General features: G+C 39.1%; 65 protein-coding genes and 1 pseudogene. All 66 read right to left on the bottom strand.

Going from position 1 to position 57,671, the window contains the following annotated elements; genetic code table 11:
- Positions 1 to 216 precede the first annotated feature (216 nt).
- The 66 genes and pseudogenes from ABIL39_03435 to ABIL39_03110 all read right to left on the bottom strand — a co-directional run bounded on the left by ABIL39_03435 (position 217) and on the right by ABIL39_03110 (position 56,863).
- Positions 217 to 765, bottom strand: a complete 549-nt coding sequence (locus ABIL39_03435; GenBank protein MEO0165172.1) for a hypothetical protein — start codon at positions 763 to 765, stop codon at positions 217 to 219.
- Between the two features lie 10 nt (positions 766 to 775).
- Positions 776 to 1,819 (bottom strand): T9SS type A sorting domain-containing protein, encoded by a 1,044-nt coding sequence (locus tag ABIL39_03430; protein ID MEO0165171.1) that lies wholly within the window; start codon positions 1,817 to 1,819, stop codon positions 776 to 778.
- A 191-nt stretch (positions 1,820 to 2,010) separates the two neighbouring features.
- The gene (locus ABIL39_03425) at positions 2,011 to 2,484 is read right to left on the bottom strand and encodes a hypothetical protein (GenBank protein MEO0165170.1); all 474 of its coding nucleotides are present in this window, start codon (positions 2,482 to 2,484) and stop codon (positions 2,011 to 2,013) included.
- Positions 2,462 to 3,013, bottom strand: coding sequence for a sigma-70 family RNA polymerase sigma factor (locus ABIL39_03420; protein ID MEO0165169.1), 552 nt, complete (start codon positions 3,011 to 3,013; stop codon positions 2,462 to 2,464). The genes ABIL39_03425 and ABIL39_03420 overlap by 23 nt, the downstream gene beginning before the upstream one ends.
- A gap of 20 nt (positions 3,014 to 3,033) precedes the next feature.
- Positions 3,034 to 3,423, bottom strand: coding sequence for a hypothetical protein (locus ABIL39_03415; GenBank protein ID MEO0165168.1), 390 nt, complete (start codon positions 3,421 to 3,423; stop codon positions 3,034 to 3,036).
- 78 nt (positions 3,424 to 3,501) lie between these two features.
- A complete protein-coding gene (locus tag ABIL39_03410) occupies positions 3,502 to 3,888 on the bottom strand; it encodes a cyclophilin-like fold protein (protein MEO0165167.1) in 387 nt (128 codons plus the stop codon).
- A gap of 4 nt (positions 3,889 to 3,892) precedes the next feature.
- Complete coding sequence (locus tag ABIL39_03405; GenBank protein ID MEO0165166.1) at positions 3,893 to 4,171, bottom strand: hypothetical protein; 279 nt, start codon at positions 4,169 to 4,171, stop codon at positions 3,893 to 3,895.
- Positions 4,172 to 4,335: 164 nt separating this feature from the next.
- Positions 4,336 to 5,064, bottom strand: coding sequence for a hypothetical protein (locus ABIL39_03400; protein ID MEO0165165.1), 729 nt, complete (start codon positions 5,062 to 5,064; stop codon positions 4,336 to 4,338).
- 32 nt (positions 5,065 to 5,096) lie between these two features.
- Positions 5,097 to 5,543 carry a hypothetical protein gene (locus ABIL39_03395; GenBank protein MEO0165164.1) on the bottom strand — a complete coding sequence of 149 codons (447 nt, stop codon included), beginning with the start codon at positions 5,541 to 5,543 and terminating at the stop codon, positions 5,097 to 5,099.
- Positions 5,544 to 5,553: 10 nt separating this feature from the next.
- Positions 5,554 to 5,928 (bottom strand): hypothetical protein, encoded by a 375-nt coding sequence (locus ABIL39_03390; GenBank protein MEO0165163.1) that lies wholly within the window; start codon positions 5,926 to 5,928, stop codon positions 5,554 to 5,556.
- Between the two features lie 254 nt (positions 5,929 to 6,182).
- Positions 6,183 to 7,631, bottom strand: coding sequence for a tetratricopeptide repeat protein (locus tag ABIL39_03385; GenBank protein MEO0165162.1), 1,449 nt, complete (start codon positions 7,629 to 7,631; stop codon positions 6,183 to 6,185).
- 540 nt (positions 7,632 to 8,171) lie between these two features.
- Positions 8,172 to 8,519 carry a hypothetical protein gene (locus ABIL39_03380; protein ID MEO0165161.1) on the bottom strand — a complete coding sequence of 116 codons (348 nt, stop codon included), beginning with the start codon at positions 8,517 to 8,519 and terminating at the stop codon, positions 8,172 to 8,174.
- 302 nt (positions 8,520 to 8,821) lie between these two features.
- On the bottom strand, positions 8,822 to 9,145 hold the full coding sequence (locus tag ABIL39_03375; protein ID MEO0165160.1) for a cupin domain-containing protein: 324 nt from the start codon (positions 9,143 to 9,145) through the stop codon (positions 8,822 to 8,824).
- 561 nt (positions 9,146 to 9,706) lie between these two features.
- A complete protein-coding gene (locus tag ABIL39_03370; GenBank protein ID MEO0165159.1) occupies positions 9,707 to 11,314 on the bottom strand; it encodes a carboxyl transferase domain-containing protein in 1,608 nt (535 codons plus the stop codon).
- Between the two features lie 179 nt (positions 11,315 to 11,493).
- The gene (locus ABIL39_03365; GenBank protein MEO0165158.1) at positions 11,494 to 11,883 is read right to left on the bottom strand and encodes a Zn-ribbon domain-containing OB-fold protein; all 390 of its coding nucleotides are present in this window, start codon (positions 11,881 to 11,883) and stop codon (positions 11,494 to 11,496) included.
- A gap of 166 nt (positions 11,884 to 12,049) precedes the next feature.
- The gene (locus tag ABIL39_03360; GenBank protein ID MEO0165157.1) at positions 12,050 to 13,198 is read right to left on the bottom strand and encodes a thiolase domain-containing protein; all 1,149 of its coding nucleotides are present in this window, start codon (positions 13,196 to 13,198) and stop codon (positions 12,050 to 12,052) included.
- A gap of 9 nt (positions 13,199 to 13,207) precedes the next feature.
- Positions 13,208 to 14,263 (bottom strand): hydroxymethylglutaryl-CoA synthase, encoded by a 1,056-nt coding sequence (locus ABIL39_03355; GenBank protein ID MEO0165156.1) that lies wholly within the window; start codon positions 14,261 to 14,263, stop codon positions 13,208 to 13,210.
- 180 nt (positions 14,264 to 14,443) lie between these two features.
- A complete protein-coding gene (locus ABIL39_03350; GenBank protein ID MEO0165155.1) occupies positions 14,444 to 14,704 on the bottom strand; it encodes an acyl-CoA dehydrogenase family protein in 261 nt (86 codons plus the stop codon).
- A gap of 2 nt (positions 14,705 to 14,706) precedes the next feature.
- Positions 14,707 to 15,192: an acyl-CoA dehydrogenase family protein gene (locus ABIL39_03345; GenBank protein ID MEO0165154.1), complete on the bottom strand. Its 486-nt coding sequence runs from the start codon at positions 15,190 to 15,192 to the stop codon at positions 14,707 to 14,709.
- A gap of 70 nt (positions 15,193 to 15,262) precedes the next feature.
- Positions 15,263 to 15,535 (bottom strand): carbonic anhydrase, encoded by a 273-nt coding sequence (locus tag ABIL39_03340; protein MEO0165153.1) that lies wholly within the window; start codon positions 15,533 to 15,535, stop codon positions 15,263 to 15,265.
- A gap of 21 nt (positions 15,536 to 15,556) precedes the next feature.
- The gene (locus ABIL39_03335) at positions 15,557 to 16,525 is read right to left on the bottom strand and encodes an L-threonylcarbamoyladenylate synthase (protein ID MEO0165152.1); all 969 of its coding nucleotides are present in this window, start codon (positions 16,523 to 16,525) and stop codon (positions 15,557 to 15,559) included.
- Positions 16,522 to 17,544 (bottom strand): phosphoribosylaminoimidazolesuccinocarboxamide synthase, encoded by a 1,023-nt coding sequence (gene purC / locus ABIL39_03330; protein ID MEO0165151.1) that lies wholly within the window; start codon positions 17,542 to 17,544, stop codon positions 16,522 to 16,524. The genes ABIL39_03335 and purC overlap by 4 nt, the downstream gene beginning before the upstream one ends.
- Positions 17,537 to 18,013: a 5-(carboxyamino)imidazole ribonucleotide mutase gene (purE, locus tag ABIL39_03325; protein MEO0165150.1), complete on the bottom strand. Its 477-nt coding sequence runs from the start codon at positions 18,011 to 18,013 to the stop codon at positions 17,537 to 17,539. Before purE ends, purC begins: the two co-directional genes overlap by 8 nt.
- Before the next feature lie 106 nt (positions 18,014 to 18,119).
- Positions 18,120 to 18,626, bottom strand: a complete 507-nt coding sequence (locus tag ABIL39_03320) for a hypothetical protein (GenBank protein MEO0165149.1) — start codon at positions 18,624 to 18,626, stop codon at positions 18,120 to 18,122.
- An 8-nt stretch (positions 18,627 to 18,634) separates the two neighbouring features.
- The gene (locus ABIL39_03315) at positions 18,635 to 19,276 is read right to left on the bottom strand and encodes a hypothetical protein (GenBank protein MEO0165148.1); all 642 of its coding nucleotides are present in this window, start codon (positions 19,274 to 19,276) and stop codon (positions 18,635 to 18,637) included.
- 194 nt (positions 19,277 to 19,470) lie between these two features.
- The gene (locus ABIL39_03310; GenBank protein MEO0165147.1) at positions 19,471 to 19,869 is read right to left on the bottom strand and encodes a cupin domain-containing protein; all 399 of its coding nucleotides are present in this window, start codon (positions 19,867 to 19,869) and stop codon (positions 19,471 to 19,473) included.
- A gap of 138 nt (positions 19,870 to 20,007) precedes the next feature.
- On the bottom strand, positions 20,008 to 20,667 hold the full coding sequence (locus ABIL39_03305; GenBank protein ID MEO0165146.1) for a DUF5714 domain-containing protein: 660 nt from the start codon (positions 20,665 to 20,667) through the stop codon (positions 20,008 to 20,010).
- Positions 20,642 to 20,869: a hypothetical protein gene (locus ABIL39_03300; protein MEO0165145.1), complete on the bottom strand. Its 228-nt coding sequence runs from the start codon at positions 20,867 to 20,869 to the stop codon at positions 20,642 to 20,644. Before ABIL39_03300 ends, ABIL39_03305 begins: the two co-directional genes overlap by 26 nt.
- Complete coding sequence (gene xerA, locus ABIL39_03295) at positions 20,866 to 22,059, bottom strand: site-specific tyrosine recombinase/integron integrase (GenBank protein MEO0165144.1); 1,194 nt, start codon at positions 22,057 to 22,059, stop codon at positions 20,866 to 20,868. The genes ABIL39_03300 and xerA overlap by 4 nt, the downstream gene beginning before the upstream one ends.
- Positions 22,060 to 22,283: 224 nt before the next feature.
- Positions 22,284 to 22,631 (bottom strand): DUF5518 domain-containing protein, encoded by a 348-nt coding sequence (locus ABIL39_03290; protein ID MEO0165143.1) that lies wholly within the window; start codon positions 22,629 to 22,631, stop codon positions 22,284 to 22,286.
- A gap of 82 nt (positions 22,632 to 22,713) precedes the next feature.
- Complete coding sequence (locus ABIL39_03285) at positions 22,714 to 23,640, bottom strand: alpha/beta fold hydrolase (protein MEO0165142.1); 927 nt, start codon at positions 23,638 to 23,640, stop codon at positions 22,714 to 22,716.
- Between the two features lie 13 nt (positions 23,641 to 23,653).
- A complete protein-coding gene (locus ABIL39_03280; protein MEO0165141.1) occupies positions 23,654 to 25,093 on the bottom strand; it encodes a sodium/proline symporter in 1,440 nt (479 codons plus the stop codon).
- A 121-nt stretch (positions 25,094 to 25,214) separates the two neighbouring features.
- Complete coding sequence (locus ABIL39_03275) at positions 25,215 to 25,478, bottom strand: hypothetical protein (protein ID MEO0165140.1); 264 nt, start codon at positions 25,476 to 25,478, stop codon at positions 25,215 to 25,217.
- 13 nt (positions 25,479 to 25,491) lie between these two features.
- Positions 25,492 to 25,962 carry a hypothetical protein gene (locus tag ABIL39_03270; protein MEO0165139.1) on the bottom strand — a complete coding sequence of 157 codons (471 nt, stop codon included), beginning with the start codon at positions 25,960 to 25,962 and terminating at the stop codon, positions 25,492 to 25,494.
- 18 nt (positions 25,963 to 25,980) lie between these two features.
- Positions 25,981 to 26,334: a hypothetical protein gene (locus tag ABIL39_03265; GenBank protein MEO0165138.1), complete on the bottom strand. Its 354-nt coding sequence runs from the start codon at positions 26,332 to 26,334 to the stop codon at positions 25,981 to 25,983.
- A gap of 238 nt (positions 26,335 to 26,572) precedes the next feature.
- Positions 26,573 to 27,742: a PLP-dependent aspartate aminotransferase family protein gene (locus ABIL39_03260; protein ID MEO0165137.1), complete on the bottom strand. Its 1,170-nt coding sequence runs from the start codon at positions 27,740 to 27,742 to the stop codon at positions 26,573 to 26,575.
- A gap of 51 nt (positions 27,743 to 27,793) precedes the next feature.
- On the bottom strand, positions 27,794 to 28,099 hold the full coding sequence (locus tag ABIL39_03255; protein MEO0165136.1) for a helix-turn-helix transcriptional regulator: 306 nt from the start codon (positions 28,097 to 28,099) through the stop codon (positions 27,794 to 27,796).
- On the bottom strand, positions 28,096 to 28,407 hold the full coding sequence (locus tag ABIL39_03250) for a hypothetical protein (GenBank protein ID MEO0165135.1): 312 nt from the start codon (positions 28,405 to 28,407) through the stop codon (positions 28,096 to 28,098). The genes ABIL39_03255 and ABIL39_03250 overlap by 4 nt, the downstream gene beginning before the upstream one ends.
- Positions 28,404 to 28,574 (bottom strand): hypothetical protein, encoded by a 171-nt coding sequence (locus ABIL39_03245; GenBank protein ID MEO0165134.1) that lies wholly within the window; start codon positions 28,572 to 28,574, stop codon positions 28,404 to 28,406. The genes ABIL39_03250 and ABIL39_03245 overlap by 4 nt, the downstream gene beginning before the upstream one ends.
- On the bottom strand, positions 28,562 to 28,954 hold the full coding sequence (mce, locus tag ABIL39_03240) for a methylmalonyl-CoA epimerase (GenBank protein MEO0165133.1): 393 nt from the start codon (positions 28,952 to 28,954) through the stop codon (positions 28,562 to 28,564). The genes ABIL39_03245 and mce overlap by 13 nt, the downstream gene beginning before the upstream one ends.
- Positions 28,955 to 29,049: 95 nt before the next feature.
- A complete protein-coding gene (locus ABIL39_03235) occupies positions 29,050 to 30,345 on the bottom strand; it encodes an acetyl-CoA hydrolase/transferase C-terminal domain-containing protein (GenBank protein MEO0165132.1) in 1,296 nt (431 codons plus the stop codon).
- A complete protein-coding gene (locus ABIL39_03230; protein MEO0165131.1) occupies positions 30,342 to 31,430 on the bottom strand; it encodes an alanine dehydrogenase in 1,089 nt (362 codons plus the stop codon). The genes ABIL39_03235 and ABIL39_03230 overlap by 4 nt, the downstream gene beginning before the upstream one ends.
- 81 nt (positions 31,431 to 31,511) lie before the next feature.
- The gene (locus tag ABIL39_03225) at positions 31,512 to 33,134 is read right to left on the bottom strand and encodes a carbon starvation protein A (GenBank protein ID MEO0165130.1); all 1,623 of its coding nucleotides are present in this window, start codon (positions 33,132 to 33,134) and stop codon (positions 31,512 to 31,514) included.
- 70 nt (positions 33,135 to 33,204) lie between these two features.
- A complete protein-coding gene (locus ABIL39_03220) occupies positions 33,205 to 33,399 on the bottom strand; it encodes a hypothetical protein (GenBank protein MEO0165129.1) in 195 nt (64 codons plus the stop codon).
- Positions 33,392 to 33,928 carry a nucleotidyl transferase AbiEii/AbiGii toxin family protein gene (locus ABIL39_03215; GenBank protein ID MEO0165128.1) on the bottom strand — a complete coding sequence of 179 codons (537 nt, stop codon included), beginning with the start codon at positions 33,926 to 33,928 and terminating at the stop codon, positions 33,392 to 33,394. The genes ABIL39_03220 and ABIL39_03215 overlap by 8 nt, the downstream gene beginning before the upstream one ends.
- Positions 33,925 to 35,493: pseudogene (locus ABIL39_03210) on the bottom strand (methylmalonyl-CoA mutase family protein). The gene ABIL39_03215 and the pseudogene ABIL39_03210 overlap by 4 nt, the downstream one beginning before the upstream one ends.
- A gap of 116 nt (positions 35,494 to 35,609) precedes the next feature.
- Complete coding sequence (locus tag ABIL39_03205) at positions 35,610 to 36,101, bottom strand: biotin/lipoyl-containing protein (protein MEO0165127.1); 492 nt, start codon at positions 36,099 to 36,101, stop codon at positions 35,610 to 35,612.
- Between the two features lie 619 nt (positions 36,102 to 36,720).
- Positions 36,721 to 36,978: a DUF167 domain-containing protein gene (locus ABIL39_03200; GenBank protein ID MEO0165126.1), complete on the bottom strand. Its 258-nt coding sequence runs from the start codon at positions 36,976 to 36,978 to the stop codon at positions 36,721 to 36,723.
- Positions 36,962 to 38,227, bottom strand: coding sequence for an ATP-binding protein (locus ABIL39_03195; protein MEO0165125.1), 1,266 nt, complete (start codon positions 38,225 to 38,227; stop codon positions 36,962 to 36,964). The genes ABIL39_03200 and ABIL39_03195 overlap by 17 nt, the downstream gene beginning before the upstream one ends.
- Positions 38,228 to 38,675: 448 nt before the next feature.
- Positions 38,676 to 39,425, bottom strand: coding sequence for a hypothetical protein (locus ABIL39_03190; GenBank protein ID MEO0165124.1), 750 nt, complete (start codon positions 39,423 to 39,425; stop codon positions 38,676 to 38,678).
- A gap of 44 nt (positions 39,426 to 39,469) precedes the next feature.
- Positions 39,470 to 39,673 (bottom strand): hypothetical protein, encoded by a 204-nt coding sequence (locus ABIL39_03185; GenBank protein MEO0165123.1) that lies wholly within the window; start codon positions 39,671 to 39,673, stop codon positions 39,470 to 39,472.
- A gap of 662 nt (positions 39,674 to 40,335) precedes the next feature.
- Positions 40,336 to 41,835 carry an acetyl-CoA carboxylase biotin carboxylase subunit gene (locus tag ABIL39_03180; GenBank protein MEO0165122.1) on the bottom strand — a complete coding sequence of 500 codons (1,500 nt, stop codon included), beginning with the start codon at positions 41,833 to 41,835 and terminating at the stop codon, positions 40,336 to 40,338.
- A 115-nt stretch (positions 41,836 to 41,950) separates the two neighbouring features.
- The gene (locus tag ABIL39_03175) at positions 41,951 to 43,498 is read right to left on the bottom strand and encodes an acyl-CoA carboxylase subunit beta (GenBank protein ID MEO0165121.1); all 1,548 of its coding nucleotides are present in this window, start codon (positions 43,496 to 43,498) and stop codon (positions 41,951 to 41,953) included.
- Between the two features lie 37 nt (positions 43,499 to 43,535).
- On the bottom strand, positions 43,536 to 44,381 hold the full coding sequence (locus ABIL39_03170; GenBank protein MEO0165120.1) for an MBL fold metallo-hydrolase: 846 nt from the start codon (positions 44,379 to 44,381) through the stop codon (positions 43,536 to 43,538).
- On the bottom strand, positions 44,378 to 44,599 hold the full coding sequence (locus ABIL39_03165; protein MEO0165119.1) for a DUF6800 family protein: 222 nt from the start codon (positions 44,597 to 44,599) through the stop codon (positions 44,378 to 44,380). Before ABIL39_03165 ends, ABIL39_03170 begins: the two co-directional genes overlap by 4 nt.
- A 68-nt stretch (positions 44,600 to 44,667) precedes the next feature.
- Entirely contained in the window at positions 44,668 to 45,108 is a 441-nt protein-coding gene (locus ABIL39_03160; protein MEO0165118.1) for a cobalamin B12-binding domain-containing protein, read from the bottom strand.
- Between the two features lie 63 nt (positions 45,109 to 45,171).
- Positions 45,172 to 46,812 carry a methylmalonyl-CoA mutase family protein gene (locus tag ABIL39_03155; protein MEO0165117.1) on the bottom strand — a complete coding sequence of 547 codons (1,641 nt, stop codon included), beginning with the start codon at positions 46,810 to 46,812 and terminating at the stop codon, positions 45,172 to 45,174.
- A gap of 12 nt (positions 46,813 to 46,824) precedes the next feature.
- Positions 46,825 to 47,757 carry a methylmalonyl Co-A mutase-associated GTPase MeaB gene (gene meaB, locus ABIL39_03150; GenBank protein MEO0165116.1) on the bottom strand — a complete coding sequence of 311 codons (933 nt, stop codon included), beginning with the start codon at positions 47,755 to 47,757 and terminating at the stop codon, positions 46,825 to 46,827.
- Between the two features lie 8 nt (positions 47,758 to 47,765).
- Positions 47,766 to 48,251 carry an asparaginase domain-containing protein gene (locus ABIL39_03145; protein MEO0165115.1) on the bottom strand — a complete coding sequence of 162 codons (486 nt, stop codon included), beginning with the start codon at positions 48,249 to 48,251 and terminating at the stop codon, positions 47,766 to 47,768.
- 18 nt (positions 48,252 to 48,269) lie between these two features.
- Entirely contained in the window at positions 48,270 to 49,946 is a 1,677-nt protein-coding gene (locus tag ABIL39_03140; GenBank protein ID MEO0165114.1) for a glutamine--tRNA ligase/YqeY domain fusion protein, read from the bottom strand.
- Between the two features lie 275 nt (positions 49,947 to 50,221).
- Positions 50,222 to 51,394, bottom strand: a complete 1,173-nt coding sequence (locus tag ABIL39_03135) for a (Fe-S)-binding protein (protein ID MEO0165113.1) — start codon at positions 51,392 to 51,394, stop codon at positions 50,222 to 50,224.
- Between the two features lie 128 nt (positions 51,395 to 51,522).
- Positions 51,523 to 52,509, bottom strand: coding sequence for an electron transfer flavoprotein subunit alpha/FixB family protein (locus ABIL39_03130; protein ID MEO0165112.1), 987 nt, complete (start codon positions 52,507 to 52,509; stop codon positions 51,523 to 51,525).
- A gap of 24 nt (positions 52,510 to 52,533) precedes the next feature.
- Positions 52,534 to 53,304 carry an electron transfer flavoprotein subunit beta/FixA family protein gene (locus ABIL39_03125; GenBank protein ID MEO0165111.1) on the bottom strand — a complete coding sequence of 257 codons (771 nt, stop codon included), beginning with the start codon at positions 53,302 to 53,304 and terminating at the stop codon, positions 52,534 to 52,536.
- A 43-nt stretch (positions 53,305 to 53,347) separates the two neighbouring features.
- Complete coding sequence (locus ABIL39_03120) at positions 53,348 to 54,490, bottom strand: acyl-CoA dehydrogenase (GenBank protein MEO0165110.1); 1,143 nt, start codon at positions 54,488 to 54,490, stop codon at positions 53,348 to 53,350.
- A gap of 127 nt (positions 54,491 to 54,617) precedes the next feature.
- Entirely contained in the window at positions 54,618 to 55,739 is a 1,122-nt protein-coding gene (locus ABIL39_03115; GenBank protein MEO0165109.1) for an acyl-CoA dehydrogenase family protein, read from the bottom strand.
- A gap of 32 nt (positions 55,740 to 55,771) precedes the next feature.
- On the bottom strand, positions 55,772 to 56,863 hold the full coding sequence (locus tag ABIL39_03110; protein ID MEO0165108.1) for an acyl-CoA dehydrogenase family protein: 1,092 nt from the start codon (positions 56,861 to 56,863) through the stop codon (positions 55,772 to 55,774).
- Between the last annotated feature and the right edge of the window lie 808 nt (positions 56,864 to 57,671).

The following is a 57,671-nucleotide window of genomic DNA, read 5'->3' as shown; positions in this document are numbered from 1 at the left end:
CTCCTCTAAGTTTAAATAACTAAATCTTTTGTGATGCAAATTAATTAATCTTTATTTCAATTATTAAATAAATAGATTTATTATTCCATTATTCCATAATACTGAAATTGTGAAACAAAAATCATATCAAATTTGACTTTGTGGGGTAGATCACGCCACCACACTATAATTAAAAATACAGGTTATCCATTTTACAATTGCACAATTGTCAAATGGTCAAATTTTAGGCGAAGATACTGGTTTACTCAACCATCTGGTGATTGCTTCAGTTAAAATCTGAATGCGTTTTTTAATCAGAATATAATACCAGAAACACGAGACTAAAAGAAAGAATAGAATTATCAGTGTTATGCTTGTTTGTGGAAAGCGGTAAAACAACAGAATACTAATAAAAGCGAGAAATGCAGGAATCGCAAGATTCAGACAAAATGTAATCTTAATCTTCTGGGGATTGACCATCTCTATTGCGCCGTGAATTGGGCATACGGTGTATCTTGAAACCGAATAGTCAAACTGCACTTCCCTGAAATAAATCTCCCTTGGACTTATTGGGAAAAATTGGTATCTATTTTTTATGTACATTTTCAATGTATCATTTAAACTATTAACATCAGATAAATCTTTCTGAAAATTTGCTATTATCTTCTTAAAGGTATAAAGTCGGATAAGATTCTTAAAATAACCCGCATGTTTCAATCTTGGGAGAATCTCATCAAGAATTAAACAGATCCCTGTTATTATTAAACCAATGTAAATATAATTCATAAATCTCCTTTTAATTTTTACTTAGAATTACTATCTTCTCAAAATAGTTTTGCTTCTGAGTAGTTATCCTCAAGAAATAGATACCTTCGGGCACATCACAAAAATTTAATTGAATATTATAACTTCCTTGAGCAAAGAGTTTATTATTTAAAATCATTTTTTTCTCTCTACCCACCAAATCATAAAGGATAATTGCTAAATTTGTTTCTTCCCTTAGATTTAATGAAAGAGAAATTGTTCTCTTACAGGGATTAGGATGTAAAGAAAATTCAAAATTATTAGGACTCATATTTCTTTTGTCTTCAATCCCAGCACCAGGACCAAAATCAGCCACCTGGCAATTATCTATCCAAACCAGTCCTCTATTTCCTTCTCCCCAATCAATCCAGCAAGCACCAACATGAAATTCAGTTGGAGCCAATGTGTCATTGCCAATGGAAGTATCATATTCATACCAAACAAGATTATTATTTAGCCACCAGGCATAAAATGGATTTTGCCCGCTTAAATCAACAAGCATTGTAATGTGATGCCATTGTTCGCGCCTGATAAATTGTAAATTATCATATTGCCGATGACGCTGTCCATCGCGTCCCCGATATGCCATTCTAATCATAAACAGACTATCAGGTAATCCCTGATAAGGGTGTGTCTCAATATTTGCCCGCTCGCGGTAACCACTGGGATGGACAATATATGCTTCCATAAAATAAAGTCCGCCGACAGTTACATTTGATTGGGAAATCGGTCCATTACGCAGATAACAACTATACCACAATTTTCTACCCGAGGGCCAGGGAATGATTTTATTGGTGTATGCCCAGCCTCCCTGGGCACCATTGGTAAGTTGAAAACGTGCACTATGATTACCCGCATAATGGATAACAGTATCATCAATCGCACTTGCAGAACCTACTCCCCCATATACTGGCGTTTCATCCCAGTTTATGAAATTTCCCTGAGGGTCTTGCCCAGCCTCATAACCATCCTGAAAGATGATAGTGTCTGCAAGAGCGATTTTCCAAACGCTCAAAATCATTTTTTCTTGTTTCAACACAAAAATATATGGAAATATCGAACTTAAAAGACCTAATGTTACCAGGAACTTTAGTACTATATAAGAAATATTATTTTTATCATTCATCATTCCTACTTTTGGTAGTCTGTTTTTAAGCGAATTGAATAACTTTTCTATAATTCATATTATTGTCATCTGGTAATAATTATCAATAAATTTTTTGCTTTTTAAGTGATGTTTGAAATATATCGACAAATACTCTTGCGGAATCCATATAATAAAGTTACTATAAGAAAACTGATAGATAACAGATTTATTAAAGTCAATGTTTCCCTTTTAAGGAGTGCCACTGATATATACGGAATGGCTTCCAACCAGATTTTATTTAACAAAAACCCTACTAAAAGAACAAAGGCGATAACCGAAAATGCGTATAAAATCGTCAAAAATGAAAATACCCAGCTATTTTTATGCTCAATTTCTTTCATCACTTTTAACTTCATCAATACTTTGTCTTCTATAACACCGGGGTCATAATTCGTAGACAATGCTTTATCAATTTGACTCTCAATTGCTACTTTCTTTTGACATTCTTGGCACTTCAAAAGATGTTTTTCTATTTGCCCCCTCTCATTATCGGATAAAAGATCCAACCTATACTCAATTAATTTATTAATATCAGGACAGGAGTTCTTCTTCATAACCCTTTAATTTTTCTCTTAATCTAATTCTTGCACGACTTAAAGAAACCTTCACATTTTCGGGGCTTATTCCAACAACTTCAGCTATTTCTCTTATATCAAAATTTTGATAATAGAATAAAGTGAGAAGCAATCGGTCACGCGGATTTAACTTCTCAAGAGCATTCTGGATAATCACCTTTTTTCTAATCTCTGCTGTTTTATCTTCAACCCTGGTTAGGTCGATTGAGTCATAATTCTGCTGTGAATTTTCTTGAATTTTCCCTTTTTTTCTTAAATGGTCATAGGCAAGATTCCGGGCAATACTGCAAAGATAGGTTTTAAACTTTTCAGGATGTTTTAACTTATTTAAGTTCTGAAATGCCTTTATGAAGGTCTCCTGGCAGATATCCATACCCATATCATAATCACCTACAACACGATAGGCAAGAGTAAAAATTAGTTGTTTGTATTCAGTAATAAGTTCAGCCATTGCCTTCTCATCGCCATTTTTACTTCTAATTACAAGTTCAACAAGTCGGTGGTCCAAGAGCAGTTGTTATAAAAATTCTATATTCGGGATTGGATAAAATGGACTAAGATGTAAGAAAGACCCACTATACAGATCCATACACCAGCTCCTATGAGAATCCGATATGATTGAATATATCCAAATACAATACTACCAATGCCTACGCCCAATGCTATAATTCCATTTTTTAAATGCTGCCCGACTCTTTGACTTTTTTCTTCCTGATGTTGATAATTCCATTTTTTATCAGGAGTTTCACCAATTAGTTCTTTTATCTCCTGAACACTCTTGCCTGCTTCAATCGCCTTGGTTACTGATTCGTAATATTTTCTTTTTTCAAGCGAACCGGATATTATCGCAATAATCGCTATACAACATCCCATTATTATTGCGACTATTGGCACAAGGAAAGAAATCCAGTGTTGCATTGTAACCTCCTTTGTCTATAAGACGAAATTCAGGCGGTCAAGGTAACATTATTAATTAACCTTGGACAGGTAATTAGTTCAATCTTCAGAAACGTAGACTTTTATCTCATTTCCATTTTTCACCTTTCTAAATACTTTACAGTCTCCTTTTACTCTGCCAATTACATTCACATCACTATAAGCCCTTATCTCTTTATCGTTACTTACCGGTGTCTTGCCAAAAAATATGCATAGCGATGGCTCTTCAATCCAGATTGCTATTTCACCTTCTTTTACAACCTGCCGTGGGTTTTCGGGTTCAATTTTATCTATCGGAATTTTAAAATAGATTTCCTCACCCCAGAGATTTGCCTTCGCTTCAATGGGTAGAATCTTCAAAAATTTTTCTGCCGTCTTTGGGTTTTCTTCGGTTATCTCAACTCTAATTTTCCCGATGCTTTCACTTTCAATGATTATCTGTTTCATAATTCTACTCCTTCTCAATCATTTTCAAAATTATACATTTAGAGCATTCAGAAAATAGATTGATTTTATCTACAATTAGCCTCATATCACCAAGTTCAATTTTTTCGCCTTCCTGTAATTCTAAATCCTGACTGCTTCCTTCAACGCCCTTTTCTGCCACTGAAACCCATGCTTTTTTTACTTTTTCTCCCTTCTCTGCCCAAACTCTTGCGAAAGCGATTTTATATTTTCCTATTGATATAACTTCTCCTTCACCAATAATTATTTCCCGAAATGTAGTCACAACACCTCCTCAGATATATCAAATCCCTCTCCCCTTGTGGGAGAAAGCAAGAGTGAGGGGACAATTAATATATTCACCCTCACCTTAATCATCTTCCATTAAAAGGAAATGGCTTTGTAGATTTCTTTCCCTATAAGCAAGAGGAAGGCGCGAGGACTTCCATATCAATCTGCCCAGTGAAGTCCATCGACTTTGTCATAAAATGATTCTAAGCGTGCCCAACCAATAAGATTATTTGAAGTTCTTATTAAATACCAGTCCGAAAGATAATTACCACCAGAAAATGCACAAGTAAGGATTTGTATCCGGGTGCTGGGGATAAGAATCTCTACAATCTCAGTTTCTGATTTGGATTTATAAATCGAAAATGGTTCGCGGACAGTTCCTTCTTCATTTACTGCATAAATTTCCTGCGGAACCAATATAATCTTTCTCGATTCAGCATCAAGCACATACTTATCCCATTTTGTCCAGAATCCCATCCAATCACCAACGATGATAGTCCCATCGCCCTTAAAATCGGGCCAGCGTGTCAAATACCCCATTTCTTTTATCTCCTTACCATCATACCAGTAAACCAGATATTCATCATCGTCGCTTTCTCCGGGTGTATGGACTGCAATTTCTTTATATTTATCTGTTGTATCAATATCAACAACAATAAAACCATCAATTTCGGCACTCAATTTTCCGTCAATAGCTTTATTATTCACCTTCAAGGTAAACTTGCCCGTTTCTTTTGTATCAATAAGGATTATGTTATCTTTTTTACCATCACCATTGAGGTCGGTTTTGAAATTTTTGGCGAAATGAAAATCGGTACATAATGGTACTTGAGCAATCAGATTGGAAGCTAATAATATGAGACATAAAATCAGTGCATGAGTTTTCATAAATGCACCTCCTTTGAAGATAAAACTCTATTTTATTTATTTTTTCTAAACAAAAATGGTCCCCGGAAATCTTTAGATTTTAGCATCCTTCTTGGTCCATACCCCAAAATAAAGTGCCTTGTGCCGTCGAGGTTAACAAAATCAACATCTTTAAAGAACAAAAAGGTAAATGCACCAATCTCGGCAAGTCCCCAGAAAAATAGTTCCATTGTAACTCCTTTTTTAGGAAAAATTGGATTAAAATGTGTCCTTGAAAAAGTCCCTTTTAACATATCATAACCACTGTGAAAACTTAAGACGAATTTATCTTCATCCCCTTCTGCAAGTAAGTGTTGATAACCTCTCGTAAGAAAAATACCATATCTTCTATCTACTTCATCTATTATGAAAATGCCATCGTCTTCAAGACATTCACAGGCGCCTAAAAACACTTTAATTATCTCCCAGGGATTAAAGTGCGGTGTTGAGAGTCCATACATAAGGACTATATCAAACTTTTTTTTTCAATCTATAAATTTCTTTTGCATCAATTATTTTTGTAAAAATCTTTTTCCTGAGCACTTTTTCTCCCCATTTTTTAGCCTTTTTTAATGCTTCTTTTCTTAAATCTGTTATCACCAAAGCCACATCTAAACTTTTATCCATGAGCAATTTAGATAATGCAACGCCACCAAAACCTGCACCACCACATATTTCAAGAATTCTTATTTCTCTCTTTTTCAAAAAAATTCGTACCCATTGATGTTCAAGTAATTTTTGCATATTCTTTATTGTGGAATTAAAATATTCGCTTCCCTCTTTACGTTCTGGTTTATCTGGCCAGGGAAATATAGAGAAGAATTTCGATAATTTATTTTTCACCATTGTTAACCCCCTTTTGGCGAAAATTCCATAATTTCATTAGTCCATTATTTTATAATTATGAAATGATGGAATAAATTATTGGTCAATTTTAGGATTTAATAATTCGCAGACTTCAAAAATGAATTTTCAAAAAATTACTCGCCTTTTTGTATCTTCTGATCAAAGATATGCTGAAAGCGGAATTGGGGTGAGTGCCGTTAGACACGGACTTTTATGCTGTGTTAGGCGGTGATAATTAGATAATTTCAATAACTTCACTTGTTAATTGAATTAAATAATTCATTAGCCAAATTTCTATCAAGGTCTTTAAGAATTTTGTATTCATCCAGCGCGGAACCTTTATCTTCAATTATCAAATAAATAATACCAAGATTATAGTGTGCATCAGCAAAATCTGGTTTTATCCTTATCGCCTGCTTATAGGCTTCTATCGCCTCTGAATAACGACCAAGCTCTCCATAAACCACACCAAGACTATAGTTCGCTTCAGCATCATCAGGTTTTATCCTTATCGCCTGCCTAAAGGCCTCTATCGCCTCTGAATAACGACCGAGCTTTCCATAAGTCAAACCAAGATTATAGTGTGCATCAACATCATCCGGTTTTATCCTTATCGCCTGCTTAAAGGTCTCTATCGCCTCTGAATAACGACCAAGCTCTCCATAAATCACACCAAGATTATAGTGTACATCAGCATCATCAGGTCTTATCCTTATCGCCTGCTTATAGGCCTCTATTGATTCTGAATAATAACCAAGGTCTCCGTAAGTCAAACCAAGACTATAGTGAGCATCAGCATCATCAGGTCTTATCTTTATCACCTGCTTATAAGCCTCTATCGCCTCTGAGTAATAACCAAGCTCATTGCTGCAATATCCGATTTGAAAATAGGCGTCAGCATAAAGGGGATTTTTTTCTACAGCTTTTTTAAAATAGTGCAGGGCTTTTTTATAATCATCTATTGAAATAAAATAAATCCCTGTATAATAAAGCCCTTCTGCAGAAGAAATCCAATTTCTTGTTCTGCCTTCTCCCCATTGGGAGAATGTTTCTACCTTAGATGGTAAAAGTTTTGCCACCTTTTCAATTGGAATCGCAAAATTACAATTTTGTCCCTCAGTAAGTTGAAAAGTCGCCACTCCAATGATTTCACCATTTATATTTAACACCGGGCTACCACTTGAATTAGAAGATATAGGTGCGGTGATCTGAATAATTTTTCCAAATTTTGGTGTCTCCCGAACTGTAGATATGATTCCATCCGAAACCGTTCTCTCAAGTTCCAATGTGTTACCAATTACTATCACTTTCTCACCCACATCAGGAATAGAGTCACCTATTTTAAGAGTGTGAACAAACTTTTGAGGAATATCAACAGAAGCACGGATAAGGTCACTCTCTACATCCTCAGCAACAATCGTGACAATGGGATACCGTTTACCATCTATTGTTTTAATTTCCGCACTACTTGCGCCTAAAAGCACATGATATGCGGTAATAATATCACCGTTTTGACTTATAAAAAACCCAATTCCCTGTCCAATATTTTTTCCTTCAATGTCATATGTCAGTATAGATACAACAGATGGTTGAACATTCTTTATAATTGGGTTCAATCCATCCTGAGTCAGTAAAGAATAAATAAAAGGAAAACAGAAAAGAAAAAGTATTGAGACCAGCAAAATCCAGCGATACTCTTTCATAATTTTATCCTCGGCATAATAAGATCTAAATCTTTACGACACATTGTAATTAATTATACTAATTATAAATTTTTTGTGATTGCAATAACAACTCGTGAAACATAGGTTGTAAATCGCAAGACAATTGATAAAGGCAAGTAAGGGAAAATATGGATAAAAATGCACTTTGCAGAGCAAGCTCTGCCACTACATCTCATAAATAAAATTCAAAATTTTGAAATCTATACATTGCGCGACATTGCAAATTTTATAATTTTATTATTTCATTATTTTACAATTGTGGAATGGTGGAATGGTTGGATAAATTGTTATGTATCATTCAATTTTTTTTAGACTGCGTTTTTATATAATCTTGCAAAGTTTTGCCACCGGGCAGGAATTTGATAAAGTGGCTTAAAATTCCGTAAATAAGCAAAAGCATTCCGATGATAAAAATTGGAAAACCAATGAGAAAAGGAATTAACAAAAATCCCAGAATCATCAAAATTAAGCCACCAAGAGTTACAAGATTAATGGGAAGTAAAAGGTCAAGAATAAACTTCATAATTCTTTCACGGGGTTCAATGCACCTTTGCGTTTTACTAATTTATCACCGATTGCACAACTATCATACATCTCTTTGGTGACTGCGATATTTTTAGTCACTCCATCATCAGTCTTCACGGCCAGTGTATAAAAATGGGAAAACTTTCGCTTTCCCATAATTAAACTTCCCTTTCTTTCTTTTTCTTTTGTAGCATAGATTTTATCAACCACGACCCCATGCCATTCGCTGGCTCTGGTTTTTTTGAGTCCTATTAGAATTATAATAACAAAGATGCCTACAATTGGTACTAAAAAACCTAAAAATATAATTATCGGTAAGAGCGCAAAAAAGCTATTTCCCATATTACCTCCTCGGATATATCAAATCTCTCCCCCTTGTGGGAGAGGGCAAGGGTGAGGGGACAATTAATATATTCACCCTCACCTTTATCCTCTCCCTTCAAGGGAGAGGATAATCTTATTAAATTTCATAGCATTCTTATGTACCATAAATGACATATTCCATTCCCTTGATTTAATCAGGAGGTTATTAAGCCTTACCCCATTAAAATTATTTTTTTTGCTTTAACATAAAATTCTTACGAATTAACTCCAAAGACCGGACGACCGCAGTTTGAAACCGTTCCTACATAATATAAGGAATTTTATTCTTCGCCTTTGGTCTTGGTTTTGATTGGTTCAACAAGTAAAACATAAGCAGGTTTTTCACTACGGGAGCGATGCCTGGTCCCGCGCTTAACTAAAAAACCTTCGCCTTCTTTTAACTCTATAGACTCATTCTCCATATCAATGAAGATTTTACCCTTTAATACATAAAAGAATTCATCTTCATTCATATGGGTATGCCATTTGTAGGCACCATCTATTTTGGCAATCCTCAGGGCTGTTTCATTAACATATACTACATCCTGAGGCTGCCAGGCTTCTTTGAGTTTCTTATCAATGTCTTTGAAGGTTATTTTGTTCATTAGACCTCCAGTTTAATATTGCAGTATCGTTCCAATAAAATTGGAACTCGCAGTATCGTTCCTTCAGATTGGAACTCGGTGTGAAAATATCTAATTCCCCTAAGCATAACGCTTCCGTTTAGTGCTATCTTTCTTTAAAGTTTTATCAAATGCGATAAGCTTAAAATATTCTTTTTCTAAAATAGGTGCTACAAAATTGTAGTCATCTATCGTGAGATAATTTTAATTCAATCCGATTTTTAGAACAGCATCCACTTCCTGGAGTGAAGTTATTGATCGATTTATAAATAAACTAAAATCCTTATCTGTCTTCCTACCGCTACCTTCAGCAATATCTAACGCGATAGAAACTACTGCCCTTTTCCCCTGCGAGACTAAATCATATTTTTCATCCTCGGGAAATTTTTTTTAAAAAACCGTAAACCGCCTTTATCAATTCTATTGCTAATCACCAGATTTCTAAATCTTCGTATTTAAACTTCATTGTTCAACGAATGAAACAATATTGCAAACGAAGTAATACTGCGTTTCCTGCAAGCGTAGCGATTCTGCGTTTATTGTTTACATCCTGAACACACCAAATTTATGCTCAGGTATCGGTGCATTCAGCGACATGGCAATACCAAGTCCAAGAACGGTGCGGGTATCAACCGGATCAATAATTCCATCATCCCAAATCCTTGCAGTTGAATAATAAGCACTTGATTCGTATTCGTATTTTGCCAAAATTGGCTTACGAATTTCTGCTATTTCCTTGGGAGTCAATTTCCTACCTTCTTTCTCCAGTGCTTTTACCTTAATATCAGTAAGAACATCGGCAGCTTGTTCTCCACCCATTACACAAATCCTTGCTGTGGGCCACATGAATAACAATCTTGGATCATAGGCCCGACCGCACATTCCGTAATTCCCTGCACCGTAAGATCCGCCGATAATTACCGTAAATTTAGGCACCTGGGCATTTGCCACTGCGTGAACAAGTTTCGCCCCATCCTTTGCTATTCCCTGATGTTCGTATCTCTTCCCCACAATAAACCCAGTGATATTTTGTAAAAATATTAAGGGGATTTTCCGCACACAACAGAGTTCAATAAAATGCGCACCTTTCTGTGAAGATTCAGAAAATAAAACGCCGTTATTTGCTAATATGCCCACAGGATAACCCATGATCCGAGCAAAACCACAAACCAGGGTTTGCCCATAAAGTTCTTTGAATTCATGAAATTCGCTGTTATCAACGATTCGCGCAATCACCTCACGCATGTCGAATGGTTTGCGCAAATCCTTGGGAATTATTCCATATAATTCCTTCGGGTCATAGGCCGGTTCTTTTGGTTCTACCCGCTCCAACGGATATTTTGGTTGCCGACCAAGATTTTCTACGATATTACGGGTAATTTCTATTGCCTGTTCGTCATTTATTGCATAATGGTCGCTCACGCCCGAAATACGACAATGGACATCGGCTCCCCCGAGTTCCTCTTCGGTAACCACTTCCCCCGTTGCAGCTTTCACCAAAGGGGGACCACCAATATAAATCGTTCCGGTACCTTTTACATGAACTACTTCATCACTCATCGCAGGTTGATATGCTCCACCCGCAGTACAAAAACCCATTACCACTGAAATCTGAGGAATATTCATTGCAGACATTATCGCCTGATTGTAGAATATTCTCCCAAAATGAAATCGGTCAGGGAACGTCCCTACCTGTAGTGGGAGAAAGATGCCCCCGGAGTCAACAAGATAGATACACGGTAGTCGATTCTCGATCGCAATTTCCTGGGCCCGAATATGTTTTTTTATCGTCTCGGGAACATAAGTGCCTCCCTTAACTGTTGCATCATGGGCAATCACCATTACTTCTCTACCATGCACCACGCCGATACCGGTAATGATTGCAGCAGATGGATGTTCATTATCATACATATCCCATGCCGCAAGTGGACTTAGTTCTAAAAAAGGGGTATTCGGATCCAGAAGCAATTTGATGCGATCACGAACAAACAATTTACCACGTTCTTTATGTTTTTTATGCATGTATTCTGGTCCACCCTTTCGCACGAGTTCCAATCTTTCTTTAAGGATCTTTACAGCCTGTTCCATTGCTTCATAGTTTTCTTTGAATTCCGAACTGTTCGGGTTTATTTTCGATTCTATTTTATACATTAATGCACCTCTCGGTTAATTATCTGTAATTATACAGTTTCACGAGGCAAGCCATCAACAAAAATCGCAGGATAACTTCATCTTCGTTCCGACTTAATTATAGGCTGAAACTTTGTTCGACAATTGATTTACTACGAAATCAATGAATGGAAGGTGACTCTAACTGTGTAGGATATAATTTATGTAAGAACTGCCTTATAGCCATAACATATTATACCGGCTTCACCTTCTTCCTGAACTTTCCTGAAGACCATCTTTACTGATTTACCTATACCCATATCTTCTGGTTTACAATCCACAACTTGAGCCATGACTCGCACACCGTTGTTGAGTTCAATTATTGCAATGTTGTATGGCACCTGAGTATTAAACTGTTCTGGTGCTACTCGAATGGTTGTATAAGTCACTATTTTTCCTTCTTCTGGCAACTTTATTTTTTCAAACTCCCTGGATTTACAATTGGAACAAATCAGTCTCGGTGGAAAGAATATTTTCCCGCAATTTTTACACTTTGCGGCTTCAAGCCGATATCTTTGCGGGATCTCTCTTGTATATCTTGGCGAAGGCATAATGACTCCTTTCAGACTAAATGCCAAGCACCCAACACGAAATACTGATTAAAAAATTGGGGCTTGGGATGTAGATATTGAAACATATTTAGCATATTCACCTGGAAATAGCGAATCTTTTACTTTTCTGCATCCTGCAATCCCTATCATTTATCACAATCATCTGCTATTCTACTTCGAAGATGTGTACCACAGATGAAGCACCTGAACCACCCATATTCTGGGTTAAAGCGATTTTTGCATTCTTTAATTGTCGTCTGCCAGCATTACCGCGGAGTTGTTCCACCACTTCTACAGCTTGGGCAACACCTGTTGCACCTACGGGATGGCCTTTAGCTTTCAAACCGCCGGATGGATTGATAGGAATTCTACCTTCAAGTCCTGTTTCTCCTTTTTCAATAAGTTGATATGCCTTACCCCGGTCACAGAATCCCAGTTCTTCCATGATGCACAACTCAGCGATTGTAAAACAATCGTGAACTTCTGCAAAATTTATATCTTGGGGCTTTAAACCCGCCATCTTATATGCACGCTCTCCAGCTATTCTAACAGCATCAAGACTTAAAATATCTTTTCGCTGGTGTAAGGCAATGGTATCGGTCGCTGCACCCGAGCCAATAATCTTAATTATTGGTTTTCCAAGCTTTTTTGCAATATCCGCTGTTGTGACAATCACACAGGCCGCGCCATCAGACACCGGTGAGCTATCCATCACTGTTATCGGGTCTGCCACCATTGTTGCATTTAAAACATCATCTATTGTAATTTCACTCTGAAATTGAGCATTGGGATTTAGGGAACCGTTTTTGTGGTTTTTCACTGCCACCATTGCCAGATGTCTGCGCGTGGCACCGTATCGTTGGAAATATAAATTGGCAATCATTGCATAAAGCCCGGGAAAGGTAATACCGTGATAACATTCATATTCCTGGTCTGCAGCAGTAGATAACGCATAGGTTACATCCGCACCATCGGTCATCTTCTCTACCCCACCTGCCAGCACAATATCGTTCATTCCTGATGCGACGTCAATGAAAGCCTGCCGTAAAGCAAATCCCCCTGATGCACAGGCAGATTCAACCCGCAGCGAAGGTATCGGTGCAGTCCCAAGATAATCAGCCATTAAAGCTCCGATATGTTCCTGACCAACAAATAATCCTGGGGTCATTGAACCCACATACATTGCATCAATATGGTCTACTCCGGCATCATCAATCGCCTTTAATGCGGCTTCCACAAAAATATCCCTTAAAGATCTTGTCCATAGCTCACCAAACTTTGTCATACCTGTACCAATAACCACCACTTCTCTCATTTTGCCTCCTTATTGAGCCATGATTATTTTATGTCTATGTTTAGCATATTCGCCGTAAGTTAGATAAATTCTATTATTCTCAAGCATCTCTCTTACCTTTTCGGCTTTGTCACGAACTTCATTTATTCTTTCTGTGACTTTAAAAACAAATGCATCACTACCGGCGCCAGAGCCAAATGAAACAAGCAATATCAAATCACCGGGCTGTGCGATATCAAGAATTGCCGAAAAACCGGTGGGTGAAGAACCGGAATATGTATTGCCCATTAAGGGCACAATCCAGCCGGGTTCAATCTGCTCCTTGGTAAATCCTAGTCGCTTCCCAATGGTCATCGGAAATTTGCCATTGGGCATATGAAATACAGCATATTTAAAATCGGATGGTTTATAACCGGTTTTTTCCAGAATACCCTTGCCCGCATTAAAGATATGTTTAAAGTAGGCCGGGTCGCCCGTAAATCTACCTCCATGCCGTGGGTAAAACTGGTATTCCCGACGCCAGAAATCAGGTGTGTCCGTTGCCCAGGAATAAGTATCAAGAACTTCCACCACAATCTTATCTTTGCCAAAAATGAATGCTGAACCACCAGCCGATGCGGAGAATTCTAAAGCATCAGACGGGGCACCTTGCGAAGTATCCGCACCAATTGCCATCGCATATTCCATCAAGCCCGCCTTCACCAGTCCATAACAAACAAACATCGCTTCAGTCCCGGCCTTACAGGCAAACTCAAAACTGGCTATATGAACCTCAGGTGTGATGCCCAACACCTCAGCAACTACGGTAGCAGATGGTTTTACTGCGTAAGGATGTGATTCCGAACCCACGTACACTGCACCGATTTTCTTCGGGTCAATCTCTGCCCTTTTTAGGGCATTCTTTGCCGCCGCAACCGAAATTGTTATGGTATCTTCATCCATACCAGGAACTGTTTTTTCTCTCAGTGCTAATCCTTTTTTTATCGTCTCCGGGTCTCTACCCCATTGTTTTGCAATTTCCTCCACCTTTATTCGGTAACGGGGTAGATAAGACCCATAACCAATAATGCCAATTTTTTCAGCCATTTACACCCCCTTTTAATATTTATCGATATGCAATAAAATCTTTACCTAATAATTCTCTGGTGATGATCATCTTCATTATTTCTAAACCCTATCCTGTCCCCTAATAACCCCGAACACTTTTAAGGATTAATTCCAAAGGCACAACCGCAGACAACAAGCAAAATCATCGCCCGAGCAAAATCAAAACCTTCCATTAAAATATAGAATCTTCTGTTTTTCATCACCGATCAAATTTTCTTCCGCAAGTTCGACATTATCCATAGTAAAGCCACCAGAAGAAATACCTTTTCTCCCCCATTCTTTTAATATTGTCGTAGTAATCCCTTTCGTTTCTTTTATCGGGATATAAAATAAACTCATCCCACAGGTTTTTTTCACTTCAGGGTTTGTTTTAGCAAGAGTAATATATCCACTGCCGTCAGGCAAATGAGAAGTGACCATCTCTATTCCGCCGATAAATGTCTTCTCGCTAATATCACATATTTATTTCCTAACTTTCGGGCAACAGCCCGTATATTAGCGAGGTCTGACCCTGCATCCGGTTTAGTTGCGGCAATACCAAGAAATATCTTATCTAAAGTGACTTTGGATACAATACTATTTTTAATCTTTTCAGTACCATATTTCTCCAGAATATATCCCCAGGCACATTCTACAAGAAAAAAAGTAAAAATTGCACAGCTTATATCCCATCGCGCAAGTTCCTGGGCAACAATTCCGCAGAACACAGGGTCAGCATTTGAGCCGCCATAATCCTGAGTGAAGTTCATCACTAAAATTCCGAGTTCTGCCATTTTCTTGATTATATAAGAAGGTATTTTTTGATTATCATCTATTATACGGACCAATGGTACCAGCTCTTTTTTCGCAAATTCCCGTATTGATTGCTGTATCAATTTTTGTTCAGAACTAAATTCAAAACCAATCATATTAGTTCTTCTACCTGCCACTTATCATTTACCCATAATCCAATAACCTGAACATCGGAAAACCAGGTTTTTACCAGTTCAACAGCACCGGCAATTTGACTGCTTTGAGTTTCCCTATCAACAGGCTTCCAGCACAGTCATAATATCCAACCATCGCAATCAACCGAAAGCCGTGTTTGTTAACAGAGATATTAAGACACCTCTTTACAAAATTCAAAACTTCCTGTTCCATACTTTTAGCAATAACTTTGCATGCACCAGAAAGCGTAATGGTATCAACGAAATCAACCCCATAGTTTTGTTTTATAAATTCTTGAGCCAATCTGTAAACCCGACCATCCATACAATTAACGACTGTTGAAATCTATTCACCACCCGTCCCTTCGGCTTTACGCAAGCGGTCCATTATCGCCCTCCCCAGTCCAATTTCCGGCACGGGTTCGGCATAAATTATATCAATAGCTTCTTTTTCTAATCGATGGAGTGCCGAGAATAAATTACACGCTGCCTCCTGAAGGTCGCCGGCTGGCGAAAGGATTTGGACACACTTAAACGCATGACCTGGGGGGGCTTCACGAAAGGCGAGTAATCCTGCTTCTAATCCTTGCGGGATTGAATAATTTCCATTTTTTATTATTTTAAGCTTTACCTTTGGTGCATAATGTTTTAATAATTGACCTGGAGAGTGCGGTTTTTCTGCAACCGTTAAAATCTTCACCCTGCCGATAACTCCTTCAATCTGTTCTAAAGTGATTCCCCCAAGTCGCAATACCACTGGCTTATCATTGAATTCAATAACAGTAGATTCTACTCCGATTTCTGTTTTACCACCATCAATAATTAAATCAATCTTATCACCGAGTTGTTCTGCCACATGTTCAGCCGTCGTGGGACTCAAGCGTCCAAAAAGATTGGCACTAGGGGCAGCAATTGGAACACCCGCATAGGTTATCAGATCAAGGGCGATCTTATTTGCGGGCATTCGCACTGCCACCGTAGTCAAACCAGCCACCACAATATCCGGAATGCTCTTTTTTCTGGGCAAAACGATAGTGAGTGGCCCAGGCCAGAATTGCTTTGCCAAATTTAATGCCCGTTCATCCAACTTCGCCCATAAATCATAAATCGTTTCAAAACGACTGATATGAACAATAAGGGGGTCAAAGTAGGGTCGATTTTTAACTTCAAATATTTTTGCTACTGCCCGGGCATTAAAAGCGGATGCACCAAGTCCATACACTGTCTCCGTGGGAAAAGCCACGAGCCCGCCATTCTTTATTATTTCCGCTGCCTGCATCAGGATTTCGTTGGTCGGTTTCACTATTTTCGTCACAGCGCCAAATTTTTTATTTTTACCAGGATCTGTTGCAAAGGAGGCACATCAAACCAACGCCGGCCAGTTAAATCGTTAGTATATGCCTGGTAAATCTGACTTATCGTTTCAAAAAGTTCAGGGGGCAACTTCGGAGGTTGACTTTTCACCACCGACTTCCAGTTTACCCGGTCTTTTTTCTTCGCTTCTTCTACTTCTTTAAACCATTCGGTTTGCCGGTAAAATATCCGGGCTATTTCCTTGCTCACCGCTATACCGTCAAAAGTAAATCGACATTCATCAAGAGTCCCCACTGCATCTACCAGCATGAAATTTCGCTTTTCATCAAAACCAAGTTCGATCTTTCCATCTTCATTGAATAAACCGAGGCGCTGGGTCTCTTTTGTTATCAAATCATTGATGTAAGCAACTATGCGTTTCATCTCATTCAGTTCTTCATCGGAAAGCACGCATATTTCTTTTGCTTCTTCCCAAGTTAGATATCTATCGGTTATTTCAAGCTTAGTTGAAACATCATATATCGGCTTTTCCAGAATTTGTCCTGGTTCCGGAATTCGATCAAGACCAATATCTGAAGGTTTCAGAACCCCTTCTTTTAAACGTTTAAATACCGAAGAACCAGCCGGGAGGGCATTTCGATAAATAATCTCAAGGGGAATCAAAAAATTGCGGGTTTCTTTTTTATAAATTGAATAGTCATAATTATTGCCTTTTAGTTCCGGCTTTATAACTCTGAGTAATTTAATCTCCATTGTGTTGGATGGACTTTTCAATTCTTGCAAACGCTTTGCCCTCCCCTCTTCAACAACTCCGAGATAATGAGATTTTATACCTCCTTCTGCAAGTTTCTCAAAATAATATGCAGTAGCAATACATATCGCCTGACCTTTTTTTGATATATGGTCAGGCATCTCACCCCAGTCAAAAACTGAATATCTGTCTGAAAATACAAACCTCCCAATACCCGGTTCATTTTCGGTTGGTTTTTCTATAACCGTAAGGTCTTTTACACTACCCATTTTTATTTACCTCCTTATCTGCCTTTTCAATTTCCTCTCTTTTTGCCTCCTGATAATCTCTTATCTTTCTTTCTAATTTTTTGTCTGCAAGGGAAAGAATTTTAATTGCTGCTAAACCTGCCTCTTCTGGTTCAAGAATAAATAAAGGACAAACTCCCGAAGGCATTCTGATTGTAGAGAAAATGTCTGCTCCACTGAATTTGTCGCTGTAAGGCGGACAGGCAATGACTGGTTTTGTAGTATTGGCATCGACGAATCCGCTCAGGGCATTACTCCTACCTGCAACCGTGATAAAAACCACATCTTCATTCTCGTATTCTTTTATAATTTCAAGAATTTTGAGAGGAACTTTATGGGCGGAGGCAATTCGTAGCTTATAGTCAACACCAAATTTCTCCAGGACCCCGGCAATTTTTTTTGAATGCTCAAGGTCTCCTTTTGAACCCATGATAATTATAACTTTAGCCATCGACCTCCTTTTAAAGTTTTATATTATAATTAAAAATTTTATCAGGTCAAGAAAAACGGCATGAAAAAATTTGGAAAGGTGTTTAACTATATCCCTTTCTTCACCTTCATTTCAAATTTTTCTTCTGTTGCATTTCAATTGCTTTCTGGAACGCCTCAAGTACGATTTTTAAGTAAATGAACATTAGCCCCATCGTGATTTGATCCATTTCCGCTTCTTCAATTAACAAATCAACAACATAGAATAAAATAGCCTTTTGGGGATAATTATCCATGATTTGAGCAATATGGTCAACGAATTCTTTTTCGTCCATCTTTTTCAATGCTGCAAGAAGTTTTAAATTTTCCTCCTCAATTTCATCAAGAAGTATTGGAAGCACTAAAGGTAAAGGAGTATATCTGTTTGACATCATTAACCATATTCCGATTCCCAGATAGAAAAATAGATCTTTTTCAGGTTCGTTGAATTCATGTTCACCTATTTCAAAAAGATAAGCAAGAACATAAGGTTGTTCCTCACCCATCTTATTAATTAAGATTTTTATCTCTTCCGGTTCAAGGACTGACATTTCTTCAAAAGTTTTCCTCACAACCTCATCTGGTATAGATTGCATACAACCCCCTAATAACTTATCTTTATACCAAAATTTATCCACAGAAATATCATTCCTTGTTCTGGATAATCAATAATTGCATTATCAACAATGCCTTTCGCACTTCGGCTTTTCCACAAATATAGAAAACCGTCTATAACAGGAAATTCAATAAAAACTTTTTCAAAACATACGCTCTGCAAACGAAAACCTGCATCAAGTGTTATTCCATTCAGGTCATAAACTGCGTTATTCTGAATGATATTTCTATTATAACCCAAGCCCGTGCTAAATATTGGATTAAATTGAATAAACATAACTTTTTTTCGTCCAGGGTACCAATCAAAAAATATTCTGCCTGCAGTCAGACTACCGGTCAGACCAGACTTATCCCCCTTGATGAAATTATTGTTTGATAGATGTTCTGCTGACAGGTCAACATTTATGACCAAAACACGATAACCAAAATTCTGCAATTTTTTACACCAGAATTCCTGTCCAAAAAAGAAAGTAAAATTCTTCGGTCCCAAGTTTCTAAAATCATTCTGCAACAATTCCGAAATCTCAAAACCGAAATGAAACTTGGGCAGCAGTTGTACACTCTCTCTATTTTCTTGTGCGTAGATAAATACAACAGCCAAAAACAGAATTGTAGTTAAGATTTTTCTCATAGATTATACCAGAATTAACATAGCAATTATTTTTTGATGTCTTGAACTTTTTTCAATTTTCCTACACTTTTATAAATATTGTTAACGGTTTTTGCACGACTTTCGTAACGATCCCGGGCTTTGCGAAGCCGCCGCAGGCGATTTGGGCGAAGTGAAATGAAATCGGAAAGCCCGTGTTAGCTGAAGTGTCCGATTCATTTCCCTTCCTGTTCCTGTAAACCTGAGGACCGCTTGAGCTTCTCGATAAAATCTTCTCGCACTGGGTAGAAAATATCCAACATCACAAAAGGTTCGTCGCCTATGCAGGTGTCGCTATGCGGAACATTTGCAGGAATACAGTAGAAATCCCCTTTTTGGACTATTTGTTCTTCTTCTCCGATACGCAGTCTCGCTTTACCAGCGAAAACCATTCCAATTTGCTCGTGTGGATGAGAGTGTAGTGGCACAGTATGACCTGGCAACGTGGCGTTGAGCACCATCATCATCTTCTCACCATGCAATCCAGTAAGGATTGTCGTCTCTAAGCCAGCCATCCGGGTAAATTTAGGAGCGTATGCGAGACTGATAAAGTACGAGGCTTTCTCTTGTGTCATAACTCCCTCTCTTTCAATTTGCAATTTGATGAGAGCATTTCAGATAACGGCTGCGGACATACGAAGTGCGAGGCGTAGCCGAGCATTTGGGTGAGGGCGTAAGCCCGAACCGTATGTCCGGTGTTAGGCGACGTTGCATTAATTCTTCTTGAAATAAGGACATTTAATCCCCAAACAAGTTTTATTTCCCGATGACCATGAACAATTAATCTTTCCTATTTCTATTTTATCGTATCCTTTCTTATTCAAGAATTTTACAGCAGTTTCTATTGCAGTGTAACTACTTCTTTTACAGCATCTCCGAGGGTATTTCTTTATTTCGTTTAATGTATCTATGACTGCCTGCATACTCTCAACTCGCTCCTCCACATGGAGAGGTGTTGTTTTGTTCACAATACTCATAACAATCCCCACACTAAATGCCCCGCCGCAAGTTCCGGCAAATCCACATGAACCGCCAGGAAAATTCTCCCCCCGATGCATTGCTTCTTCAATGTCCTTATCAGTTATGTTGTAACCGCAATTTCTCATGGCAGCCAAAATAACGCCAGGAACTAAATAATGGTGCCAATCTGCATGCACTGGAAAAGTTGGTTTATTCCATTCATTAGCGGTCTCCTTCAAGATACGCTCGAATATTTCATAAGGATTTTTTTCGTTTGATTTGATTACTTTATCCTTTATCAAAGGAACGACTTTTTCAAAATCCTCGTTTGTAAATCCTTGCATCCCTCTCATGTAGTTTCGAAAATCTTTCTCGTAGTAGATTTTCTTAGCTTCCGCCATTTTTTCTTTCATGGTTTTCTCTTCTATAGTTTATACCTCCTAATTCTATATCATTTGCCTGTTTATTAAATCTTTGTGCAATTTCGCCTAACTCGTTTATAATAGCACCGAGTGCTATTATACTACCAAAAATGGGATGATAGTAGCACCTGGTGCGAACATTTTCATTCTGGCTGAACGGCCAGCGACCCTTTGAGCTAACAAATATTCTCATTTCTTATCACCTTTTGTCATATTGATAGTGTCGAGTGGACTTGTTATCTTACCCAGACTTTTAGTGCTGACATGGGTATATATTTCAGTTGTCTTGCTGTGAGCATGTCCTAAAAGTTCTTGAATATATCGCAAATCAGTTCCGGCTTCAAGTAGATGCGTAGCAAAACTATGTCTCAAGGTGTGTACTGATACATCCTTCTTTATTCGGGCTTTACTGCAGGCATTTCTGAAAATTTTATCCACAGACCGTATGGAAAGATGCCTTTCCTCCCTTGCCCCTTCAAAAAGCCATTTTTTAGGTCTGTATTTCTTCCAAAACTCTCTTAACATTTGTAATGCAGTCTCAGAAAGTACCGTATATCTGTCCTTTCTACCCTTTGAACCCTTGATATGTATCAGCATTCTATTGCTATCTATATCCTCCAGTTTTAATTTTACAACTTCACCAACCCTTAATCCAGCAGAATATGTCAACATCAAAATTGCCTTATGCTTAATATTATACACTGAATTAAGAATTTTTGCAATCTCTTCTTTACTCAAAACAACTGGGAGCTTTCTATCTCTGCGAGGTCTTTTGACTTCATGGATAAACTTCTTTTTGAGCATACTACCATAATAGAATTTGAGGGCATTGATTGCTTGATTGAGTGTTGAGGTAGCGGATTGTTTTTCTTCGGCAAGGTGAACCAGATAGTCTTTGATGTCATTATCGGTTATCTCTGAAGGGCCTTTGCCGATAAAGTTCAGGAAATCTCTATTGAAGTAGAGATAGGTTTTTATAGTTTTATAACTGTATTTTCTTGAGAGAAGTTCTCGACGTAAATCTTTAAAATCCCCCTCACCTTTATCCTCTCCCACAAGGGGAGAGGAAATTTTATTAGATTCTGCTTGAAATTGCTTCTCTGCTTTCGCAGGAGCGACTTTGTTCTCCACAATAACATTTTGCAAGGCTGGATCTAAATTAATTTCTTGCCCTTCAAAAACCTTCAAAATCTTCTCCAGAGTTCCATTGGTATTTGGAAAACCCCAATACTTCCCATCAGGATGCCAGCGATGTCCTTCAATGGTTTTAATCCTTTGCACAAAATCTGGAATATAAGAGAAAGAGACCCTGATTTCACCTGATTCGCCTCTTTTAATAGAAACTTTCGACACTTGCCTATTTTTGTCATAAAGATTACTCATTATAAAATTATAGATTAAATCCTAAAAAAATCAAGAGGTAAATGTGCGATGAATTGCAACGCTACATTTTCTAATTCGTCCAGTTGAAACTGGCAGTTACACATTAGATGCTGAAATAAATTCAGCATGACAGATTAGAAATTCGTGAAACGTTTACCGTGAACCACGGAACGGATTAGAAATAAAATTCTTACGAATTAACTCCAGTGAAAATCATAAAATTGTCATCTCTTTCTCCGCACTAAGCCACCAAGGGCACCACCGACAAGACCAAGTAGTCCAAAATAAAGTGTGCTGATAAATATACCTGCACCGATTATTGCACCAACAAGGCCGCCGAAAATTGTGCCACCACCACCAAGGATACTACCTATAAAACCACCAAGAATCGGCAATAATATCCCGGCAAGTATCCCTTCAATTGTGCCGCTCAAAAATCCCGCAAGCATTCCGTTCTTTACTCCACCAATAATCAATCCCGCAATGAATCCAGCAATTATTGGTCCTAACACCGGAAGCGGGCTTAATATCAACATTGCTATGTATCCAATAATGACTGCCAATATAAACATATTACTCCTTTCTCATTTAAATTTAAATTTTCAGTACAAAGGCATTAGTGAGCTAATGCACTCAATAACGACTGACGGCGGTTTATTTTTTTAAATATTTATCAAAAAATGCCAGAACCCTGTCAAAGAATTCAGGATAATTGATGAATTCTGGTCCGTTTATACCACCGTGCTCTGCTTTAGGAACTATCCATAGTTCTTTTGGACCATTCAATTTGACCATTATCTTCTCAGACATCCAAACCGGTGTTCGATTATCTTTTTCACCAACGATCAAAAAGACTGGAATCTTAATCTTCTCAGCCGCATTTATAGGTAATAGTTCTTCGGGATAATTCTCTGGTGCCATAAAGTTTCGCCCCGGTAATGATTGTTTCAATACTGGTAAAAGTTCATCAAACGAACTCATAAGTGCCCTACCTACATAAGCAGAAATATCATTTCTTTTCGCAATGATTGCAAAGGAAAGATAAGCGCCCGTGGAAAAACCCATAACTCCTATTCGTGTCGTATCAACTTCAGGTTGTTTTTTTACAAAACCAATTGTGGCATCATAATCATCAATATATTCAGTATAACACAACCTGTCCTGCTCGGTTTGCCAATCTGAGCTTTTCCCAAAGCCACGCCAGTCAAACAAGAAAACGTTATATCCTTTTGTAAAAAAATGATAAGCATAGAATATAAATTGTGTCATATTACCAGCATCACCATCACAGATAATAATCGTTGGTTTCCTTGTAGTATCTGTTTTATACTCTCTGACATCGGGTTTTAACTCATCGGGAACCGGTACGAGACGTCCGATAACTGAGTTCAAAATACCAACAGTATCCTGAGCAGGAATGAACCAGCCTTTTAGTTTTAAATTATCTGCGGTCAGAAATTCAACCTCTCGGTAAATAATACCGTAATCAGAAGGTATCGCCTTATATTCTCTTTCTGGCCTGAGCGCAAAAGAAAACGCGATTAAAGCAAAGGTCAACAATAAAAATCTTATGAATTTCATATTTTCTCCTTTCTTATTTTTTGTGGTAAATCGTCTCCAAAAATTCTTTGTCATATTTTTTTGTGAACAGACTAACCAGTGTAATTATCATAAAGGAGATGATAATTCCAGGGATAAATCCATGAACTTTGAATGGTTGTTTTAGAGCCATCCATATCAGTGCTACGAGAAAGCCACCAATCATTGAAGAAATTACTCCAGCTTTGGTAACCCATCCTGCGTAAAGTCCAAATAGAACCGGCCAGAGTGTAGTAGAAGATATGATTGCCCAAGAGAACGCAGTTAAAGCAAGTACAAGGGCGGGCGGTTTTATAGCAATTATAATTGAGATAATACCTACAATGAGTGTTGTGATTTTGCTCATCGTAAGCATCCTCTTGTCATCATAATTTAATTTCAATCCTTCTTTCAAAAAATCTTTGATTATTGAACCAGTGATTATTATTAATACTGACGAAAATGTTGACATACCTGCAGCAAGGACTGCTGCCAGAAATATTGAGGAGCCTACAGGGTTAAGAACAGATTTTACAAGCATCGGTATTGCAAGGTCAGGATTCTTCAATGAAGGAAAAAGTATTCTTGATATAGCGCCATTAAAATACGGCAGAAGTGCAAGACAAGTCCCAAGCGCTGCGACTGGTGTTCCTATCTTGAAAAAACTGAGTTTCTTAATTGAATAAAATCTAACCAGAAGTTGGGGCATACCCCAAACTCCAAAACTGACTATCAATGCATAAGAAATCAATCCCTGCCAATTCCATACGCCGGGTGTATCAACATATCCCTTATTAATTACAGAGAGATTAAATGCAGCGTTTGAAATGCCACCGACACTTTTCAATGTAAAAATTGTGAGTGTTATCAATCCTATTCCCATTATCCAAGCCTGTATAAAACTTGTCCAAACAACTGCAATATATCCACCAATTGATACATAAAAAAGTATTATCACCGAAGAAATCAAAAGACCGTAGATATATGAAACACCAATCAATCCTTCAAATATATGCCCCATACCTTTGAGCATACTCACATTATAAACTATCAAAAATATCGCTATCACAAGCGAAGAAAATATTAAAGCAAAGTTTGAATCATATCTTCTCTTTAGAAATTCAGGAATAGTAATGACATTCAGTCTATGGGTAATTTCTCTCATTCTCGGACCAAGAACAATCCAGCATACAGTCGTTCCCAGTAGAACATTTATTGCACCAATCCAAAGTGTTGACATTCCGTAAAGCCAGCCAAATGCACCACCTCCAATTATCACAACTGAACTGAAATATGCTGCTACATAAGACAGAGAAGTCACCCAGGGACCGATATTTCGTCCACCCAGATAAAAGTCCGAAGTATCTTTTGTTTTTCTGCCAGAAATGATACCAATAACGAGCAATAATAGAAGATAAAGCACTATAACCATGGCATATATAAGCATATTATTCATCTTTATCTCCCGGTCTATAAAGCAAACCCCATACAAATGCAAATATTACACAAATAACGGACAAAATGATTGCAAAAAAGGTAATAATGGGAATATTTAAAATACTCATAACCCTGCCCTTTTAGAATTTATCAAAAAAAGAGGTAATATCAAAGAATATCGCCTTTTTGGTTTGGTCAGCGAACTCTATTTCAATTTTGTCGTATTGCCTTCTGCCGTGAGGTATCAAACTCTGAGTGAGTAATCTCCAGTCTCTCCCCTGGGCACCGAATCTTTTCGCAAGATATTGATATTCAGCATTAACACCTTCTAGATGGTTGCTGGCATCAAGTATTACAATCGCCTCTTCAAATGATTCACCACTTTTTTCTATAAATTTTACCATTTAGACGTCCATGTTAGATAAATATGAACCGTTTTGGTTTTTTCGGGTCAACAAGCACTTGAAATTTTGCACCAGGAATTAATTTACCCATATCTGTGAAACTAAATACCTTTTTAATAGTAGTAGTGTATGGTGCAAACATTCCGGTACTTATGCTCAATTTCAAACAGACTTGGGGAAGTTTATTTATGTAAACACCGGTTTGCTCTGCTGAGAGGATTTCTGCAGTTCCAGGGATACCAAATTTTTTAAACCATTCCAACTCTTTTTGCTGCTTTTTTGTCCACAATATTCCGCCACCAATGATTGCCAAGATAATAAAAATATAAAATCCTCCCATTAAGAAGAAAAAAGTCCTGCGCGGATAACCATCACCAGTTTTTGCTTCAGGATTTGTATTAAAACCCAATACAATAAAGATAAGGCGAATAATTATAAACGGTATTGCAACAATGAATACCGTTGGTTTATTTATTTGCCACATAATTCCTCCTTAGATTTGTTAATTTCTTGGGCATCTCACACAATTGCAAAAAGCATGATAGATTGCACAGATGCCACCAAGTAAACAAATCAAGCCCCAGAAAAGAGGCATACCAAAAATATGGGTAAGCGTTGGTTTAGCATAAGGCAATAAATACAGACCATAGGTAATAAGAAAACAACCACAGACAACCGTGATATGACCGAATACAGCAGTTGCGGTACGTGTTCCTTTCCAACCAAGATAGATTAGCAAAAGGCCGATAAAGAATGGTATGATCTTGACTGGAATGTCAGTAACAAAAATGCCTACGCCACCAAAGACCACAAGAAAAATACCCAGACCGAATGTAACCGGTGATTTTATCTTCATTGTTATACTCCTGTTGCAAGGCTAAAGCCTTGCCCTACATTGTTATACTCCTGACGCAAGGCTAACCTCTGGTTCCGAAAGAACAATTGGTTTCCATGGAAAACCCTGCCCTACTTCATTTTCTTTAGATTAAACAAACAATAATCATTATGAAGATGCTCTTTTTATAAAATAACCAACCCTGCAAGAGAGCCTTTTAACTATACTTAGCCGTCCGATAGAAACTGAATGCTACATTTCAGATTTTAGATAATGCCTGTTCTAAGTCGTCAATTAGATCTTCAACATTTTCTATGCCCACGGACATTCTGACAAATCCTGGATTGATCCCTGCTTTTATTAATTCTTCTTCAGTATAAGTTGAATGGGTCATTGATGCAGGATGTTCTATTAAAGTATCAGTATCACCAAGACTCACTGCAAGGGTACAGACTTTAACCGAGTTCATAACGACCTTTCCGGCTTCTTTGCCGCCTTTTAAATCAAAACCCAGCATTCCACCAAAATAACGCATCTGTTTTTTGGCAATTTCATATCCGGGGTGGTCTTCAAGACCAGGGTAATAAACCTTTTCAACCTTTGGATGATTTTTCAAAAATCTCGCCAGAGCCATTGCATTTGCACTATGTCTTTCCATTCTCACCGCCAGTGTCTTCAAACCACGGAGTATCAGCCAGGCATTGACGGGCGAAATACATCCCCCAACATCCTTTGCCACTTCGTCTGCCATTTTTTTTATAAAATCTTTTTTTCCTACCACAATACCGCCAATCAAGTCTCCATGTCCTCCTAAATATTTAGTGGCGGAATGTATAACGATATCTGCACCAAGTTCAATCGGTCGTTGCAAATAAGGTGTAGCAAAGGTATTATCCACACAAAGCAAAATGTTTCGACGGTGGGCAATGTCTGCAAGATGCGCAATGTCATTTATTTTTAAAGTTGGATTCGCCGGCGATTCAACAAAAATCAACCGAGTATTTGATTTGAGATTATTCTCTATCTCAGAATCGTTGGTGGTATCAACAAATGTCGTAGTGATACCGATTTTGGGTAACAGCCCTTGAAAAAGTGCATAGGAACCACCATAAATTACCTTATCAGAAATAATGTGGTCGCCACTCTTGCAGCAAGTCAGCACCGTTGCAAAGACCGCCGCCATGCCTGAAGCAAATGCCAAGCCCGCTTCACCCGATTCCAGAATTGCCATCTTTTTTGCCAGCAAATCAATCGTTGGGTTGCCCAGACGCGTATAGATGTAACCTTCTTCCTCACCTTTAAATAATCGTGCACCGTGATCGGCATCCTTAAACACAAATGTTGAAGTCATATATATCGGCGGTACATGAGCACCGGTTTTTTCATCGGGATGCACCCCACCGTGCACGATGTCAGTCTCTATGTGCATAAAAACCTCCCCGTAAATAGCAGAAAACTAAATTATCAAATACAAAAAATATCATAATACTTTTAGCCAATTTTTATCTATCCCAAACTTTGCACAAACTCTTTTGATCACAAATTCCGGCACTTCCGCTCCGATGCACTCAAATCTTTGATAGTCTTTGAGTGTCAATCCAATTGTGCGGGCAAATTCTTCTTCACTCATATTTAAACTTACACGCAAAGTCCACAAGCGATGAGGAACGCCAATGCGATTTGTTTTTATATCAACCCAGTAATGTAATTTTTCAGATGGATATATTTTTTTCAAAAACGTAATACTTTGAGAAAGAATTTTTAGTCGGGCTTCATATTTATTCATAATTCCTGAAGATATTGAATGTCTCTTAAATCCACATCCCGACCAGCATTTTTTTTCATTCCAATGAGCGTTTCTTTGTCTACTACATACACCGGTATTTCGTCGATGACTATCTCCATCGGCTTGAAATTGGCATAATTATAGAGCAAGACGATATCCAGCCGATATATCCCCTCGGTATCCACAAAGTTTAAAACTTTAGTATTTTTCTCTTCGCGCCACTTTTTTCTCTTATCCGCATCCGCCATTTCTGTGGGATTTATCGGTACGGTGGGTTTAAGATTGAATTCATTGATTACGGATATCAACTTTTTAACTTTTCTTCACTGAAATCAACTACCACATCTAAATCAAATGTTGCCCGCAAAACCCCATGTAGAACAGCCGCAACTCCATCGATGATAAAATATTTTACATCCTGCTCGTAAAAGCGTCTTAGGAGCACAAAAAATGGAGGATAATCTATTTCTGACATAGTTCAATAAGCACTCCACCTGTGCTCTGAGGGTGAATAAAAGCTATCTGCGAATCCATTGCTCCCTTGCGTGGTTTTTCATCAATGAGCCGCACACCAGATCTTTTGAGGTTTTCGAGTGTGCAGATGATATCTTCGACCGTCAAGGCAATGTGATGGAGCCCCTCACCCTTTTTTTCAATGAATCTTGCAACAGAACTATCGGAACTCAAGGGTTCAAGCAACTCAATATGCGTATCGCCTAACTCCATTACCGCAACTTTCACTTGCTGCTCTGGGACATCCACAATCTTTATCAACTTTAAACCAAGAACATCCTGCCAAATCTTGAGACTTTTGGAGATGTCTTTCACCGCAATTGCAATGTGGGAAATATTCATTTATACCTTCCATAGATTAAAAGATATAAACGATGGTTGTTTTTTCCGCTTATCGTAACAAATAATATATGTCCGCCAATATCCTCCACCGGGTGCTATAACAGCTTTCTTTTTTTAGCCTCTTCTTCAAGCCAAGGGCGAAACTTCGGATGTGCAATATTGATCAAGGCTTCCGCGCGCTGGCGCAAATTTTTACCATGTAAATAGGCCACACCATATTCGGTCACAACATAGTGAACATCCGCACGGGTCGTAACAACTCCTGCTCCAACCTGTAGGGTGGGTACAATCTTGGATATCGTATCATTTTTCGCAGTTGAAGGTAAGGCAATGATCGGCTTTCCTCCTTTTGACTGTGCAGCACCACGAATGAAATCTACCTGTCCTCCAAACCCGGAATAGATTTTTGTTCCAATCGAATCTGAGCAGACCTGGCCAGTAATGTCAACTTCAATTGCCGAGTTTATTGCGACCATTTTATCGTTACGAGCAATAACAGTAGGGTGATTCGTATAATTTGTGGGATGTGTTTCAAAAATAGGATTGTTATCGATAAACTCATATAAACGTCGTGAGCCAAGATAGAAAGTTGCAACGACCTTGTAGGGATGTAATGTTTTTTTGGCTCCGGTGATCACACCAGCTTCTATTGCTTCCATAATACTATCAGAAACCATCTCAGTGTGCACACCGAGATCCTTTTTATCAAACATCGCCTTCAAAGCGGCATTAGGTATTCCGCCAATCCCCAATTGGAGAGTGGAACCATCCTCAACAAGATTCGCAATATGCTCTCCAATCTTTCTCTCAACCTCTGTGAAAGGAACTGGCTCAAGCTCGGGCAAGTCAACACTTACTTCAACAATTTTATGGACACGCGAGATATGAATAAAAGAATCACCCAAGGTGCGCGGCATTTTTTCATTAACCTGGGCGACAACGATTTTTGCTGTTTCCGCTGCGGCTTTAGAAGCCAAACATTCTACTCCAAAACTCATGAAACCATGTTCATCAGGTGGGGATAAATGCAAGAAGGCCACATCAAGTGGCAGAAGACCCGAATAAAATAGGTTGGGAATTTCGTATAAGAAAATAGGTATGTAATCCGCCCTACCCTCATTTACTGCTGCGCGATCGCCTGGGCCAACGAATAAAGAATTGTGCCGAAAATGTCCTTCCATACCAGGCTTTGAGAGAGGATCATCACCAAAGAGGAGCACATGAACAACTTCAACATTATGCAATTCATCCTTTCGCATAGCTAATGCCTGGGTCAAAGTCATGGGCGTTGCGGCGTTGCCGCTGATGTAAATTCGGTCATTACTCTTCACAACCGAAACTGCCTCTTCAATCGAGCATTTTTTCTTTTTATATTCGTCAAACCAATTCATGCCAAATACTCCTTTCTAATTTCACCGTTCTCTGCATAAATACCCCTGGCAAGTTCGGGTAACTCCCGTAATGCACGTTCAAAGCCATATTCAGCAATTATTTTAAGATACGGAAAAACGCTTGATGAAATTACATGACTGGCAGTGCGGGGCACTAAGGTGGTAGCATTAGGCATGCAAAAATGAACTACCCCATCAACGTTGTAAATGAATCTTCCTGTCGGAGTAATCTTTGCCGTCTCAATCGAGCCACCTTGGTCGATATCAAAATCAACTATAACAGCACCGCGTTTCATCGTCTTAATCATCTCGGTTGTCACCAGCACAGGTGTCCTTTTCCCGGGAACAAGCACTGCCCCAATTACTACATCGGCAAATTTAATAAGTTTCTCTATATTGTGCCTTGTTGAAAACATCGTTGTAATACGGCTGCCCTCAGTATGACAGGCGAGGTTGTCAAGCTTATCGCGGAGGATATCCACAATGTAGACATTAGCTCCCAGTGCTGCAAAACTCTTGGCCGCATTTGAACCGAGTGTACCACAACCTAAAATTACCACCTCCGCCGGTGGGATGCCGGGTAAACTACCCAATAAAATACCCCGCCCACCACTAGGTGATTCAAGAAGCCGGCCGGCGATCTGGACCGATAATTTTCCCGCCATCTCACTCATTGGGATTACCATAGGTAATCGTCCATCGTCTTTTTGAATTATCTCATAACCGACAAGGGTAATCTTTTTTTCCCTAATAACCTGAAGAAATTCTTTCGTTGCTGTAATAAGATGCATAAAACCCATTATGATTTGACCGTCTTTTATGAAAGAATATTCTTCCTGCTGGGGACGACGTACTTTCAGGATAATCTCTGCCCGGCGATAGGCTTCTTCCTTCGAATAAACTATCTCAGCACCCGCTTTAACATACTCTTCATCCGTAAATCCCGCGCCCTCACCAGCGCCCGCCTCTACATACACTTTTGCTCCGTAAAGGACCAATTCTTTGACCGCCATTGGCGAAAGCCCAACCCGATACTCAGGGATTTCTTTAAATGGCGGTAATTCCTTAGGTATGCCAAATATCATTTAGCCCCCTTTTTAATTTCAATTATAAACAAACTCTCTGTGTTCATTGAGAAATGGTATAAAAGAAACATATCCTGGCTTTCAATCACGACCTTTAATTTTTTTTAAATTGCCGATTGTCTCTTCAATCATAAAACCAGCAAGAATCAACAATATAATTGAAACAATCCCAAGCATTATCTTTTGGGTGGAAAAAAATTTCACAGTTTGAATAATTAGTGCCGTAATCGTAACCAGAAGCATAAATATTGCGGGAACAAATGTATATAGACTATTCTTTCTTTTAGTTAAAAGCCAGGTGGTCACAACCAACAATGTCAATGCTGCAACAAGTTGATTGGATGCACCGAAGACAGGCCAGATACTCTGCCAGGGTCCAATTGCAAGATAGGTCGCAAATCCAATTACAATTGCACTATTTATATACATATTCTTCATAAAACCGATACCAAATCTCTCTCCAAACAATTCGGTTCCAATATAACGGGTTATCCGCGTCGCAGTATCAAGGGTTGTTACAATAAAAGTTTTGAGCATTGTAATGCCAATGAACATTCCAAGGGCACCAAGTATGGGTTTTGTTATTTGACCGTAACCTTTGCCAAATGCGGCTATCCAATTGCCACCTTTTATCAATTCAGGATAAATAAAACCTTCTTTACCCCCATACCAGTATAAACCAGCACAAACCGCGATTATTGCGAGTGTGCTCAAAACACCTTCAGTTAACATTGCACCATAACCAATTCTTTTCGCATCCCTTTCATTATTTAATTGCTTAGACGTAGTCCCACTTGCAACAAGGGAATGAAATCCAGAAATTGCACCACAAGCAATTGTCACAAACATCATTGGAAATAAATAGCCCTCTTTTCCAGAAAAACTCACGAAAGAAGGTGTATTTACATTAGGGTGAGTGATTATAACACCAAGATATCCCACAATTAAACCGAAAAATAAAACAAAGAAAGAAAGATAATCCCTGGGCTGCAGAATAATATTTACCGGCAATATTGAGGCGGTATATGCATAGGCAAGCAAAAGAGTAAAAAGCCACCCATAATATGTCCATTTTATTGGTACATACCAACCGAGTAAAATTAAACCAAATAGCATTCCTACACCAATTATTGTAGATAAAATTGTATTAACCCGCCAATGATAAAGCATTAGACCGACGAGAATTGCGGTCGGGATTATACCAAAAGTCGGAATAACAATTTCTGGTGTCGTCTCAAGGGTCTTCGCTGCAGATGCAGCAAATACCGCAATAACAAGAATCAGAGAGAGCCAGACAAATAAAGAAAATATTATCTTTGCCCTGACGCCAAGGGTGATCTCTGTAGTATCACCGATCGACCGTCCATCATTGCGCAAGGAGAGCATCAAACTTGAAAAATCATGAACACCGCCAACAAATATTGAACCTATCACAATCCATAGAATTGCAGGTCCCCAACCCCAGACCGCACAGGCAATGACCGGTCCTAAAATCGGACCGGCACCGGCAATGGATGAAAAATGGTGTCCAAACAAGACAAGCCAGTTTTTTGCTGGCACATAATCCACACCGTCATACTTATAATGGGCAGGCGTTTTATTCTCTGGATTAATATTGAATAACCGCTCAAGTCTCCTACCATAGAATTTATAGGCAGTCAAAAAAAGTATAATTGCGCCAAAACCAAGAAGTAGAGAATTCATTCAGCCTCCTTACTGATAAATTTCAAATGAGCCAATTTGTTTACTCTTCCTAAATTTAAAGAAATTAATTTCACAATTTATTCCTTTTTGCTTCTATTCTCTTTTGTTGATAGTCAATTTTTATTAAATCAGTTAACTCTTCGAGCAATTTTAGGCTGAAGCCTTTAACTTTTAATCTTGCCAATCTATCAAAATCCCGTCTTCTTGATTTTAAACGTGCATCAGCCAGTAAGTCTCTTTTCTCACCATCTGTTAATCTACCCATATCTCTTTTTCAATTCATTGAAATCTTTGTCAAAACCAAACAGGTGGAAATATTCTTTTAAAAGTTCCCAATCAATATTCTTAGAGAACTTTTCAAGTATGCTCTCAATATCTGCAAGTTCCCTGTTTTTGCGCTCGGGTTTATTGGCAATTGCCTGCACTTTCAAGCCAATTATATCTTCAGGTTGTAGAACCTTAATTTCTATATCTTTTATTTTCCATTTCCTTGCCCTTGCCAGCATTGCTAAAGCATACTTTCTGAATCCATGGATAAAATCAATACCACCTAGTTCTTTTGTTTTACCTGCATATTGAGATACATTATCGGTTCTAAAAATTAGTTTATATCCAAGTTTATCCATTATTTTATCAAGTTTTTCTAAATCTTCTTTATTAATGAGAAAATCAAGGTCAACTGTGGTTCTGGGAATACCAAATACAAAAAGCGAGAAACCACCGATAAGCGCATATCGCACATTATGTTTCTCAAAATTTTTTGTGAGCGATGATAAAACCTTTATAAATTTCATATTATCTTCTGCTCTTTATACTCACCATAGACTTTTTTAAGTTCCGCAGTAATTTCACCAATTGTAGCATAAGCTTTTACACAATCGAGAATATAAGGCATTAAGTTTTCATTTTTTTCTACCGCGATTTTCAAATTGTTTAGTTTCTCCCTAACACTGGCATTATCGCGCTCGGACAATATTTTTCTCAGTCTTTTAATCTGCCTTTGCACAACTGCAGGTCTAACTTTCAGAATCTTTGTTTTTGTTTTTTCTTCACTTTTAAATTTATTAACACCAAGAATATTTATTTCACCTTTTTCAATTTTTTTCTGATACTCGTAGGCACTTTTGTGAATCTCTCTTTGAAAATATCCCTGTTCAATTGCCTTTATTGCACCGCCCAATTCTTCTATTCTTTCTATGTACTCTATTGCTTCTTTTTCTATTTTATTGGTCATTGCCTCAATTGCATATGAGCCACCCCAAGGATCAATAATTTCCGGAATTCCAGTCTCATAACCGATGATCTGCTGAGTTCTCAGTGCCAATTTTACCGATTCTTCAGTGGGAAGCCCCAATGCCTCATCAAAAGAATTTGTATGGAGTGACTGAGTTCCACCAAATACCGCCGCTAGTGCCTGATAGGCAACCCTTATCGCATTGTTTAAAGGTTCCTGTGCAGTAAGGGTTGAACCGCCGGTCTGGGTGTGAAATCTCAACATCCAGGATCTCGGATTTCTCGCACCAAACCTTTCTTTCATTATTCTTGCCCAAAGCCTGCGTGCAGCGCGGAATTTTGCCACCTCTTCAATGAAATTATTGTGACAATTAAAGAAAAACGAAAGTCGTGGGGCAAAAGAGTCGATATCCATTCCCCTTTTTAGAGCAGCATTCACATAGGCGATTCCATTAGAGAAAGTAAAGGCAATCTCCTGAACTGCAGTAGAACCCGCTTCCCGGATATGATAACCGGAGATGGAAATCGTATTCCATTTAGGTAAATTTTTGCTGCAATATTCAATCAAATCTATCGTCAATTTCATTGATGGTTCAGGAGGAAAGATATATGTCCCCCGAGCAATATATTCCTTTAGAATATCATTTTGAACTGTACCTTCAAGGACTGCGGGTGATACATTCTGTTTTTCTGCTACTGCAATGTACATACAAAGAATAATTGAGGCTGTCGCATTTATCGTCATTGAAGTGCTCACCTTATCAAGAGGGATACCCTTGAATAAAATTTCCATATCCGCAAGGGTATCAATTGCAACACCGGTCTTACCGACTTCACCTTCAGCCATCGGATCAGTAGAATCATAGCCCATTTGGGTAGGCAAATCGAATGCTACCGAAAGTCCGGTCTGCCCTTGTTTTAAAAGATAGTGGTATCGTTTATTTGATTCCTCTGCCGTCCCAAATCCCGCATACTGACGCATTGTCCAGAGTCTGCCTGAATACATTGTGGGGTAAATACCGCGGGTATATGGATATTCACCTGGATTATTTAAATCGTGTTCATAATTTAAATCTTTTATGTCCGCAGGGCTATATAGCATTTCAATTATATTGTTGTTCAAAGTTAAACGGCATCTTTGTCCATATTGATAATCGCCTTTTGTCTGTCGGTCTTAGGGAATAACTTAAACTGTAAAATGATAAGGGTTTCTGTACCGCATAAAGTAAGACGAAAAACTCGCTATTCAATAACCACCAGCGCATCTTTGCTATTTACCGTTTGACCTTTCTGAACCAATATTTTCTTCACTATCCCGTCCCTGGGTGCCTTAAACTCATTCTGCATCTTCATCGCCTCAATAATAAGCAAACCCTGACCTTTTTTAACACTATCACCTTCATTGACCTCAACCTCAATTACCAGACCCGGCATAGGTGCAGTGACAGTTACCTCTTTTTTATGTCCAATATCCGGAGCAGATTTTAATACCTTGGCAACCTGCTCATCAATTACTTCAAACGAATATGATTCACCATTTATAGTTAAGTGATTTTCTCCATCAAGGAATACTTGGTAAGGTCTGTTTTCAATTATCAGTGTCAATTTGTCCTTTTCTATACCTGCAACTTCTGCAAATATATTTTTACCATTAAGCAAAATATTAAAAGAGGCACCAATCCTGCTAATGCTCCCCGTATACTCTTTATCTTCTATTCTTATAAGATATGCCATCGGGACTTCACTTGGTTGCAAACAATTATATCTAAAAACCGAAAAAAGTCAAGAAAAATCGTAAAGATTTTTTAAAATCTTTTTACATAACATTTGTTGTAATTTCAAGTGATTAACATCTTTGTTAAAGTAAAACTTCATTACCAAACTGCTGATACACACTGAGTGGTGGACATGCTCAATAAATATCTTTTAGATTTCCAGTAAGGCTGAACCATCATAATAAATTGATTGTTTATAGAGTATTTCAAACTACTATTAAATGCGAAGCCATTACATAATAATATTGATTCCATATATCCATGCCAAAATCCGCCTTAAAATTTTTAACATCAATTAAACTTTTAGTAAAAATACCTGTACCAATATTCCCAAAAGGAAATCTTTAAGGTTTTAGCGCTCGGAAATAGATATTAGTAAAAGACTCAACTGCACTTCTTGAATTTTCAGTGGAATTTAAAAGATTATAATTTGTTGCAAATACAACTTGATAATCCTAATAGGAATAAATATTGATTGTATCAGCAGATGCTATTCCTGAAACTGATATAGTCGTTAAAAATAATAAGATACAAAGTGGGATTCTTGTCCTCATACAAAAGAAAAGACTTTACCCGGCCTATCGGTTTTCAATCTCAACAACCTTATCTCTTCCAAATTCGCCCTTGATGATTCTTATATTTGATTTTTTTGTATTGAAATAGTCAGCGAGAACTTCAATCAATTCCTCGTTTGCCTTGCCTTTTTCTGGCGGAGAGATCAACTTTACTTTATACAAATCCTTCCCCAACATAATCACTTCTTTCTTCTTCGCATTGGGAATGGTATGAATATTGATGAGCATATACCCTAAAACATATTCATTGCAATAACTCATCCATACCGAGTAGGAATTTATAAGCAGGAATGATAACTATCTTCTTTCCATCTATTCTTTTTTCCTCTCCCATGTTATAAGTAATCACGTAGCCCTTATTAACTCTGAATTTTTCCATAAATTTAAGTAATCCACTGATGTCAATCTTGCGATATTTGATTTCAATTGGAATCGGATTTTTATTGGACAAAATGACATCCACTTCATTTTTATAGGGGTCACGCCAGAAAAATTCGGCCTTCAATTTTTGAACCACAAACCACTCAAATACCTTTGACCTTGATAATTCGTCATCTCTAAATACAAGGTCAATAGAAACTACCGCTGGATAATACTTCTTAAGTTTCCTTTCTACTTTTCGCCGGCTTCGGGAAAAATTATATAACTTCTGCAAAAGAAAAGACTCTTCTAAATAGGATAGATAATTAGACAGAGTCTGCCTTGAAATTTTCAATTCACCAGCCAACTTATCAATTTCAATAAGTTGTCCTGGTTCCTCAATAAATATATTTAAAAGAGATTCAATCAAGGAAACATTTTTTACCTTGAATAAATAAGAGAAATCTCTATAAATAATTTTTTCAACGATGCTTTCTTTAACATACTTTTTAATAATTTCCTTTTCGCTGATATCAACCAATTCGGGAAAGCCAAGACTCAGAACAAAATTATTGAATAACTTTCTTAATTTATCTTCATACAGGCCAATGGGTTTATATTCAATACCCTTAAATGACAAAAATTCTCTAAAAGAGAGGGGTTCCACCTTAAATTCAAACAACCGTCCGGCAAGACTCTCCTTTGATTTTTTTCTTAAAAATAAAGATTCCGAGCCAGAAATTACTATCTTGATATTGCCGAAATTATCATAAATCCTTTTTAATTGTTCTTCCCAATTGGTGAGTTTTTGTATCTCATCAAACAAAAATAAATAATACCCTTTTTTAATATCCTTTTCTAGAATATCCTGGTATTCCTTTACAATTTCTCTGATATTTATCTCGCGAAAATCATCAAAAGAAAAATACAATATATTGTGTGGTTTGAATCCCTTTTTGATTGAATCTTCAACTATTTTATAGAGTAGAAAAGTCTTACCTACCCGCCTCAAACCAGTCAGGGCAATTATCTGCCGCATCGGCATAAATTTTTGGACCTGCTGATAAACCTCACGGTCTTTGATTCTTAAATTAAACCCGGACTCCCACCAGGGGTTTGTCTCTCTCAAAGCATCTCTAATATTTGCCATCTCTATTTAACCTATAATAGATTTTGTGTTAATTATACTTAACATAAATTTAAAGTCAAGAATTAAAACCTTCTGTTTTCCTTTTCTCAAATTGAGAATGGTATGGATATTGATGAGCATTGAAATTAGTCAATAACTTGGAAACTCAAATATAACATAGTCATCGTCAATTTATATTATCCAAATTTGGTCAATGGAGAATGCCAGAATTTAATGAATTCATTAAAATTCAAAGGTTTTTACTGTTTTTGGCTTTTTTGTTACAATATCACCAATGAAAATTTGTGTACCCATAATCTCTCCTTTGATTAGCAAAACTATACATTCTCATAAAATGATTTATTGGGAAGATACGAATCCAATACGAAAAAAAAATTATGAAATGCAAAAAATTTGGGTAAATAATGCAACATATTAACAGTTTATGTCAGTAAAAAGTACTACAGATTCAATCACTGAATAGTTCTTTCTCTACCAATTTCATATACTGATTGACATAGAACATATCGGGGTCATGTTTAATTGGACGGACACGAATTTCAAACATCGGTTTTTCTGGATCATTATTATCAAATAAAACTAAGCCGATTCCAAAAATTAAACATAGAGCATCTAACTTTGAAATATCATCGGGAGGCGAGTTTTTCGGAATCACTATGTATGATTTATGACTAAATAACTTGTAGGAGCAAGCCTGACCAAATGCGGTAATCAGATCTTTTGTATCCGCTTTTATTTCTGCCGAAATAATTTCTGTCGGACTTTTTACAATATCACTCCTGCGCGCCTCTTTTTTTCCTATCACATCTGGGGTTCCCCATTTGTCTTTAAATCTATTACCACCCAATGGTATTGCCTTCGTGCAGTCCTCTAATTCATTAACAAGCCAGTCGGCAAATGGTTTGTAGAAATCCTCCTCTCTAATTCTTTCAACATCTGGCGAAACTTTTTGTTCCTTTTCCTCCTCAATTTCGTCTTTTCTAAATTGTACATGACGATATACACCTCTTGCCGGTTGATAAACTTCTTTTGGTAAGTGGGTCTTGAAATCCCAAAGCGACCCATGAATAGTATTAACAGGAAAATCTGGAAATTCGGCATGTATCTTTCTTACAAGGTCTGAATAACGAACACCATCAGGACTTGCTTTGAGTATTTCCATTGCTTTACCTATTATTTTTTCTTTCCTTGTTTCCATATTATCGCCTCACTTCCTTTTCAACAAATCTTCCCATTAGGATATTATATTTCTTTGCATTCAAACACCTCATTTACTTTGCAATCAATATTTTCTATTTCGAATTTGAATCTTTTTCTATCATCTACAGATGATATATCTTGAATATCCCCGGTGAATAATTCCGCGAATTCTTTCGCCTTATTGCAATCTTTTGCTTTTATTCTAACAATATACGATTTTGTTAAAATAACTTCAAATGTCTTCATAACTCCTCTCTTAGCATCATAGCTAATTCCATTTTATCAATAGATTCTTTTTGATGAAATTTCAAAAACACTCCATTTGTCTTTAGTTAATCTGGTATGATTTTTAAATATACTCACTATCTCACTTATTGTCCTTCTTAACTGAAATGTTAATCTTATAAATTTAGATTTGGGGCAATTGAAATTCCTTAATGTTGCATCAATTACATTAAAAATCATTATATTTTATTATATTTATTCCAACTTTTTTGTCAATGGATAACGGCAGAGTAAACTCTGCCACCACATTTTATAAATAAAATTTCAAATCCGAATCAGCCAAGTAGCGCGGCGGGCAATCTAAATATTCACCCTCACCCTTTCCCTCTCCCTTCAAGGGCGAGGAAGTTAGTTGGAAAATTTCTCCCTTCAAGGGCGAGGAAGTTAGTGGAAAAATTTCTCCTTTCAAGGACGGGGGAAGTGAGAGGGAAATTCTCCCTTTAAGAAAGAAAAGATTTAAAAACATGCGCGATGAATCGCACTGCTACACATTAGATGCTGAAATAAATTCAGCATGACAGATTGTAAATTCGTCAAACTTTTACCGTGAACCGTAGAACGGATTAAACATAAAATTAAAGGGCGAGGGGGAAAAACTGAGAAATTTTCCCTGAATCGTACTGCTACATCTTTCGGAGCATGGATTGGCGAGCGGCAAGTTTCCAGGGACTGACTTTTTGCATGGTTGTCTTTTTAGCAACCGTTGTCTTTTGCTCCTGCAGGGTTTTGATAATCAGCGCGGTAATTGCTGCTATCTCATAATTTTCTTTTCTATACTCTATTTTACCTAAAATCCGGTCAATAAAAGTCGTATCATATTCACCAGCAATAAACTGCGGATTTTCCATCACCAACAAATGGAATGGAATAGAAGTCTTTATCCCCCTGATTGTATATTCTTTCAATGCCCTTTTCATCCTTTCTATTGCTTCTCTGCGTGTCGGTGCCCAGACCAGAAGTTTCGCAATCAATGGGTCGTAGTAAATTGGGACCTCAAATCCTTTGTATATACCACTATCAAGCCGAACACCAATGCCACCTGGTTCAATCAATTCCGTAATCTTTCCCGTTGATGGCGCAAAATTATTCTCCGGGTCTTCAGCGGTTATACGACACTCAATCGCTGCACCATTCAACTTTATATCTTCCTGTCTCAAAGATAATTTTTCCCCTGCTGCAATCTTGAATTGTTCTTTCACGATATCAATCCCAGTCACGAGTTCGGTAACCGGATGTTCAACCTGCAAACGGGTATTCATCTCAAGGAAATAAAAATTCCTGTCTTTGTCAACCATAAATTCCACAGTTCCCGCGTTATTGTATCCTGATGCCTTTACTGCCTTCTTTGCTGCTTCACCCATCTTTTCACGGAGCTCCGGAGTCATAATTGCCGAAGGCGATTCTTCAATTAGTTTCTGATGCCTTCTCTGGATTGAGCACTCCCTTTCGCATAAATGGACAACATTTCCATAATTATCCGCGAGAATCTGAAATTCTATATGCCTTGGCTGTTCCAAAAATTTTTCAATAAAAATCGTGGGATTGCCAAATGCTGATTGTGCCTCACCGGTTGCCTGTTTAATTGCAGTTGCAAGATCTTTTTTGTCCTTCACAACCCGCATCCCTTTTCCACCTCCGCCCCCAGCGGCTTTAATAAGAACCGGTAAACCTATTTTCTCTATCACCTGCAAAGCCTCAACCTCATCTTTCACTGCTCCTTCACTTCCTGGTATCACCGGCACACCTGCTTTTACCATTGTGACCTTTGAGGCAATCTTATCGCCGAGAAGTTCAATCGCCCTTGAATTCGGTCCAATAAAAATAATCCCGGCATCCTCACAGGCTTTGGCAAATTCCGTGTTTTCAGCAAGAAACCCGTAACCTGGATGGATTGCTTCAGCACCGCTCTTTTTTGCAACATCAATTATCTTTTCTATCCGCAGATAACTCTCGGTTGACGGCGAAGGTCCGATATAATAGACCTCGTCAGCATAACGGGTATGTAGAGCGGTGCGGTCAGCATCCGAATAGACCGTGACTGACTTTATACCCATCTCCCTGCAGGCCCTTAAAACCCGTACCGCAATCTCACCCCGATTGGCAACTAAAATTTTTTTAAACATAATTGTTTAAATTAGTATCGTATTGTAAAAGTTTAAACATCATAATTCAGCGAACGCAGTAATACTGAAAATGAAACGATACTGCAGGCGCAGAGATCCTATGTTTCTTGCAAATTTACAACGGTATATTTCCATGCTTCCTTGGTGGATTTGTATCACGCTTGTTTTCGATCATTTCAAACGCCTCAATCACCCGAGGTCTGGTTTCTGAAGGTCGAATGATCGCATCAATATAACCCTTTGATGCAGTAACAAATGGATTGGCAAATTTATCAGTATATTCATCAATCAGTTTTTTCTCCAATGCCTTAGGATCTTTTGCTTCTTTTAATTCTTTTTTATACAAAATCTTCACCGCTCCATCGGGTCCCATCACCGCAATCTCAGCACTGGGCCAGGCAAAGTTTATATCCGCACGGGTATGCTTTGAACTCATAACACAATATGCACCGCCATAAGCCTTTCTGGTAATCACCGTCACCCGAGGAACAGTTGCTTCACAAAATGCATAAAGTAATTTTGCGCCATGTTTGATCACACCACCCCATTCCTGAGCGGTACCAGGCAAAAATCCCGGAACATCAACAAAAGTGAGAATTGGAATATTGAAACAATCACAGAACCGTACAAACCTTGCTCCTTTCATCGCGGAATCACAATCCAATACTCCTGCGAGGACTGCCGGCTGATTTGCCACCACGCCAATCGATTTACCATTCAGACGAGCAAACCCGACAATTAAATTTTTTGCATAATGTTGATGGACTTCCAGAAATTCGCCATTATCAACAACCTTTTTTATTACTTCATACATGTCATAGGGTTTGATTGGACTATCGGGAATTATCTCATCAAGTTCTTTATCCATTCTATTAATATCATCGGTGCATTCAATTGCGGGTGGATCTTCTAAATTATTTTGGGGAATATAAGAGAGCAATTTCTTTATCAATTCGATGCATTCTATCTCGGTATCCACTGCAAAATGGGCAACGCCAGATTTCTCATTATGCACCATTGCACCACCGAGCTGTTCAAATGTGACATCCTCATGGGTTGCTGCCTTTACAACATCTGGACCAGTTAAAAACATATAAGAACCTTTTACCATTATCACAAAATCCGTCATTGCCGGGGAGTAAACTGCACCACCAGCACAGGGCCCCATTATTGCCGAAATCTGAGGCACAACGCCGGAGGCAAGGACATTTCGCAGGAAAACATCGGTATAACCAGCAAGACTATCTACCCCTTCCTGAATCCGTGCCCCACCCGAATCTTTAAGTCCAATAATCGGACAGCCCATCTTCATTGATAAATCCTGCAGTTTGCAAATTTTTTCTGCATAAGCTTTTGAAAGCGACCCGCCAAAGACTGTAAAATCTTCAGCAAAAACGCAGACATTCCTGCCATTTATCTTGCCGTAACCCGTGACTACGCCGTCACCAAGAATTTTCTGTTTATCCATATCAAAATCCGTGCAGCGATGTGTAACAAACATATCGGTCTCGCGGAAGGTTCCTTTATCAAGAAGTAAATTGATGCGCTCCCGCGCCGTTAATTTTCCTTTATCGTGCTGGGCTTTGATCCTTGCCTCCCCACCTCCAAGGAGTGCCTGTTTTTCAAGTTCTTCAAGGTGCTTAAGTTTATCCTTGATCCTCATCGCCTTCCTCCATTATTTATTGTGCAAAAACCCCCAATCACTCTTCTGGAACCACCGGTTTGAGAACGGGTTTTCCTCCTTCCTCTACCAAATACCCAAACCCAACATTGGGATCATGCTCAAAAATCATCAACCAGTTTTCATCAATTGCCCTACGGAGATATTTTTTCTTCAATTCCACAAGTTCCATTGGATAAAGATCAAAACTGGTATGATAGGGAATCCTCAAGTGGGCTGATGTCGGCATAAAATCGCCCCAATATATCGCCTTTTTACCCCCGGATTCAATAAGCACCGATTGATGCCCTTTGGTATGTCCAATGGTATTAAGCACCCTCACACCAGGGATGATTTCGGAATCGCCGTCAACTAACTTCAATAGTCCGGCTCCCTCAAGGGGAAGATAATTTTCTTTAATATAACTCGCCCGGGTTCGCTCATTGGGATGATTTGCATCATACCATTCCTGCTTCTGGATTACATACCGAGCATTTGGAAATGCTGGAATCACCGTATCAGAAGCAGACAAGATTGTATTCCAACCGCAATGATCAAAATGAAGATGGGTGTTAACCACAAAATCCACATCTTCGAATTTTACTCCGTGTTTTGCCAACTCATGTGCTAAATCGGTCACCTGCTTTACACAATAAATTTCCCGGAATTTATTATCAAGTTTATTGCCAATACCGGTATCCACCAAAATATTTGCCTGGGGCGTCTTTATTAAAAGACAGTTGAGGGGTATTTCAATACGATTCAAATCATCGGGTTGCCAGATTTTTTGCCACAGGACCTTGGGAACCACACCAAACATCGTTCCACCATCAAGAAGAAACGAACCATCGGATATCAGAATGAGTTCAAAGGACCCGAATTTCAATTTTGCTCCTTCTTTTCTGTTTTGTTTAATTTCTTTTCGATTGGTTTCAGAAATTGTTCAAGGGTGATATAAGGATTAACCCTCATTAGTTTTTCCAGTATCGCTTTACGTTCTTCTTCGGTTTGCGCATTCAAATATTTAATGCGCAAACGATTTGTCTTTTCGCGTCTCTTTTCTCTTTGATGTAATTCCGTTTGACGCACCTGCCCTTTTTTCATCGTCACCTCCTGTGATTTTATAAATTATTAAGAGAGAAAGAACATTCAGTAGAGGTTAAAGTTATTAGTTAAGAGCGGACCTTTTTTGCTTTCCGCCCCTTTGAAGATTTTTCAACCGTTTTACCAATGTTATTATTTATCCACTCCACAATTTCGGAGGTGGGCGTACCCGGACCAAATATCTTCTTAACCCCCATTTTTTCCAGTTTTTTAACATCATCTTGCGGAATTATACCGCCTCCGATTACCGGAATATTTGCTTTTCTTTCCTTTAGCAACTTCAGCACTTTGGGGAATATTGTCATATGAGCACCAGAAAGTATTGACAAGCCAATCAAATCCACATCTTCTTGGATTGCGGCTTCCACGATTGCCTCACAGGTCTGATGCAGACCGGTATAAATCACTTCCATGCCGGCATCTCTTAAGGCCGCTGCCACTACTTTCGCACCCCGGTCATGCCCATCAAGCCCGGGTTTCCCGATCAGAACGCGAATTTTTTTGGTCATAAGACCTCCTATGATTCCACAGTCATTTTTTATGATATCCAAGCCATATCTGGAGTAGACCAGTTAAAAGATAATCGGTTCACGATAAACCCCAAATACTTCTTTTAAGGTATTACACATCTCGCCCAAGGTGGCATAGGCGCGGACGCATTCCAGTATTCGGGGCATTAAATTTTCGCCGTTTTCCGCGGCTTTGCGCAAATCATGGAGTTTCTCCTTTACCTTAGCCGTATTACGTTCCTTTTTCACCTGTTTTAAATTTTTAATCTGCTCCTCCTCCACTTCGGGGGGTATTTTTAAGATTTCAATATCCGGTTTTTCTTCCTCTTGAAATATATTTATCCCCACATGGTATTTCTCTCTTTTTTCAATTGCCTTTTGGTATTCGTAGGCACTTTTGGCAATTTCTTTCTGGAAGAATCCTTTTTCAATTGCGGGTAAAACACCACCGAGAGCATTGATTTTATCAAAATATTCATAAGCCCGTCTTTCCATTTCGTTTGTTAAATACTCAACATAGTAAGACCCACCCAATGGATCAATGACATTAGCAACCCCTGTTTCATAGGCAATCAATTGTTGAGTACGCAAGGCAATCTTAACTGCTTTCTCTGTCGGCAGAGCATAGGTTTCATCCATCGAATTGGTATGCAATGATTGGGTGCCTCCCAGCACTGCGGCTAAGGCTTCAAAGGCCGTGCGCACGATGTTGTTCTCTGGTTGTTGGGCGGTTAAAGTACAACCCGCAGTCTGAGTGTGGAAACGCATCAACCAGGAACGGGGGTCCTGAGCTTTATATTTTTCCCGCATAACCTTTGCCCAGATACGTCTTGCTGCCCGGAATTTGGCAATTTCTTCAAAGAAATCAAGATGGGAATTAAAGAAAAAAGATAACCGGGGTGCAAACTTATCAACGGGCAATCCCGCTTTTATTCCGTATTCCACATAGGTAAAACCATTAGCAAGCGTAAAGGCAAGTTCTTGGACTGCGGTAGCGCCTGCCTCACGGATGTGATACCCAGAGATGGAAATCGTATTCCACTTGGGTACATGGTCGGAACAAAAAGCGAGAATATCAGTGATAATCCGCATGGAAGGTTCGGGAGGGTAAATCCAAGTCTTCTGTGCCTGATATTCCTTTAGCATATCGTTCTGGATAGTGCCGGTGAGGAGATGGGCGGGTACCCCTTGTTTCTCACCGACCACTATATACATCGCAAGAAGCATCGCTGCGGGAGGATTAATCGTCATGGAAGTGGAGATTTTATCAAGCGGGATACCATCAAAAATTATCTCCATATCCCTCAAGGTATCCACTGCGACACCACATCTTCCCACCTCGCCATGAGAAAACGGATCATCAGAATCACGGCCATAAAGTGTTGGAAAATCAAAGGCAACTGAAAGTCCGGTCTGACCGTGTTTCAAAAGATATTTGTATCGTTTATTCGTATCCTTTGGTGTTCCCATTCCGGAAAATTGGCGCATTGTCCATAACCTCCCCCGATACATTGTGGTCTGGACACCTCGAGTAAAAGGAAATTCACCTGGGTAGCCAAGATCCCGTTCATAATCAAAATCCGGGAGGTCCTCAGGTGTATAAAGCGGTTTTAACGGAATACCCGAAATGGTGGTAAATTTTGCATCCCGCTCCGGGCAACTCTTATATTTTTCTTCCCATTGTTTCTTTCTTGATTCCGCCATCGGCACCTCCTTTTATCCCTTTAACATCTGGCTCAGAATTTTTTGAGCCACTTTAAAGGGACTCTCTTTCCGCTCCATAATTTTTTCAACGTAGCGGTTTAGTTGTGTATCATCAATGACCGATTCATGGAGATGTCTTTTTATCTCCAACTCAATATACTCATGAATTTGGTTAAGAATCCTCTGTTTTTTGATTTTTTGCCATTCCCCACTACTTTTAAGATAATCCTCATGGGATTTTATCTTTCCTACCAGTTCTTCAATGCCCGACTCTTCAGTGGCAACGGTTTTTAAAATCGGAACACCCCAAGTTGATTTTGGTCTTAAATCAAAGGCAAATTTCAACTCAGTCAAAAGAGCATCACTCCCTTCCCTATCACCTTTATTTACGACAACAATATCTGCGATCTCTAAAAGACCAGCCTTCATCGCCTGGATGGAATCGCCTGACTCTGGAACAAGGACTACGATTTTTGTATCACATACCTGGGCAATATCGAGTTCCACCTGACCTACACCAACTGTCTCAATTAAAATGTAATCCATACCTGCGGCATCAAGAACTAACGCCACATCTTTGGTTTTCCTGGAGAGACCACCAAGGCTACCCCGGGTCGCCATACTCCGAATGAAAACATTTTTATGAAGTGCCAAATCGCTCATTCTTATCCGGTCGCCCAGAAGTGCACCACCGGAAAAAGGCGAAGTGGGATCAACCGCAATAATTCCTATTTTAAAATTTTTAGCGAGAAACTTCTTGGCGATTGCATTAACCAGAGTAGATTTACCCGCACCCGGTGGCCCAGTAATTCCAATATGAAATGCCCGGCCGGTAAAAGGATAAATCTTATCCAGAATCTCATAACCGGTGTCATTTTCAACCCGGGTGATAATCCGGGCTATACTCAGTTTATCCCCTTTTAAAAGACTTTTGATTAAATCCATGCAGGTTGTTAAAGTTCCTCAAACTCGCCGGTCTTTTTATTCTTCCGGACATTATCGTGGGTGAAATACCGTCCATTCATCGCGATGTAAACTCCAGGCGGCAGAACCTGAACAAATGCCAATGCGCAACCAAGATTAAACATCCCATCAGAACTGCCAAAGGTATATGGAACCATGGCGCCAGTTAAAACAATCGTTTTGTTTTTCACCCGCTCCGCTAAGTATTTAGCGGTTTCAACCATTGTATCAGTGCCATGGGTAATGACAATGCGCGCTTCAGGAGTTTTGATGCAATTTCGGGCAATCAATTCCCGGTCTTCATCGGTCATATTCCGGCTATCGATCATCATCAGGGTTCTGATTTCTACCGGAACCCGACACCTTCCTAATCGCAACATCTGAGGAATGTGGGTATCCTTAAAATACAATTCACCGGTTAATTCATTATACTCTTTATCAAATGTGCCACCGGTTACGAAAATTCTTATCGACATAAAGTCATTCCTCCTTTTTCATTTTTGCTTTAAACGTGCCTCAATTTTTGCCCAGGTATCCTTGATTGTCACTGCGCGATTAAAAATTAGTTTATCCGGCTTTGAATCTTTGTCAACACAAAAATAACCAAGTCGCTCAAATTGGAAGAGATCCCCGGGTTTGACATCGCGGAGGGCCGGCTCCAGTTTACAACCGGTGAGAATCTTGAGCGAATCTGGATTTAAATTTTTCAGGAAATCACCGCCTTCATCCGGGTCTGCAGTTTTAAATAGCCGGTCGTATAGTCGCACTTCGGCTTCAATACAATGGTCAGCCGAAACCCAGTGTAATGTGGACTTTACTTTACGCCCGTCTGGAGAATCACCCCCCCGGGTCGCCGGGTCATAGGTGCAGTGGATTTCCAGGATATTACCCTCTTTATCTTTTACCACATCAACACATTTAATGAAATAGGCATATCGCAGTCGGACTTCTCTACCCGGTGCCAATCGATAAAATTCTTTGGGTGGGTCTTCACGAAAATCATCTTGTTCAATATAGATTACTTTTGAGAACGGCACCTTCCGGGTTCCCATGCTTAAATCTTCTGGATTGTTTATCGCCTCAAGTTCTTCAACACGCCCATCCGGATAATTATCAATGATTACCTTTAAAGGTTTCAAAACCGCCATCCTTCTGGGCGCCCGTTTATTTAAATCATCGCGCAGACAGTGTTCAAGCAAGGCAATGTCCACAACCGTGTTATTCTTTGATACACCGATTATGTCGCAGAAATTTCTTATCGCCTGCGGAGTATAACCTCTCCTCCTCAGGCCCGAAATTGTTGGCATCCGCGGGTCATCCCAGCCACTCACATAGCCGCCCTCAACAAGTTGTAATAATTTCCGTTTGCTCAGCACAGTATATGTCAGATTGAGACGAGCGAATTCAATCTGTTGAGGATGATGAATACCCAGTTCATCCAGAAACCAATCATATAATGGACGATGGTCTTCAAACTCCAGCGTGCAGATGGAATGGGTAATCCCTTCAATAGAATCCGATTGACCATGTGCCCAATCATAGGTGGGATAAATACACCATTTGTCGCCAGTACGATGGTGTGGAACATGTAAGATACGATACATAATCGGATCGCGCATATTCAAATTACCATGTTTCATATCAATCTTTGCCCGCAAAGTTCTGGAGCCATCCGGAAATTCACCTGCTCTCATCCTTCTAAATAGTTCAAGGTTTTCTTCAACCGAACGATTGCGATGTGGACATTCCACACCAGGTTCAGTTAATGTTCCGCGCATTCGCCGCACTTCCTCAGGAGTACAATCACAAACATAGGCTTTCCCTTTTTTGATCAGGATGATAGCAAACTCGTAAAGTTTTTCAAAGTAATCAGAGGCATAGTATTCCCGGTCTCCCCAGTCAAAACCGAGCCAGCGGATATCCTCTTTAATTGCTTCCACATATTCAGTTTCTTCCTTGGTGGGATTGGTGTCATCAAATCGCAGATTACAGAGCCCGCCGTATTCTTCAGCAATGCCAAAATCAATGCAGATCGCCTTTGCGTGTCCAATATGTAGATAACCGTTGGGTTCAGGTGGAAACCGCGTATGAACCTTTCCCCCGAACCTGCCGGTGCGATTATGTTCATCAATGATTTCCCGAATAAAATCTTTGGGTTTTGAATTGTTCATATTATTCCTTTCTTAATTATGCTTTGAACAAGTTTCTCAAAAAATTTATGTATCATTTCTGGTTTGACTTACTTCCATAACCAGTCTATAGGCTGAGTTTAAACTTCAGGGACTGCTGAAAGTTTGTTTAAAAATATCCGATAAAAAATGTTACCAAACCTTGAACAAGTTTATGGACTATAAAAGCCCTTTGAATTTTTGCTGGGAAGGTGGCAACCAATTTCTTAGCATCTCTCCAATAGATAATTTACTATGGAACCTCAGATGCTACAGAATTAAAGAGATTCGTAAAGAATCTCGGCAATATCCATAACCTTAATATTTGTATCCATTGATTTTAATGTTTCTTCGAACATCTGCAGACAATAGGGACAACTAACGGCAATTATTCCCGCACCGGTGGCAAGAAGTTGTCTCAACCGTAAATTGACTAAACGCTCATCATTCACATATTCACGCCATAAACCCATTGAACCTGCGCCACAACAGACGCTATTCTTGCGATTGAAAAATGGAACCTCAACAAGTTTCAATCCTGGAATTGACTTTAATATCTCCCTTGGCTCTTCATAAATTCCACTCTGACGACCCAGGGTACACGGGTCATGATAGACTACGATCTTGTTGAATGGTCTCGAAGGCTTTATCTTCCCGCGTTTTATCTGTTCAAAAAGTACCTGTGTGTAGTGAAACGGCTGGAAATTGTGATGACTCCGATATTCATTATTAAAAATGGCATAGCAGTGGGGTGAAATTGCGATTGCATTCTTCACATTTAACTCTCGGAATGACTTGAGATTATTGTTAAATAACAACTGGAACACCTTCTCTCCGCCCGCTCGTCTAATTGCCTCACCACAACAACTTTCTTTTTCGCTTGCAATGCCAAAACTCACACCTGCTTTCTGAAATATCTGTGCTATTGACTTTGCCACATTCTTTGCGCGTGCGTCGTAGGCAGTAATACAGCAGACAAAGAAAAGATTTTCAAGTGCGGGATTGTACTCTTTTATATCTAAACCCTGTGCCCATTCTTTTCTCTTTTCCTGAGGTTCACCAAGTGGATTGTTATTACTGGTTAATCTGGAAATTAAGCTTTTTAGCTCTGCCGGATACGAACCAAAATCAATCATTATTCTACGTGCAGAACGAAGGATATTGGAAATATTAACCTTCCTTGGACATTCATAAAGGCAACTATCACAACCAACACAGCGAAATACCTCATTTGTTTCCCGACAGACTGCATCTTTGTCTTCACTACAGAGTATCGCACCCAATCTCACAAGATCCGGAAACTGATATGTGGTATAATTTATACCATCAAGCATATTCCAGGGGCAGGCAGCCATACACCGGCCGCATTCATAACATTTTATTGCATCTTCCGCACCTTGCTCGAGGAGCAGTCGGCGGATTTCAGGATTGAGTTTTAATGAATTATTCATGTCTTTGTTATTTCATTCAAAGTTATACGGTTTAAAGGACCGTATCGTCCATCGTCTATCGTATTTCGTAAATTAATAAATATCATCACGATAGACATTAATTAGGTTATATATAAATTCCACAATTCTCACATACCTTTTGCTTGTTTCATTTCCAGAATTTTATTCTTAAGAACCGGAACAACTTTAAAAAGGTCTTCAACAATGCCGTAATCTGCCTCATTAAATATCGGAGCATTAGGGTCTTTGTTAACCGCGATGATAGTATCTGAATTCTTCATCCCCATTATATGCTGGAATGCACCTGAAATACCCAGGGCGATATATAATTTAGGTTTAACAGTCTTACCTGATGAACCGACCTGATGCTCTTTAGGAAGCCAGCCAGCATCCACAACCGGTCGGGTACAGCCCAGCACTCCACCGATCACCCGGGCAAAGTCTTCAATTAAAGGAAGATTTGCTTTATCTTTTATTCCTCTGCCCACCGCGACAATAATATCGGCCTTGGTGATATCCACCGCACCGACCGCAGCCTCAATGTATTCAATGAATTTACGATATTCGGGTTGGGCATCTATCGGTGGTTCCCAATTTATAATTTCGGCATCAAGATTTGCTGTTTCCACAGGTGTGTTTCCACTCCGGCAGGTAAGGATGTAAGATGGACTTTCTCTCAAAAGCACCCGGGCATTTAATTTTCCATCATACATCGAACGAATAACCCTCACTTTGCCATCAAAAATCTGTACATCAAGGCAATCCGTAGCAAACGGCAGATCCAACTGGGTGGCGAGTGCTGGTCCCAGATCCATACCAAGCGCGGTATGGCCTATGAGCATCAAAAACGGGGTTTCCTTTTTCAAAACTTCCGCTAAGGCAATCTGATATACTTCGGCATTGAAATCTCTAAATACCCCACTCTCCATAACGATTATACGATCAGCCTGGTCTTTCAATTGGCCAATAAATTTTGAAGAATCGTCAGCCAGGAGCACAGCCGTGCATTTGGTATTTAAACTTTGCGCCAGTTTGCGCCCCAGGGTCAAAAGTTCAAAAGTGATGTCGCGAATCTGCCCCTGGCGATGTTCAACGAGAATTGCTATCCCAGCCATTTAACCCCCTTTCAGTTTTTTAGTTTACAACAACCCTTTTTCTTTTATAATCGTGGCAACCTTGGTCGCAATCTCATCCGGTGCACCCGTAATAATTTCAGCCTTCTTACCGACCGGAGGTAAAGAAAGTTCCTCGAGAATTGAGCATGCTTCTAAATCAGCACTGAGCTCACTTTTCCCGATGGTCCTTATCTCCTTGCTGGCCGCACGCCGGATAGCAATCAAAGAAGCGAAACGAGGTGCATTTATTCCGGTTTGAATTGTAACCAAAGCCGGAAGTGTCATCTCCAGATGTTCCAGCAAACCGCCTTCGAGCTCCCGGTAAACCTGTAATTTGCTGTTAATTACTTCAAGTTTTGTAACCAAAGTGGCATGGGGAATACCGAGCAGTTCAGCAACAGTCTGTCCGACGAGTGAATAAGCATCATCGGTCGCCATACAGCCCGTGAGTATCAAATCATATTTCAGACCCCTGATGACCGAACTCAAAATTTGAGCAGTTTTGTATCCATCCAGCTCGCCCATCTCTTCCTGTTTTATCCTTATTGCAGAATCACCGCCCTTTGCCAGGGCAATTCTCAAAGTATCCTCACTATCCGGGTAACCAAGACTTACGACCGTCACCGAACCGCCATATTTCTCTTTCAACAGTATCGCCTCTTCCAGGGCGTAACTATCGGATTCATTCATATCAAAGGTGAGTCGGTCTTTTATAATATCGCGTCCCGTGGCATCAATCTTGACCTCTGCTTCAGCAGTCTGGGGCACCCTTTTTATACAAACGATAATATCCAATTTACCTCCTTTTTAGAAAGCTTACTATTCCTAAAGTTATTTTTCACTTTAGCAATTCCCGGGCAATCACAATCTTCTGAATTTCGCTCGTTCCCTCATAGAGTTCAAGTATTTTGGCGTCTCGGTATAACCGCTCAACAACATAATCTTTGGTATAACCATAGCCGCCAAAAATCTGAACTGCTTTTCTCGTAACATCCACGGCGATTGTAGCGGCAAAATACTTTGCCATGGCTGATTCTTTGGAAAAACGCGGCATGCCTTTATCCTTGCAAAATCCTGCATAGTAAACGAGCAACCGGGCAGCGTGAATCTGAGTCGCCATCTCGGCCAGCATGGATTGTATCATTTCAAACTCACAGATTGGCTGACCAAATGCCTTCCGCTCTTTTGAATATTTTATTGCTGCTTCGAGTGCCGCCTGAGCGATACCCACTGCCTGAGCACCGATATCCACCCGGGAGACATCCAATGTATTCATACAGATTTTAAATCCTTCTCCTTCTTTGCCGAGTAGGTTTTCTTTAGGAATTTTACAATCTTCAAATATCAATTCACAATTCCCACTCGCTCTTATACCCATCAAGTCTTCGTGTTTCCCGAGACTGAAACCCGGGGTTCCGCGTTCCACAATAAATGCCGACATTCCTTTGTGCTTCAATTCGCGATTGGTGTAGGCAAATACCACATATATTCCCGCCTCGGTGCCATTGGTAATAAAGCGCTTAGTGCCATTGAGGATATAATAATCTCCTTCAAGTCTTGCAGTGGTCTCCATTCCTGCCACATCGCTTCCAGCATTCGGTTCCGTTATACCAATCGCTCCAATCTTTTCGCCACTGCACAAAAGGGGTAAATACTTCTGCTTCTGTTCCTCGGTTCCGAAGGTGAGAATGGGATAGGTGACAAGGGAATTATTCACCGCCACGATAACCCCGGTAGTAGCGCAGACACGTGATATTTCCTCAATAGCGATTGCCAGCGAAACAAAATCCAATCCCGAGCCTCCATATTTTTCCGGAACGATAATACCAAGCAGTCCCTGTTTGGCACATTTTTTAATATTTTCCCAAGGAAATTGACCGGTTTTGTCTATCTCCGGTGCGACCGGTGCCAGTTCGGCTTCCGCAAACTTACGCACCTGGTCTTGAAGCATCTTTTGTTCAGCAGTTAAATCAAAATTCATTTTACCTCCTGCTTTAAAATACCCCCAATCCATCCCGACTAAAAATCGGGATCTCTGCTATAGCTACATGACCTCCATAATACCAAAAGTCGCACATCCTACCTAATTATGGAATGCTTCGCAATATCTATTTTCCCAAAATCTGCCGGGCAATAACAATCTTTTGAATTTCACTCGTTCCCTCACCAATCTCCATTAATTTTTCATCGCGTAAAAACCGCTCCACGGGATATTCGTCGGTGATACCAAGTAGGCCATGGATATCAATTGCCATACTTGTCACCTTCATTCCGATCGTAGAGGCATAATATTTCGCCATCGCTGATTCTTTGACATAGGGTAAACCGGCATCTTTTAATTGTGCAGCATGATAAACTAATAGTCTTGCGGCTTCGATCTCGGTCGCCATTTCCGCAACCCTCTCTTGTAAGTACTGGTTTTTACTCAATCCATTTTCTTGAATGAATTTAATAGAGGCATCAAGCGCCCCCTGAGCAATACCCAATGCCAGGGCACCAATTGAAATTCGTCCTCCATCGAGTGTCTCCATAAAGATTTTAAATCCATCACCTTCTTTGCCCAGAATATTCTCTTTGGGAATTGCGCAATCTTCAAATATCAATTCCGAGGTTATTGAACCACGCAAACCGAGTTTATCCTCCTCTCTACCCAGTGTAAATCCTGGTGTACCCTTTTCTACGACAAACGCTGAGATTCCTTTATAACCTAATGCCGGATCTTTAGTAGCAGTAAAAATAATCACATCCGCCACATGCCCTGAGGTAATAAACCGCTTTGTTCCATTGATGATGTATTTCTCACCCTCAAGCCGGAATCGTGTCTGGGTACCTGCAGCATCGCTCCCGGCGTTGGGTTCGGTCAGACCAAAGGAACCAATCTTCTCTCCTCTGGCTAAAGGGATGAGCCATTTTTTCTTCTGTTCTTCAGTGCCTGCATAATAAATTGGAAATACGCCAAGAGAGGAATGGGCAGCTAAAAATATTCCTGTTGAACCACATACCCGGCCGATCTCCTCAACCGCAATTGCATAGGAAAGAACATCAAGTCCTGCCCCACCATATTCCCTTGGGATATAGATACCCAGAAAACCAAGTTCGCCCATTCTCTTCACCAGATCCCAGGGAAATTCACCCTTTTTGTCTATCTCTTTTGCCCTGGGTGCTACTTCATTATTAGCAAATGCCTGCACCTTTTCCCTAAATTCTTTATGTTTTTCGCTCAATATCATAGGCCACCACCTTTTATCTCCATTCTTTTATGCTATCCGAGTAGGTTTCTGACTATTTTCTCTTTTAAAACAAAACCCGACCGACCTATAACCTGAATGCTTTTTGCATCCCTTAGGTATCTCTCAACTGGATAATCTTTGGTATAGCCATAGCCGCCGAAGACCTGAACCGATTTTATGCCACAATAGACTGCGGTTTCGGCAGCAGTAGCGAGCGCAATATCAGCAGCAAGTATATAATCCTCTCCAGAATCAACCCGGTTTGCTGCGTCATAAACAAGATTCCGTGCTGATTCGATTTTTATTTTCATCTCTGCCAGCATCTCCCTGACCATCGGGAATTCGCATATCGGTCTATTGAATTGCCGACGCTCTTTTGAGTATTTTATTGATGCATCCAACCCAGCCTGGGCGATACCTAATGCTATAGCCGAAAGACAAAGATTAAAATAGCTATTTATTCCTTCCATTGCTTTGATAAAATTTACCCCATCTATCAACCGGGACTCTTCGGAGATTTGTAACTTTTCAAAAACTATATCCGCAATACCTGCCCCTTTCATTCCTAATGAATATGGTATTTCTATCTGCTTTGAAGCTGATTTCTCTATAACAAACAATCCGGAACCTTTTTCGGTATTGAGTTCGAAGAGAAAAAAATTCGCCAATTCGCCGTTAAAAACAAACCTCCTTTTACCATTTATTATCAAAGGATTTTCTTGAACTATCTCTAAATCCTTTGATTCACCATCATATGAAAACCCCACGATTTCTCCATTAATAAGCCTGGTAAGATACGGTTTTGCTTTCTCAAGCCCCAATTTTAACAATGTAAATGAACCAAGTCCATTATTGACCGCAATCACCAAGCCAAGCGAAGCACAATATTTCGATAATTCTTCAATGATAATGCATAGACTTGTCGTATCCATTCCCGCACCACCCAATTCAAGAGGGATTATTGGTGCTAACAATCCTAATTCCATCAGTTTTTTAAAGATTCCTTCAGGGATTCTACCGTCCTTTTCGATCTTCTGGGATATAGGTTCAATCTCCTGAACTGCAAACTTTCTTATTTCATTCTCGATTAATTTTTGTTCGTTGTTAAATTTTATTAAACCCATTAAAACTCCTTATCTAGGAACATTGATTTTTGGAACTTTAGGATTTTTAATAAAGTGCCCTCGCTATTCCGGGCATTGGTTATTTTGGGGTATCAAGACAAAAATAGCATAGGCTACCGCCCTTGTCAGTTACAGATCCAATCCATAACTGACCAAAAAAGACTTACTATGAGAACAGCGATTTATAGTGATAATTATAATAAAAATCTAACTGATGTCAATAAATAATGCAGCTGAGTCCTCTCCATATTTTTTATATCTTTATAAAGGGACGATAAAACTCATGGGCAAGATTTGTAAGGGTAATCAATAATTTAGCGCTGTCTCCTTTTGTAGGGCAAGGCTTTAGCCTTGCTTAAATAAAAAATGCCAACCCGAGGTGGTAACCGGTAAAATGGTAGTCGCAGGCTTTAGCCTGCGGATAAATGTTTTTAAATCTTAGGGTCTCTTCTGGAAAATCTCTAAAACCAAACGCTCAACATGCTCCGGGGTCTTATTCGGTGAATAATGGGGACGAGAAGAACGATTCTTTAAACCCCCCCACCCTCCAGAAAGAACCGCTTAAGCCATTTGGAGACCGTAGGCCGTGAAACACCAATCCACCGAGCCGTCTTAGTGATATTCCGGTGAGCTTGATAAAAATAACAATCCACAATCTTCTGGTGGGCTAACATTGGGTCTAACTTTAAAACCTGGCTATATTCTAAACTACCTCCAGGATGATTTTTAAAAATGGCTCTATCGCTTTATTAAATGCATTATAAACGCCTTTCAAAGGACAGGCAAATATTTCATACCTCTGGCGGAT

It is taken from the genome of candidate division WOR-3 bacterium (assembly GCA_039802205.1).
Taxonomy (GTDB): Bacteria; Hydrothermota; Tepidihabitantia; order SM23-42; family JAOAFX01; genus JAOAFX01.
This window is presented reverse-complemented; position numbering and strand designations above follow the sequence as displayed.

Excerpts from the sequence above, each read along its gene's own strand:
- ABIL39_03220 (MEO0165129.1), bottom strand. The coding sequence starts at position 33,399 with ATGGGTAGATTAACAGATGGTGAGAAAAGAGACTTACTGGCTGATGCA.
- ABIL39_03120 (MEO0165110.1), bottom strand. The coding sequence starts at position 54,490 with ATGAATTTTGATTTAACTGCTGAACAAAAGATGCTTCAAGACCAGGTG.
- meaB (MEO0165116.1), bottom strand. The coding sequence starts at position 47,757 with ATGGATTTAATCAAAAGTCTTTTAAAAGGGGATAAACTGAGTATAGCC.
- ABIL39_03260 (MEO0165137.1), bottom strand. The coding sequence starts at position 27,742 with ATGCACATAGAGACTGACATCGTGCACGGTGGGGTGCATCCCGATGAA.
- ABIL39_03290 (MEO0165143.1), bottom strand. The coding sequence starts at position 22,631 with ATGTTTATATTGGCAGTCATTATTGGATACATAGCAATGTTGATATTA.
- ABIL39_03365 (MEO0165158.1), bottom strand. The coding sequence starts at position 11,883 with ATGCCTTCGCCAAGATATACAAGAGAGATCCCGCAAAGATATCGGCTT.
- ABIL39_03185 (MEO0165123.1), bottom strand. The coding sequence starts at position 39,673 with ATGAAGACATTTGAAGTTATTTTAACAAAATCGTATATTGTTAGAATA.
- ABIL39_03195 (MEO0165125.1), bottom strand. The coding sequence starts at position 38,227 with ATGGCAAATATTAGAGATGCTTTGAGAGAGACAAACCCCTGGTGGGAG.
- ABIL39_03375 (MEO0165160.1), bottom strand. The coding sequence starts at position 9,145 with ATGAACAAAATAACCTTCAAAGACATTGATAAGAAACTCAAAGAAGCC.
- ABIL39_03200 (MEO0165126.1), bottom strand. The coding sequence starts at position 36,978 with ATGAGTTATTGCAATGAATATGTTTTAGGGTATATGCTCATCAATATT.
- ABIL39_03305 (MEO0165146.1), bottom strand. The coding sequence starts at position 20,667 with ATGAAAGAAAAAATGGCGGAAGCTAAGAAAATCTACTACGAGAAAGAT.
- ABIL39_03415 (MEO0165168.1), bottom strand. The coding sequence starts at position 3,423 with ATGCAACACTGGATTTCTTTCCTTGTGCCAATAGTCGCAATAATAATG.
- ABIL39_03235 (MEO0165132.1), bottom strand. The coding sequence starts at position 30,345 with ATGAATTGGTTTGACGAATATAAAAAGAAAAAATGCTCGATTGAAGAG.
- ABIL39_03205 (MEO0165127.1), bottom strand. The coding sequence starts at position 36,101 with ATGGCATATCTTATAAGAATAGAAGATAAAGAGTATACGGGGAGCATT.
- ABIL39_03230 (MEO0165131.1), bottom strand. The coding sequence starts at position 31,430 with ATGATATTTGGCATACCTAAGGAATTACCGCCATTTAAAGAAATCCCT.
- purE (MEO0165150.1), bottom strand. The coding sequence starts at position 18,013 with ATGGCTAAAGTTATAATTATCATGGGTTCAAAAGGAGACCTTGAGCAT.
- xerA (MEO0165144.1), bottom strand. The coding sequence starts at position 22,059 with ATGAGTAATCTTTATGACAAAAATAGGCAAGTGTCGAAAGTTTCTATT.
- ABIL39_03180 (MEO0165122.1), bottom strand. The coding sequence starts at position 41,835 with ATGTTTAAAAAAATTTTAGTTGCCAATCGGGGTGAGATTGCGGTACGG.
- ABIL39_03395 (MEO0165164.1), bottom strand. The coding sequence starts at position 5,543 with ATGTATGGACTCTCAACACCGCACTTTAATCCCTGGGAGATAATTAAA.
- mce (MEO0165133.1), bottom strand. The coding sequence starts at position 28,954 with ATGAATATTTCCCACATTGCAATTGCGGTGAAAGACATCTCCAAAAGT.
- ABIL39_03115 (MEO0165109.1), bottom strand. The coding sequence starts at position 55,739 with ATGATATTGAGCGAAAAACATAAAGAATTTAGGGAAAAGGTGCAGGCA.
- ABIL39_03160 (MEO0165118.1), bottom strand. The coding sequence starts at position 45,108 with ATGACCAAAAAAATTCGCGTTCTGATCGGGAAACCCGGGCTTGATGGG.
- ABIL39_03320 (MEO0165149.1), bottom strand. The coding sequence starts at position 18,626 with ATGCAATCTATACCAGATGAGGTTGTGAGGAAAACTTTTGAAGAAATG.
- ABIL39_03380 (MEO0165161.1), bottom strand. The coding sequence starts at position 8,519 with ATGGGAAATAGCTTTTTTGCGCTCTTACCGATAATTATATTTTTAGGT.
- ABIL39_03110 (MEO0165108.1), bottom strand. The coding sequence starts at position 56,863 with ATGGGTTTAATAAAATTTAACAACGAACAAAAATTAATCGAGAATGAA.
- ABIL39_03345 (MEO0165154.1), bottom strand. The coding sequence starts at position 15,192 with ATGATTGGTTTTGAATTTAGTTCTGAACAAAAATTGATACAGCAATCA.
- ABIL39_03360 (MEO0165157.1), bottom strand. The coding sequence starts at position 13,198 with ATGAGAGAAGTGGTGGTTATTGGTACAGGTATGACAAAGTTTGGTGAG.
- ABIL39_03245 (MEO0165134.1), bottom strand. The coding sequence starts at position 28,574 with ATGTCAGAAATAGATTATCCTCCATTTTTTGTGCTCCTAAGACGCTTT.
- ABIL39_03175 (MEO0165121.1), bottom strand. The coding sequence starts at position 43,498 with ATGAGGATCAAGGATAAACTTAAGCACCTTGAAGAACTTGAAAAACAG.
- ABIL39_03390 (MEO0165163.1), bottom strand. The coding sequence starts at position 5,928 with ATGGTGAAAAATAAATTATCGAAATTCTTCTCTATATTTCCCTGGCCA.
- ABIL39_03215 (MEO0165128.1), bottom strand. The coding sequence starts at position 33,928 with ATGAAATTTATAAAGGTTTTATCATCGCTCACAAAAAATTTTGAGAAA.
- ABIL39_03165 (MEO0165119.1), bottom strand. The coding sequence starts at position 44,599 with ATGAAAAAAGGGCAGGTGCGTCAAACGGAATTACATCAAAGAGAAAAG.
- ABIL39_03310 (MEO0165147.1), bottom strand. The coding sequence starts at position 19,869 with ATGACACAAGAGAAAGCCTCGTACTTTATCAGTCTCGCATACGCTCCT.
- ABIL39_03225 (MEO0165130.1), bottom strand. The coding sequence starts at position 33,134 with ATGAATTCTCTACTTCTTGGTTTTGGCGCAATTATACTTTTTTTGACT.
- ABIL39_03145 (MEO0165115.1), bottom strand. The coding sequence starts at position 48,251 with ATGTCGATAAGAATTTTCGTAACCGGTGGCACATTTGATAAAGAGTAT.
- ABIL39_03385 (MEO0165162.1), bottom strand. The coding sequence starts at position 7,631 with ATGAAAGAGTATCGCTGGATTTTGCTGGTCTCAATACTTTTTCTTTTC.
- ABIL39_03300 (MEO0165145.1), bottom strand. The coding sequence starts at position 20,869 with ATGAGAATATTTGTTAGCTCAAAGGGTCGCTGGCCGTTCAGCCAGAAT.
- ABIL39_03265 (MEO0165138.1), bottom strand. The coding sequence starts at position 26,334 with ATGAAGATAAAATCACCGGTTACATTCGGTCTGGGTATTTTTCTTGTG.
- ABIL39_03355 (MEO0165156.1), bottom strand. The coding sequence starts at position 14,263 with ATGGCTGAAAAAATTGGCATTATTGGTTATGGGTCTTATCTACCCCGT.
- ABIL39_03280 (MEO0165141.1), bottom strand. The coding sequence starts at position 25,093 with ATGAATAATATGCTTATATATGCCATGGTTATAGTGCTTTATCTTCTA.
- ABIL39_03275 (MEO0165140.1), bottom strand. The coding sequence starts at position 25,478 with ATGGTAAAATTTATAGAAAAAAGTGGTGAATCATTTGAAGAGGCGATT.
- ABIL39_03315 (MEO0165148.1), bottom strand. The coding sequence starts at position 19,276 with ATGAGAAAAATCTTAACTACAATTCTGTTTTTGGCTGTTGTATTTATC.
- ABIL39_03270 (MEO0165139.1), bottom strand. The coding sequence starts at position 25,962 with ATGTGGCAAATAAATAAACCAACGGTATTCATTGTTGCAATACCGTTT.
- ABIL39_03370 (MEO0165159.1), bottom strand. The coding sequence starts at position 11,314 with ATGTATAAAATAGAATCGAAAATAAACCCGAACAGTTCGGAATTCAAA.
- purC (MEO0165151.1), bottom strand. The coding sequence starts at position 17,544 with ATGGGTAGTGTAAAAGACCTTACGGTTATAGAAAAACCAACCGAAAAT.
- ABIL39_03435 (MEO0165172.1), bottom strand. The coding sequence starts at position 765 with ATGAATTATATTTACATTGGTTTAATAATAACAGGGATCTGTTTAATT.
- ABIL39_03425 (MEO0165170.1), bottom strand. The coding sequence starts at position 2,484 with ATGAAGAAGAACTCCTGTCCTGATATTAATAAATTAATTGAGTATAGG.
- ABIL39_03140 (MEO0165114.1), bottom strand. The coding sequence starts at position 49,946 with ATGAACAATTCAAAACCCAAAGATTTTATTCGGGAAATCATTGATGAA.
- ABIL39_03155 (MEO0165117.1), bottom strand. The coding sequence starts at position 46,812 with ATGGCGGAATCAAGAAAGAAACAATGGGAAGAAAAATATAAGAGTTGC.
- ABIL39_03340 (MEO0165153.1), bottom strand. The coding sequence starts at position 15,535 with ATGGATGGTCGGGTTTACAGATTGGCTCAAGAATTTATAAAACAAAAC.
- ABIL39_03135 (MEO0165113.1), bottom strand. The coding sequence starts at position 51,394 with ATGAATAATTCATTAAAACTCAATCCTGAAATCCGCCGACTGCTCCTC.
- ABIL39_03400 (MEO0165165.1), bottom strand. The coding sequence starts at position 5,064 with ATGAAAACTCATGCACTGATTTTATGTCTCATATTATTAGCTTCCAAT.
- ABIL39_03285 (MEO0165142.1), bottom strand. The coding sequence starts at position 23,640 with ATGAAATTCATAAGATTTTTATTGTTGACCTTTGCTTTAATCGCGTTT.
- ABIL39_03130 (MEO0165112.1), bottom strand. The coding sequence starts at position 52,509 with ATGGCTGGGATAGCAATTCTCGTTGAACATCGCCAGGGGCAGATTCGC.
- ABIL39_03410 (MEO0165167.1), bottom strand. The coding sequence starts at position 3,888 with ATGAAACAGATAATCATTGAAAGTGAAAGCATCGGGAAAATTAGAGTT.
- ABIL39_03255 (MEO0165136.1), bottom strand. The coding sequence starts at position 28,099 with ATGAATAAATATGAAGCCCGACTAAAAATTCTTTCTCAAAGTATTACG.
- ABIL39_03350 (MEO0165155.1), bottom strand. The coding sequence starts at position 14,704 with ATGGTCACTTCTCATTTGCCTGACGGCAGTGGATATATTACTCTTGCT.
- ABIL39_03190 (MEO0165124.1), bottom strand. The coding sequence starts at position 39,425 with ATGGAAACAAGGAAAGAAAAAATAATAGGTAAAGCAATGGAAATACTC.